The organism is Paraoerskovia marina (assembly GCF_900105445.1).
Taxonomy (GTDB): Bacteria; Actinomycetota; Actinomycetes; order Actinomycetales; family Cellulomonadaceae; genus Paraoerskovia; species Paraoerskovia marina.
On record NZ_LT629776.1, the window covers coordinates 1,881,536 to 1,937,675 of the forward strand.

At 72.1% G+C, this 56,140-nt stretch carries 57 protein-coding genes and 1 riboswitch (2 of these 58 cut by a window edge); of the genes, 32 read left to right on the forward strand and 25 right to left on the reverse strand.

Translation table 11 applies throughout. The features are described from left to right. The 11 genes from BLU20_RS08415 to BLU20_RS08465 all read left to right on the forward strand — a co-directional run. Positions 1-100 carry the final stretch of an HAD family hydrolase gene (locus BLU20_RS08415; RefSeq protein ID WP_231959161.1) on the forward strand. It extends 536 nt beyond the left edge of the window, so only the last 100 of its 636 coding nucleotides appear in the window; its start codon lies off the left edge, out of view; the stop codon is at positions 98-100. A 10-nt stretch (positions 101-110) separates the two neighbouring features. After that, positions 111-1,079, forward strand: a complete 969-nt coding sequence (fmt, locus tag BLU20_RS08420) for a methionyl-tRNA formyltransferase (RefSeq protein WP_083372240.1) — start codon at positions 111-113, stop codon at positions 1,077-1,079. Next, positions 1,076-2,545, forward strand: coding sequence for an RsmB/NOP family class I SAM-dependent RNA methyltransferase (locus BLU20_RS08425; RefSeq protein ID WP_083372241.1), 1,470 nt, complete (start codon positions 1,076-1,078; stop codon positions 2,543-2,545). Before fmt ends, BLU20_RS08425 begins: the two co-directional genes overlap by 4 nt. 23 nt (positions 2,546-2,568) lie before the next feature. Further along, a complete protein-coding gene (gene rpe, locus BLU20_RS08430) occupies positions 2,569-3,231 on the forward strand; it encodes a ribulose-phosphate 3-epimerase (RefSeq protein WP_083372242.1) in 663 nt (220 codons plus the stop codon). 193 nt (positions 3,232-3,424) lie between these two features. Beyond that, positions 3,425-3,547, forward strand: a riboswitch (FMN riboswitch). 103 nt (positions 3,548-3,650) lie between these two features. Beyond that, positions 3,651-4,718, forward strand: coding sequence for a bifunctional diaminohydroxyphosphoribosylaminopyrimidine deaminase/5-amino-6-(5-phosphoribosylamino)uracil reductase RibD (gene ribD / locus BLU20_RS08435; RefSeq protein ID WP_231959162.1), 1,068 nt, complete (start codon positions 3,651-3,653; stop codon positions 4,716-4,718). Then, a complete protein-coding gene (locus BLU20_RS08440) occupies positions 4,718-5,347 on the forward strand; it encodes a riboflavin synthase (RefSeq protein WP_083372991.1) in 630 nt (209 codons plus the stop codon). Before ribD ends, BLU20_RS08440 begins: the two co-directional genes overlap by 1 nt. Then, the gene (ribA, locus tag BLU20_RS08445) at positions 5,344-6,612 is read left to right on the forward strand and encodes a GTP cyclohydrolase II (RefSeq protein WP_083372243.1); all 1,269 of its coding nucleotides are present in this window, start codon (positions 5,344-5,346) and stop codon (positions 6,610-6,612) included. The genes BLU20_RS08440 and ribA overlap by 4 nt, the downstream gene beginning before the upstream one ends. After that, positions 6,609-7,076, forward strand: coding sequence for a 6,7-dimethyl-8-ribityllumazine synthase (ribH, locus tag BLU20_RS08450; protein ID WP_083372244.1), 468 nt, complete (start codon positions 6,609-6,611; stop codon positions 7,074-7,076). The genes ribA and ribH overlap by 4 nt, the downstream gene beginning before the upstream one ends. Before the next feature lie 71 nt (positions 7,077-7,147). Beyond that, entirely contained in the window at positions 7,148-7,411 is a 264-nt protein-coding gene (locus BLU20_RS08455) for a phosphoribosyl-ATP diphosphatase (RefSeq protein ID WP_083372245.1), read from the forward strand. Positions 7,412-7,453: 42 nt separating this feature from the next. After that, the gene (gene hisG, locus BLU20_RS08460) at positions 7,454-8,302 is read left to right on the forward strand and encodes an ATP phosphoribosyltransferase (protein ID WP_029253422.1); all 849 of its coding nucleotides are present in this window, start codon (positions 7,454-7,456) and stop codon (positions 8,300-8,302) included. Between the two features lie 5 nt (positions 8,303-8,307). Further along, complete coding sequence (locus BLU20_RS08465) at positions 8,308-8,769, forward strand: PH domain-containing protein (RefSeq protein WP_029253421.1); 462 nt, start codon at positions 8,308-8,310, stop codon at positions 8,767-8,769. Positions 8,770-8,895: 126 nt separating this feature from the next. Here BLU20_RS08465 and BLU20_RS08470 read toward each other — a convergent pair whose 3' ends face one another. Continuing rightward, positions 8,896-10,728: a DEAD/DEAH box helicase gene (locus BLU20_RS08470; RefSeq protein ID WP_083372246.1), complete on the reverse strand. Its 1,833-nt coding sequence runs from the start codon at positions 10,726-10,728 to the stop codon at positions 8,896-8,898. Between the two features lie 385 nt (positions 10,729-11,113). Between BLU20_RS08470 and BLU20_RS08475 the strand changes: the two genes are divergently transcribed. From BLU20_RS08475 to BLU20_RS13765, 8 genes are all read left to right on the forward strand, one after another. Beyond that, positions 11,114-12,019 (forward strand): DUF881 domain-containing protein, encoded by a 906-nt coding sequence (locus tag BLU20_RS08475; protein WP_172829053.1) that lies wholly within the window; start codon positions 11,114-11,116, stop codon positions 12,017-12,019. Then, the gene (locus tag BLU20_RS08480; RefSeq protein WP_029253418.1) at positions 12,016-12,348 is read left to right on the forward strand and encodes a small basic family protein; all 333 of its coding nucleotides are present in this window, start codon (positions 12,016-12,018) and stop codon (positions 12,346-12,348) included. Before BLU20_RS08475 ends, BLU20_RS08480 begins: the two co-directional genes overlap by 4 nt. A 5-nt stretch (positions 12,349-12,353) precedes the next feature. Continuing rightward, complete coding sequence (locus tag BLU20_RS08485) at positions 12,354-13,493, forward strand: DUF881 domain-containing protein (protein ID WP_083372248.1); 1,140 nt, start codon at positions 12,354-12,356, stop codon at positions 13,491-13,493. A gap of 105 nt (positions 13,494-13,598) precedes the next feature. Continuing rightward, positions 13,599-14,063, forward strand: a complete 465-nt coding sequence (locus BLU20_RS08490) for an FHA domain-containing protein (RefSeq protein WP_043109951.1) — start codon at positions 13,599-13,601, stop codon at positions 14,061-14,063. Between the two features lie 77 nt (positions 14,064-14,140). Beyond that, on the forward strand, positions 14,141-14,797 hold the full coding sequence (gene ftsR, locus BLU20_RS08495; RefSeq protein ID WP_083372249.1) for a transcriptional regulator FtsR: 657 nt from the start codon (positions 14,141-14,143) through the stop codon (positions 14,795-14,797). A 43-nt stretch (positions 14,798-14,840) separates the two neighbouring features. After that, positions 14,841-15,323, forward strand: coding sequence for a bifunctional nuclease family protein (locus tag BLU20_RS08500; RefSeq protein ID WP_231959163.1), 483 nt, complete (start codon positions 14,841-14,843; stop codon positions 15,321-15,323). A gap of 122 nt (positions 15,324-15,445) precedes the next feature. Continuing rightward, positions 15,446-16,021, forward strand: a complete 576-nt coding sequence (locus BLU20_RS08505) for a MerR family transcriptional regulator (protein WP_029253413.1) — start codon at positions 15,446-15,448, stop codon at positions 16,019-16,021. A gap of 65 nt (positions 16,022-16,086) precedes the next feature. Further along, positions 16,087-16,233, forward strand: coding sequence for a hypothetical protein (locus BLU20_RS13765; RefSeq protein ID WP_157270406.1), 147 nt, complete (start codon positions 16,087-16,089; stop codon positions 16,231-16,233). Here the strand turns inward: BLU20_RS13765 and BLU20_RS08510 are convergent. The 3 genes from BLU20_RS08510 to BLU20_RS08520 all read right to left on the reverse strand — a co-directional run bounded on the left by BLU20_RS08510 (position 16,230) and on the right by BLU20_RS08520 (position 18,927). Next, positions 16,230-17,498, reverse strand: a complete 1,269-nt coding sequence (locus BLU20_RS08510; protein WP_029253412.1) for a phospholipase D-like domain-containing protein — start codon at positions 17,496-17,498, stop codon at positions 16,230-16,232. The two genes, BLU20_RS13765 and BLU20_RS08510, sit on opposite strands and share 4 nt — an antisense overlap. 29 nt (positions 17,499-17,527) lie before the next feature. Further along, positions 17,528-17,797 (reverse strand): DUF7218 family protein, encoded by a 270-nt coding sequence (locus tag BLU20_RS08515; protein WP_083372250.1) that lies wholly within the window; start codon positions 17,795-17,797, stop codon positions 17,528-17,530. 80 nt (positions 17,798-17,877) lie between these two features. Further along, positions 17,878-18,927, reverse strand: a complete 1,050-nt coding sequence (locus BLU20_RS08520) for a tyrosine-type recombinase/integrase (protein ID WP_083372251.1) — start codon at positions 18,925-18,927, stop codon at positions 17,878-17,880. Between the two features lie 1,335 nt (positions 18,928-20,262). Here BLU20_RS08520 and BLU20_RS08525 point away from each other — a divergent pair. Further along, entirely contained in the window at positions 20,263-20,607 is a 345-nt protein-coding gene (locus BLU20_RS08525; protein WP_029253409.1) for an RNA polymerase-binding protein RbpA, read from the forward strand. A 75-nt stretch (positions 20,608-20,682) separates the two neighbouring features. Here the strand turns inward: BLU20_RS08525 and lnt are convergent, their stop codons facing one another. From lnt to BLU20_RS08570, 9 genes are all read right to left on the reverse strand, one after another. Continuing rightward, positions 20,683-22,242 carry an apolipoprotein N-acyltransferase gene (lnt, locus tag BLU20_RS08530; RefSeq protein ID WP_083372252.1) on the reverse strand — a complete coding sequence of 520 codons (1,560 nt, stop codon included), beginning with the start codon at positions 22,240-22,242 and terminating at the stop codon, positions 20,683-20,685. Positions 22,243-22,298: 56 nt separating this feature from the next. Continuing rightward, positions 22,299-23,966, reverse strand: a complete 1,668-nt coding sequence (locus BLU20_RS08535) for an amidohydrolase (protein ID WP_083372992.1) — start codon at positions 23,964-23,966, stop codon at positions 22,299-22,301. Between the two features lie 83 nt (positions 23,967-24,049). After that, entirely contained in the window at positions 24,050-26,923 is a 2,874-nt protein-coding gene (locus BLU20_RS08540) for a DEAD/DEAH box helicase (RefSeq protein ID WP_083372253.1), read from the reverse strand. A gap of 9 nt (positions 26,924-26,932) precedes the next feature. Further along, entirely contained in the window at positions 26,933-27,844 is a 912-nt protein-coding gene (locus tag BLU20_RS08545) for a diacylglycerol/lipid kinase family protein (RefSeq protein ID WP_083372254.1), read from the reverse strand. Further along, positions 27,841-28,629 (reverse strand): twin-arginine translocase subunit TatC, encoded by a 789-nt coding sequence (tatC, locus tag BLU20_RS08550; protein ID WP_331713050.1) that lies wholly within the window; start codon positions 28,627-28,629, stop codon positions 27,841-27,843. The genes BLU20_RS08545 and tatC overlap by 4 nt, the downstream gene beginning before the upstream one ends. Before the next feature lie 2 nt (positions 28,630-28,631). Further along, complete coding sequence (locus BLU20_RS08555; protein WP_052367088.1) at positions 28,632-28,979, reverse strand: twin-arginine translocase TatA/TatE family subunit; 348 nt, start codon at positions 28,977-28,979, stop codon at positions 28,632-28,634. Further along, positions 28,976-29,362, reverse strand: a complete 387-nt coding sequence (locus tag BLU20_RS08560; RefSeq protein ID WP_083372256.1) for a hypothetical protein — start codon at positions 29,360-29,362, stop codon at positions 28,976-28,978. The genes BLU20_RS08555 and BLU20_RS08560 overlap by 4 nt, the downstream gene beginning before the upstream one ends. Before the next feature lie 5 nt (positions 29,363-29,367). Then, a complete protein-coding gene (locus BLU20_RS08565) occupies positions 29,368-30,342 on the reverse strand; it encodes a helix-turn-helix transcriptional regulator (RefSeq protein ID WP_083372257.1) in 975 nt (324 codons plus the stop codon). Then, the gene (locus BLU20_RS08570; RefSeq protein ID WP_231959164.1) at positions 30,335-31,354 is read right to left on the reverse strand and encodes a helix-turn-helix transcriptional regulator; all 1,020 of its coding nucleotides are present in this window, start codon (positions 31,352-31,354) and stop codon (positions 30,335-30,337) included. The genes BLU20_RS08565 and BLU20_RS08570 overlap by 8 nt, the downstream gene beginning before the upstream one ends. Positions 31,355-31,388: 34 nt before the next feature. On the opposite strand from BLU20_RS08570, the gene BLU20_RS08575 reads away from it, so the two are divergent. From BLU20_RS08575 to BLU20_RS08600, 7 genes are all read left to right on the forward strand, one after another. Further along, complete coding sequence (locus tag BLU20_RS08575) at positions 31,389-32,543, forward strand: DUF3866 family protein (RefSeq protein ID WP_172829054.1); 1,155 nt, start codon at positions 31,389-31,391, stop codon at positions 32,541-32,543. Next, positions 32,540-33,286, forward strand: a complete 747-nt coding sequence (locus BLU20_RS08580) for a DUF4129 domain-containing protein (RefSeq protein ID WP_083372259.1) — start codon at positions 32,540-32,542, stop codon at positions 33,284-33,286. The genes BLU20_RS08575 and BLU20_RS08580 overlap by 4 nt, the downstream gene beginning before the upstream one ends. Then, positions 33,283-33,813: a hypothetical protein gene (locus tag BLU20_RS08585; RefSeq protein WP_083372260.1), complete on the forward strand. Its 531-nt coding sequence runs from the start codon at positions 33,283-33,285 to the stop codon at positions 33,811-33,813. Before BLU20_RS08580 ends, BLU20_RS08585 begins: the two co-directional genes overlap by 4 nt. Further along, positions 33,810-34,817 carry an AAA family ATPase gene (locus BLU20_RS08590; RefSeq protein WP_083372261.1) on the forward strand — a complete coding sequence of 336 codons (1,008 nt, stop codon included), beginning with the start codon at positions 33,810-33,812 and terminating at the stop codon, positions 34,815-34,817. The genes BLU20_RS08585 and BLU20_RS08590 overlap by 4 nt, the downstream gene beginning before the upstream one ends. After that, complete coding sequence (locus BLU20_RS08595) at positions 34,814-36,100, forward strand: DUF58 domain-containing protein (protein ID WP_083372262.1); 1,287 nt, start codon at positions 34,814-34,816, stop codon at positions 36,098-36,100. The genes BLU20_RS08590 and BLU20_RS08595 overlap by 4 nt, the downstream gene beginning before the upstream one ends. Further along, positions 36,097-36,615 (forward strand): hypothetical protein, encoded by a 519-nt coding sequence (locus BLU20_RS13770; RefSeq protein ID WP_157270408.1) that lies wholly within the window; start codon positions 36,097-36,099, stop codon positions 36,613-36,615. Before BLU20_RS08595 ends, BLU20_RS13770 begins: the two co-directional genes overlap by 4 nt. Before the next feature lie 91 nt (positions 36,616-36,706). Beyond that, on the forward strand, positions 36,707-37,282 hold the full coding sequence (locus BLU20_RS08600) for a Dps family protein (protein ID WP_083372263.1): 576 nt from the start codon (positions 36,707-36,709) through the stop codon (positions 37,280-37,282). A gap of 12 nt (positions 37,283-37,294) precedes the next feature. Here BLU20_RS08600 and BLU20_RS08605 read toward each other — a convergent pair whose 3' ends face one another. Beyond that, entirely contained in the window at positions 37,295-37,834 is a 540-nt protein-coding gene (locus BLU20_RS08605; RefSeq protein ID WP_231959165.1) for a site-specific integrase, read from the reverse strand. Between the two features lie 190 nt (positions 37,835-38,024). Between BLU20_RS08605 and BLU20_RS08610 the strand changes: the two genes are divergently transcribed. After that, positions 38,025-38,681: an IMPACT family protein gene (locus BLU20_RS08610; RefSeq protein WP_083372994.1), complete on the forward strand. Its 657-nt coding sequence runs from the start codon at positions 38,025-38,027 to the stop codon at positions 38,679-38,681. A gap of 3 nt (positions 38,682-38,684) precedes the next feature. Here the strand turns inward: BLU20_RS08610 and BLU20_RS08615 are convergent, their stop codons facing one another. The 3 genes from BLU20_RS08615 to BLU20_RS08625 form a co-directional block, all read right to left on the reverse strand. Next, a complete protein-coding gene (locus tag BLU20_RS08615) occupies positions 38,685-40,097 on the reverse strand; it encodes a UTP--glucose-1-phosphate uridylyltransferase (RefSeq protein ID WP_083372264.1) in 1,413 nt (470 codons plus the stop codon). Positions 40,098-40,188: 91 nt separating this feature from the next. Next, positions 40,189-40,809 carry an L-threonylcarbamoyladenylate synthase gene (locus tag BLU20_RS08620; RefSeq protein ID WP_029253389.1) on the reverse strand — a complete coding sequence of 207 codons (621 nt, stop codon included), beginning with the start codon at positions 40,807-40,809 and terminating at the stop codon, positions 40,189-40,191. 49 nt (positions 40,810-40,858) lie between these two features. Next, positions 40,859-41,848, reverse strand: a complete 990-nt coding sequence (locus BLU20_RS08625) for a threonine ammonia-lyase (RefSeq protein ID WP_083372265.1) — start codon at positions 41,846-41,848, stop codon at positions 40,859-40,861. An 82-nt stretch (positions 41,849-41,930) separates the two neighbouring features. On the opposite strand from BLU20_RS08625, the gene BLU20_RS08630 reads away from it, so the two are divergent. Continuing rightward, positions 41,931-42,824 carry a LysR family transcriptional regulator gene (locus tag BLU20_RS08630; RefSeq protein WP_083372266.1) on the forward strand — a complete coding sequence of 298 codons (894 nt, stop codon included), beginning with the start codon at positions 41,931-41,933 and terminating at the stop codon, positions 42,822-42,824. Here the strand turns inward: BLU20_RS08630 and BLU20_RS08635 are convergent. The 7 genes from BLU20_RS08635 to BLU20_RS08665 form a co-directional block, all read right to left on the reverse strand. Beyond that, on the reverse strand, positions 42,811-43,464 hold the full coding sequence (locus BLU20_RS08635) for a GNAT family N-acetyltransferase (RefSeq protein WP_083372267.1): 654 nt from the start codon (positions 43,462-43,464) through the stop codon (positions 42,811-42,813). The two genes, BLU20_RS08630 and BLU20_RS08635, sit on opposite strands and share 14 nt — an antisense overlap. Beyond that, entirely contained in the window at positions 43,461-45,596 is a 2,136-nt protein-coding gene (locus tag BLU20_RS08640; protein WP_083372268.1) for a penicillin acylase family protein, read from the reverse strand. The genes BLU20_RS08635 and BLU20_RS08640 overlap by 4 nt, the downstream gene beginning before the upstream one ends. Continuing rightward, positions 45,593-48,022, reverse strand: a complete 2,430-nt coding sequence (locus tag BLU20_RS08645) for a GNAT family N-acetyltransferase (protein ID WP_083372269.1) — start codon at positions 48,020-48,022, stop codon at positions 45,593-45,595. The genes BLU20_RS08640 and BLU20_RS08645 overlap by 4 nt, the downstream gene beginning before the upstream one ends. Next, on the reverse strand, positions 48,019-49,371 hold the full coding sequence (locus tag BLU20_RS08650) for a lysine N(6)-hydroxylase/L-ornithine N(5)-oxygenase family protein (RefSeq protein ID WP_083372270.1): 1,353 nt from the start codon (positions 49,369-49,371) through the stop codon (positions 48,019-48,021). Before BLU20_RS08650 ends, BLU20_RS08645 begins: the two co-directional genes overlap by 4 nt. Beyond that, positions 49,368-50,861, reverse strand: coding sequence for a pyridoxal phosphate-dependent decarboxylase family protein (locus BLU20_RS08655; RefSeq protein ID WP_083372271.1), 1,494 nt, complete (start codon positions 50,859-50,861; stop codon positions 49,368-49,370). Before BLU20_RS08655 ends, BLU20_RS08650 begins: the two co-directional genes overlap by 4 nt. Positions 50,862-51,030: 169 nt before the next feature. After that, positions 51,031-51,528 carry a GNAT family N-acetyltransferase gene (locus BLU20_RS08660; RefSeq protein ID WP_083372272.1) on the reverse strand — a complete coding sequence of 166 codons (498 nt, stop codon included), beginning with the start codon at positions 51,526-51,528 and terminating at the stop codon, positions 51,031-51,033. A 40-nt stretch (positions 51,529-51,568) separates the two neighbouring features. Then, on the reverse strand, positions 51,569-52,534 hold the full coding sequence (locus BLU20_RS08665) for an ArsR/SmtB family transcription factor (protein ID WP_083372273.1): 966 nt from the start codon (positions 52,532-52,534) through the stop codon (positions 51,569-51,571). 70 nt (positions 52,535-52,604) lie between these two features. On the opposite strand from BLU20_RS08665, the gene BLU20_RS08670 reads away from it, so the two are divergent. The 3 genes from BLU20_RS08670 to BLU20_RS08680 all read left to right on the forward strand — a co-directional run bounded on the left by BLU20_RS08670 (position 52,605) and on the right by BLU20_RS08680 (position 55,672). Then, the gene (locus tag BLU20_RS08670; RefSeq protein ID WP_197675386.1) at positions 52,605-53,870 is read left to right on the forward strand and encodes an MFS transporter; all 1,266 of its coding nucleotides are present in this window, start codon (positions 52,605-52,607) and stop codon (positions 53,868-53,870) included. A 34-nt stretch (positions 53,871-53,904) separates the two neighbouring features. After that, entirely contained in the window at positions 53,905-55,158 is a 1,254-nt protein-coding gene (locus BLU20_RS08675) for an arginine deiminase (RefSeq protein ID WP_083372274.1), read from the forward strand. A gap of 67 nt (positions 55,159-55,225) precedes the next feature. Then, positions 55,226-55,672, forward strand: a complete 447-nt coding sequence (locus tag BLU20_RS08680; protein WP_083372275.1) for a hypothetical protein — start codon at positions 55,226-55,228, stop codon at positions 55,670-55,672. 32 nt (positions 55,673-55,704) lie between these two features. Here the strand turns inward: BLU20_RS08680 and BLU20_RS08685 are convergent, their stop codons facing one another. Next, positions 55,705-56,140, reverse strand: the end of a protein-coding gene (locus BLU20_RS08685) for a DUF2804 domain-containing protein (protein ID WP_083372276.1). Its footprint extends 566 nt past the window's final position; only the last 436 of its 1,002 coding nucleotides appear in the window; its start codon lies off the right edge, out of view; its stop codon occupies positions 55,705-55,707.

Below are 56,140 nucleotides of genomic sequence, written 5' to 3' on the forward strand. Positions count from 1 at the left end.
CTGCACCGTGCACTTCCGCAGCACGTCCCAGCTCCGGGACGAGCTCCGCCGGCTCGGGGTCGACGTCCGGCTGCCGGGCCGCCGGGAGCCGGGCGCCTAGACTCTTGTTCATGCGTGTCCTCTTCGCCGGTACCCCCGCGGTAGCCGTCCCCGCCCTTGATGCACTGCTCGACTCGGAGCACGAGGTCGTCGCCGTCCTCACCCGTGCCGACGCGCCCGCCGGTCGTGGCCGTCGGCTGCGACCGAGCCCGGTCCGCGTGCGTGCCGAGGAGGCAGGCGTCCCCGTGATCACCGACCGACCGCGAGACCCGGGATTCGTCGACACGCTCGCGGGTCTCGACATCGACTGCGCCCCCGTCGTGGCGTACGGCGAGATCCTGCGCCGCGACGTGCTGGCCGTCCCGCGCCTCGGATGGGTCAACCTCCACTTCTCGATCCTTCCGGCCTGGCGGGGTGCAGCGCCCGTCCAGCGGGCGATCATCGCGGGCGACGAGATCAGCGGGGCCTCGACGTTCCTCATCGAGGAAGGGCTCGACACCGGGCCCGTCCTCGGCACGGCGACAGAGACGATCCGCCCCCGGGACACCGCGGGCGACCTCCTGAACCGCCTGGCTGCATCCGGCGCCGGACTCCTTGTCGCCACCCTGGACGCGATCGCCGACGGGTCGGTCGCCCCCGTGCCCCAGGGTGCGGACGGCGTCTCCGTCGCCTCCAAGCTCGCGCCTGCCGACGCCCTGGTCCGGTGGGCCGACCCGGCCTTCGCCGTCGACCGGCTCGTCCGTGGCTGCACGCCCGCTCCGGGCGCGTGGACGACGTTGCCCGACGGCGCCCGCCTCGGCCTCGGTCCGGTGCGTCCGCGCCCGGACGTGACCGACCTGCGCCCGGGCGAGCTGCGAGCGCTCAAGAAGGAGGTGCTCGTCGGGACCGGCACGCACGCGGTCGAGCTCGGCGACGTCGCACCCGTGGGCAAGAAGCCGATGCACGCGCCCGACTGGGCCCGCGGTGCCCGCCTCGGGGACGACGTCGTGCTCGGCGTTCGGGCGCGACCGGACGAGGGCGTCGCGGAGGAGAAGGCATGAGCGCCGACCGGCGCGACGCCAAGGGACGCCAACGTGGAGCGGCCCGGGCCCGCGGTGCGCGGAACCAGTCGCAGCAGGCGCCGGGTCAGCGCCGTCGGACGGGCGACCCAGCACGCAACGCCGCCTACGACGTCCTGCGGCAGGTCGCAGACTCGGACGCCTACGCGAACCTGGTCCTGCCGCCGCTCCTCCGTGAGCGCGGCATCGTCGGTCGGGACGCCGCGTTCGCGACGGAGCTCGCGTACGGGACGCTCCGGATGCTGGGTCGATACGACGCCGTGCTCGCGCAGTGCGTCGACCGACCGCTCGACCGGGTCGACCCCGCGGTTCTTGACGTCCTGCGGCTGGGCGCGCACCAGGTGCTGGGCATGCGGGTCGCGACGCACGCCGCCGTCTCGGAGACCGTCGCGGTGACCCGTGAGCGTGTGGGCGCAGGTCCTGCCCAGTTCGTCAACGCCGTCCTGCGCAAGGTCAGCGCCCGGCCGCTCGACCAGTGGCTGGAGGTGCTCGCCTCGCAGGCACCGGACGGCCTGGCGCGGCTTGCCGTCACGCAGAGCCACCCGGCGTGGATCGCCAGGGCGCTCCGTGAGGCGCTCGTCGCGTCGGGCCGGTCGGCCTCTGAGCTCGGCGACCTGCTGGCCGCCGACAACGAGGCCCCCCGCGTGACGCTCGTCGCCCGCCCGGGGCTGTCGGCCGTGGCCGACCTGAACGGTGCGGAGCCGGGCCGGTGGGCCACCACCGCGGCGGTGCTCCAGGGCAGCGACCCCGGTGCGCTCGAGGCGGTCCGTGACGGCACGGCCGGCGTGCAGGACGAGGGCAGCCAGCTCGTGACGCTGGCCCTCGCCGGCGCCGTCGTGGACGGCCCTGACGAGCGGTGGCTCGACATGTGCGCGGGTCCCGGAGGCAAGGCGGCGCTGCTGGGCGCGATCGCCGCCGAACGTGGTGCCCGCGTCGTGGCCAACGAGTCCCAGGAGCACCGCACCGAGCTGGTCCGTCGGTCGATGAAGGCGGTACCGCGTGCGGCGGTGGAGAGCATCCGGACGGGCGACGGGCGTGACATCGGCACCGACGAGCCTGCCGCGTACGACCGTGTGCTGCTCGACGCGCCGTGCACCGGTCTGGGCGCGCTCCGACGTCGGCCCGAGTCGCGGTGGCGGCGGACGCCGTCCGACCTTGGGACGTTGACGGCGCTGCAGCGCGAGCTGCTCGACTCGGCTCTCGACGCCGTCCGTCCCGGGGGAGTGGTGGGCTACGTCACGTGTTCGCCCCACATAGCCGAGACGCAGGTCGTCGTCGACGACGTCCTGCGGCGTCGTGCCGACGTCGAGCGTCTCGACGCCGCGGAGGCGGTCCGTGCCGTCGCCACGACCGAGATCCCGCTCACCGACCGCACGGACGTCCAGCTGTGGCCGCACGTCCACGGCACGGACGCCATGCACCTGACGTTGCTGCGCCGACGCGCGTGACACGGCGGGCCTAGGCTGGGGCCATGTCAGCTCTGATCGCCCCCAGCATCCTGTCCGCCGACTTCGCGAACCTCGAGCGCGACCTTCATCGGATCTCGAACGCCGACTACGCGCACGTCGACGTCATGGACAACCACTTCGTCCCCAACCTGACGCTGGGGCTCCCGGTCTTCGAGCGTCTCGCCCAGGTCTCGCCGATCCCGCTCGACGCGCACCTCATGATCGAGGACCCCGACCGGTGGGCGCCGGCCTACGCCGAGGCAGGGGCTGCCTCGGTCACGTTCCACGCCGAGGCGGCGACCGCGCCGGTCCGGCTCGCGCGCGAGATCCGACGGCTCGGGGCGAGGGCGTGCGTCGCCTTCCGGCCGGCGACGCCGGTCGAGCCGTTCGTCGACCTGCTCGGCGAGGTCGACATGCTCCTCCTGATGACCGTGGAGCCGGGGTTCGGCGGTCAGTCCTTCATCGAGGGGACGTTGCCGAAGATCCGGCGTGCACGACGGGCTGTCGCGGACGCGGGCCTGCAGGTCCGGATCCAGGTCGACGGGGGAGTGAGCAGGGAGACGATCGAGCGCGCGGCCGAGGCGGGTGCCGACGTGTTCGTCGCAGGCTCGGCCGTGTACGGGGCCGACGACGTCGCGGGGGAGATCACCGCACTGCGTCGTCTCGCTGACGGAGCGCACGCGTAGGGAAAGTCGGGCGACGTCGGACGGGAGGGGGCGGACGACTGTCTGCTCCTCCTCTTCCTCGACGATAAAATAGTGTGCCAAGCACACATTATGCGCCTTGAGGCGACCAAACCAGGACCTCACCCCAAAGGCAGCACGTACGCCGGGGTCGACCCTGCCCAGATGTGGGATCATGAACGTGCAAGTACGCAACAACGTGCTCCGGGGTCGGTGAAAGTCCGAGCCGGCGGTGACAGTCCGCGACCCGCGCTTCGGCGCGGTTGACCTGGTGGAACTCCGGGACCGACGGTGAAAGTCCGGATGGGAGGAACACGTGGCGGCGCGGGGAGACCTGTGTCGTGGTTTCGTGACGCGGCATTCTGCCGCGTGCGCGTGCCGTCTCTCACCCCGGAGCAGGATGCTTCGAGGACGGAGGAGACGTGAGCGCAGCTCGCATGACAGTGGTGGACGCGATGCGTCGTGCCCTGGTACTGGCCGCCGAGCGCCCTGTCCGTGGTCCGAATCCGCGCGTCGGCTGTGTCCTGCTCGCGTCCGGGAACGAGCATGACCCTCGCATGGTCCTGGCCGAGGGCCGCAACCATGGCGTCGGAACCCCGCACGCGGAGGCCGAGGCACTTGCCGATGCCCAGGCCCGAGGGGTCGACGTGCGCGGCTCGACCGCCGTCGTGACGCTCGAGCCCTGCCATCACAGGGGCCGGACACCGCCTTGCTCGTCGGCGCTCCTCGATGCGGGCGTCTCCGAGGTGGTCTATGCCGTCGCGGACCCGCACGCCGTCGCTGCCGGGGGCGGTGCGTGGCTCGCGGACCACGGCGTTCGCGTCACGGAAGGCCTCCTTGCCGACGAGGGGACCCAGGTGCTCGGTGTCTGGCTCGATGCGGTCCGCGCGGGCCGCCCGTTCGTGACGCTGAAGATCGCGACGAGTCTCGACGGCCGTGTCGCGGCTGCCGACGGGTCGAGCCGGTGGATCACCGGCGACCAGGCACGGATGCACGCGCACGAGGTCCGTGCCCAGGCCGACGCGATCCTTGTCGGTACCGGCACCGTGCGTGCCGACGACCCGTCCCTCACCGCGCGCGGTCCCGAGGGGAGGCTGGCCGACACCCAGCCGCTGCGCGTCGTCGTGGGGCACAGCCCCGTGCCCGCGAGCGCCCGTGTGCGGTCTGCGGACGGTGGGGAGCTCGTGGTGGTGCGGTCACGGGACGTCCGCGAGGTGCTGTCCGTCCTGCAGGAGCGTGAGGTGCGGCATGTGGTGGTCGAGGGTGGGCCGGTGGTGGCGTCGGCGTTCCTGGCGGCGGGTGCGGTCGACGAGGTTCATGCGTATGTGGCCCCGGTGCTTCTGGGTTCGGGCCGGAGCGCGGTCGTCGACATCGGGGTGAGGACGATCGGGGAGGCGGTGCGGCTGTCGACCGTGGGGGTTCGGCAGCTGGGTGAGGACATGTTGGTCGTTGCGAGGCCTGTCGGGCCGTCGCGGGAGGAGGAGTGCTGATGTTCACGGGAATCGTCGAGGAGATGGGTGTGGTGCGGGGGCTGGAGTTCCCGTCGGGTCCGGAGGGTGACGCGGTGCTCACGGTGGAGGGGCCCGTGGTGACGTCGGACGTGCGGCTGGGGGACTCGATCGCCGTGGACGGGGTCTGCCTGACGGTCGCGGGTGTCGACGGTGCGGTGTTCACGGCGGACGTGATGCCGGAGTCGTTGCGCCGCACTGCGCTCGGTGGCCTGACGGTGGGGGCGCGCGTCAATCTCGAGCGGGCGATGCCGGCCCACGGGCGGCTGGGCGGGCACATCGTCCAGGGGCACGTGGACGGCGTCGGTGCGTTGGTCTCCAGGTCGCCGGGGGAGAGGTGGGACGACCTGGTGTTTGCCGCACCGTCGGCTCTGCTCCGGTATGTCGCGGAGAAGGGCTCGATCGCCGTCAGCGGGGTGTCGTTGACGGTGACGTCGGTGGGTTCCGGCTCGTTCGGCGTCTCGCTGATCCCGACGACGTTGGAGGCGACGGTTCTCGGTGCGCTGGAACCGGGCGCCCGGGTGAACCTCGAGGTGGACGTGGTCGCGAAGTATGTCGAGCGGCTGATGGCGGGGGGCTCGTCCGCGAGCGCCGTCGGGGGTGTGGCATGAGCGGGGTGGTGCTGTCGTCGGTGGAGCGTGCGCTGGAGGAGATCGCTGCGGGACGCCCGGTGCTCGTGGCGGACTCTCCGGAGCGTGAGAACGAGGCGGACGTGGTGTTCGCGGCCTCGCGGGTGAGTGTCGAGTGGGTGGCGTGGACGATCCGGCACTCGTCGGGGTATCTGTGTGCGCCGATGCCGATCGGGCGGGCGGACGCGTTGGAGCTGCCCTTGATGGTGCCGGAGAGTCAGGATCCGCGCCGCACCGCGTACACGGTGACGGTGGACGCGGCGGTCGGCGTGACGACGGGGATCTCTGCGGCGGACCGTGCACGGACGCTTCACGTGCTGGCGGACCCGGGGTCGGGGGCGGTGGATCTGATCCGTCCTGGGCATGTGCTGCCGTTGCGTGCGGTGGCTGGAGGGGTGCTGCACCGTGCGGGGCACACGGAGGCTGCGGTCGACCTCGTTCGGCTGGCCGATGCGGGTGAGGTCGGTGGTATCGCGGAGCTCGTGCACGACGACGGGTCGATGGTGCGTCTGGACGACGCGTCGGCGTTGGCGCAGCGGGAGGGGCTGGTGCTCATCACCATCGAGGACCTGATCGCCTGGCGCCTGGAGCACGACCCGGTGGTGACGGAGCCGGAGGCTGCGCCGCAGCGTGCCCGGGTCCAACGTTCGGGTGTGGCTGCGCTGCCGACGGAGCACGGGGAGTTCCGGGTGCACGGGTACCGGGACGTGAAGACGGGGGCGGAGCACGTGGCCCTGGTGCCGGTCGAGCCGACCGGGGCGCCGGCGGACGTGCCCGTGGTCCGGGTGCACTCGGAGTGTCTGACCGGGGACGCGTTCGGGTCGTTGCGCTGCGACTGTGGCCCTCAGCTGCACGAGGCGATGCGCCGCGTCGCCGCGGTCGGGGGCGCGGTGGTGTACCTGCGGGGGCACGAGGGTCGGGGCATCGGCCTGCTCGGGAAGATCGGCGCGTACGAGCTGCAGGACGACGGCCGGGACACGGTCGAGGCGAACCTGGAGCTCGGCTGGCCCGCCGACAGGAGGGAGTACGGTGCCGCCGCGGCGGTCCTGGAGGATCTCGGGCTCGGTCGGGTCGAGCTGCTGACGAACAACCCTGCGAAGGTCACCGGCCTGACGGCGTCGGGGATCGACGTCGTGCGCGCGACACGGCTCGAGGTGGGGCACGGCAGGCACAACCATGCGTATCTGCTGACGAAGAAGGTGGCGATGGGCCACCTGCTGGACACGATCACGGAGGACGGACGATGAGCGGAGCAGGAGCACCGAAGATCCAGGTGGACGGGACGGGCCTGCGGGTCACGGTCGTCGCCGCGAGCTGGCACACCGCCGTCATGGACGGCCTGCTGGCTGGGACGCGCCGTGCGTTGGCGGAGGCTGGCGTCAGGAGCGTCACGGAGGTGCGGGTGCCCGGGTCGTTCGAGCTGCCCGTCGCGGCGGCGCGGGCGGCCGAGACCGGCGCCGACGCGGTCGTCGCGCTGGGCGTCGTGATCCGCGGCGGGACCCCGCACTTCGACTACGTCTGCTCGGCCGCCACGCACGGGCTCACGGACGTCTCGACCCGGACCGGCGTGCCGGTCGGCTTCGGGCTCCTGACCTGCGACACCGAGGAGCAGGCCCTTGACCGTGCGGGCCTCCCGGGGTCCGGCGAGGACAAGGGCGCCGAGGCCGCCGAGGCGGCGATCGCGACCGTCCTGGCCCTGCGTGCACTGTGACGTCCGCGAGCGCCGGGGCCGGTGCGTGGAATCCGTGCACCGTTCCGTGCGCGGGCGTCTAGGCTGGGTTCGTGAAGACGTTTGAGGAGCTGTTCGCCGAGCTGACCGAGAAGTCCGTGTCGCGTCCCGAGGGGTCGGGCACCGTCGCGGAGCTGGACGCCGGCGTGCATGCCATCGGCAAGAAGATCGTCGAGGAGGCTGCGGAAGTCTGGATGGCGTCGGAGTTCCAGACGGACGCCGAGGCTGCCGAGGAGATCTCCCAGCTGCTGTATCACCTGCAGGTCATGATGGTGGCGAAGGGTCTGACCCTTGAGGACGTCTACCGCTACCTGTGACGTGTCGTTGCCCGTGTCGTCAGAGTCGAACCGAGGAATTCCGTGCTGCGCATTGCCGTCCCGAACAAGGGGTCACTGTCCGAGCCTGCTGCTGCGATGTTGAGGGAGGCCGGGTACCGGCAGCGCCGTGACTCGCGCGAGCTCGTCCTGGCAGACCCGGACAACGACGTCGAGTTCTTCTTCCTGCGTCCGCGCGACGTCGCGGTGTACGTCGGGGCGGGGACGGTCGACGCCGGGATCACGGGCCGGGACCTGCTGCTCGACTCGGGGGCGCGGGCGGACGAGCACCTGCCGCTGGGCTTCGCCGGGTCGACGTTCCGGTTCGCAGCGCCGTCGGGGACGACGACGCAGATCTCCGAGCTCGCGGGCAAGCGGATCGCGACGTCGTACAACGTCCTGGTGGAGCAGTACCTGACCAGCCGGGGGATCGAGCCCGCGGGGATCGTGCACCTCGACGGAGCCGTCGAGTCGTCGGTGCGTCTCGGCGTCGCCGACGTGATCGCGGACGTCGTGGAGACGGGGACGACGCTGCGCGCGGCCGGCCTGGAGGTGTTCGGAGAGCCGATCCTGCGCTCCGAGGCCGTCCTCATCAAGCGGCGCGGTGAGGAGGACCCGGCGGGCCTGGAGATCCTCACCCGCCGCCTGCAGGGGGTACTCACCGCCCGGCAGTACGTCCTGCTCGACTACGACGTCCCCGTCCGGCTCGTCGAGCAGGCCGTGGCCCTCACCCCGGGGCTCGAGTCTCCGACCGTCTCCGCGCTGCACGACAACGACTGGGCTGCCGTCCGCGCAATGGTCCCGCGCCGCGAGACCAACCAGGTGATGGATGCCCTGTACGACGTGGGCGCACGGGCGATCCTCGTGACGTCCATCCACGCGTGCCGACTCTGAGCACCATGGCGTCCGTACCCCGCGACACCGACCCCTACGCCTCCTTCTACCCCCGGTGGGGGCGCGCCGTCGCGCTCGTCCTGGCTGCGATCCTCCTCGGCGGCTGCATCATCATCGCCGTCGTCGTCGAAGGTCCGATGGCCTCGGCCGGAAACCGTGCGTCACTCCTCGGCTTCGGTGCGTTCTCCGCCTTCCTCATGTGGCGGCTCGGCGGGGTCCGTGCCGACGTCAACCCCCAGGGCATCACCATCCGCAACGCGGGGAGCACCCGCAGGCTCGACTGGGCACAGATCGTGGCCGTCCGCTTCAGCCCCGACGACGCCTGGGTCCGCCTCGACCTGTCGGACGGAGACACCGTCTCCGTCCTCGCCGTCCAGCGCGCCGACGGCGCACGCTCCGAGGCCCAGGCACGTCGCCTCGCCGCGCTCGTCGCCGCCCACGGCGAGGCCCCCGAACCTCGACCCTGACAGCACGACCCTGCGTGCACGCCCTCGGACCGCACGACGTGGGACCCGGACGGCGCGGGTGGCCCGGGGCATGACGAGGAAGGGCCCCGCAGCCAGTGGCTGCGGGGCCCTCCTCGTCATGACGGACTAGCGGTCCGAGCCCGCGCGCGAACGCTCCGGACGGTTCACCGGGCGGCTCGTCGCACCGTGACGGTGCTCGTGCCGCGGTGCGCTCGACCCGCGAGCGCCCGACGGTGCCCCGCGGTCCTTCGCGATGCGCAGCGGGCGACCGCCCACACGGGCCCGTCCGATCCGGGCGAGCGTCTCGTCGTCGAGGTTCGGGACGATGTCGACCAGGGAGAAGCTCGGGAAGATGTCGATCTTGCCGAGGTCCTTGCCGTTGAGCCCGCCCTCGTTCGTCAGCGCACCGACGATGCCACGCGGCTCGACGCCGTCCTTGTGCCCGACCGAGACGCGGTAGCGCGTCCCGACGGCCTCGCGGCGGATCCCGCGCTCACCACGCTCACGCTCGTCACGGACCCGGGGGGACCGCTCGCGGTCGGGACGGGTGCCTTCGCGACGTGCTGCGCCACGCTCGCGGGCGGCCTTCGCCTCGGCACGCTCGGCGTCGAACGCCTCCTGCTCGGCACGGGCCTTCGGGCCGTCGTCGCCGACCGCGAGCGCCGCGAGCGCCGCGGCGAGGTCGACCGGGTCGGTGTCGGGGTGCTCTGTCAGGTAGGTGCGGACGAGGTCCGCGTACATCGTCAGTCGGCCGGCCTCGGTGCGGTCGGCGACCTTGGCGAGGAGGGTCTTGGCCCGGTGGGCGGACACGTCGGCGGGGGAGGGGATCTCGATCTCCTCGAGCCGCACGCGGATCATCCGCTCGATCGTCTTCAGGCGTCCGCGCTCGTGCGGGTTGACGAACGACAGCGCGGTACCCGACCGGCCCGCACGGCCGGTGCGGCCGATGCGGTGCACGTAGGCCTCGGGCTCCTTGGGCAGGTCGAAGTTTACGACGAGGCCGATGCGGTCGACGTCGAGTCCACGCGCGGCGACGTCGGTGGCGACGAGGACGTCGACCTGGCCGGAGCGCAGGCGCTCGACGATCTTCTCGCGGTCCTTCTGCGCGACGTCGCCCGAGATGGTCGCAGCGGCGATCCCACGTTCGACGAGGGCGGACCCGACCTCCTCGGCGGCGGCACGCGTGCGGACGAACACGATCGCCGCGTCGACGTCCGAGGTCGCGATCACACGGGCGAGGGAACCAGCCTTGTGGCGGAACGGCACGACGGCGTAGGTCTGGCGGACGCTGGTGACCGTCGTGGCCTGGCGGGCGACGGCGATCTCAAGCGGGTCGTTGAGGTGCTGGGCCGCCACGCGACGAATCTGCGGAGGCATGGTCGCGGAGAAGAGTGCGACCTGACGCTCGACAGGGGCACGGTTGAAGATGTTCTCGACGTCCTCGGCGAAGCCCATGCGCAGCATCTCGTCGGCCTCGTCCAGAGCGAGGAACCGGATCGAGTCAAGCTTGAGGGTCCCGCGCTCGAGGTGGTCGATGACGCGACCGGGGGTGCCGACGACGACCTGGGCACCGTCGCGCAACGAGCGTGCCTGCGGGCCGAACGGCGCGCCGCCGTAGACGGGGACGACCTCCAGACCGGGCATGTCGGCGGCGAACGACTCGATGGCCTCCGCGACCTGCATCGCGAGCTCGCGGGTCGGGGCGAGGACCAGCGACTGCGTACGGCGCAAGGTCGGGTCGATCGCGGCCAGCAGCGGCAGGCCGAAGGCCGCCGTCTTGCCGGTGCCGGTCTGGGCGATGCCGGTGATGTCGCGACCCGACAGCAGGGCCGGGATCGCCTCGGCCTGGATCGCGGAGGGGGTGGTGAAGCCCAGGTCGGCGACAGCCTTGCGCAGCGAGGCCGGCAGGTTCAGGTCGTCGAAGGTCAGGGCAGGGGTGGGTGCAGCGTGATCGGTCACGTACCGGTCCGTTCATGTGGGGCGGCGGAGCGTCGTGCGGTCACCGAGTCGGTTCTCCGCAGGTCGCTGTCCCGGACACAAACTGACGAGAGGCGCGCACAGTAGGGCGCGAATACACACCACGGGAATGGCGACATACTCCACTGGAGTCCCTCCAGCGTACGTTCTGCCCGCCAGCATGGGAACACCGCGGCCCGGTGAGGTCGGCCACAACGACTCGGGGACACTACGCTTGTCCCGAGCACCGCACCGCACGAGAAGGGGAGGGCGACGTGCAGACCGCGACGGCGACACTCACCCGTGCGACCTGTGTCCCGGCACCGTTCACGCTCTGCCTCGTCCCCGGTACCGTCGGCGTCGTGACCCTGATCGTGGAGGAAGTCCGATGACGCGCCGCCCGGACGAGTCGATGACGCTGCTGCGCGAGGTGATGGAACGTCCCCTCGACCCCGGCTACGCCGCGGCCGCCGAACGGCGTGCCCAGAGCCCCGACGGCGGGACCCGCCGGGCCGCCTGGGTGACCGCCACGGTCTTCCTGGTCGCCGCGGCGATCGGTCTCGTCGTCACCGTCGCCGCCGTCACCCTGCGCGCACCCCAGCCGGCCGCCGCCGAGGCCCGCACGCTCCTCGAGACCGAGCTCGCCGACCGCGAGCGCCAGGCCGACGCCCTGGGCGCTGAGGTCGACGACCTGTCCGACGAGGTGGAGGCCCTCCGGTCCCAGACCTTCGACGACCAGGACCCCGACGTCCAGGCCGCGCTGCTGCGTGACGGCGTCGTGTCCGGGTCGGTCGCCGTCGAGGGCGGGGGACTGCTGCTCACTCTCGCCGACGCGAGCGCCCTGGCCGGTGCGGAGATCGACACCGACTCCCAGGTGCACGACGACGACCTGCAGCGCGTGGTGAACTCGCTCTGGTACGCGGGCGCTGAGGCGATCTCGATCAACGGACGACGCCTGACCCCGCTCAGCGCCATCCGGTCCGCGGGTCAGGCGATCCTCGTCGACCTGCAACCGGTCTCCTCCCCGTACCGCATCACCGCCGTCGGCGACCCGACGACGATGCAGACGGAGTTCGCGAAGTCCCCGGGCGCCTCGTTCATCCTCACGTTGTCCTCGTTCGGGATCCAGAGCTCGACCACGCCACAGTCCAGCGGGCTCTCCGTGCCGGCCGACCCGAGCATCCAGACGTTCTACGCACAACCCCTAGACTCCAGCCAAGACGATGCAGACGACACCGACGCCGACAGCACCTCGACGGAGCCGCCGACGTCCGACCCGGAAAGCACCCCATGATCGCCGTGATCGGCCTCGTGGTCGGCATGATTGCCGGCCTGGCCCTGCAGCCTGAAGTTCCCGCGTTCCTCGCGCCGTATCTCCCGATCGCGGTGATCGCCGCGCTCGACGCCCTGATGGGTGGCCTGCGCGCCAAGCTCGACGGCATGTTCGACGACAAGGTCTTCCTCGTGTCGTTCCTGTCGAACACGGTCATCGCGGCCTTCATCGTCTTCCTCGGAGACCAGCTCGGTGTCGGCAGCCAGATGTCCACGGGCGTCGTCGTCGTCCTCGGGATCCGCATCTTCTCCAACTCCGCGGCGATCCGCCGTCACCTGTTCAAGGCGTGAGCGGCATGACCTCACCGGAGAACGACGAGCCCGCTCCCGGGCGCAAGGACCCGACGAGCGCCGCAGACCCCGCAGACGCCGCGGACGAGACAGGGCGCCCGGAGGACGGGACGTCGCAACCCGCCGGGCCCGCAGGCTCGGAGGCGCAGGCGGTGCCGGTCACCGATGCGCCGGAGGAGGCCCGTGAGCCTCGCGGAGCCGCAGACGACGGGCCCGATGAGGAAGGAGCGGCGGAGGAGGAGCTCGACACGGCCGACGCGTCCGACGTCGACCGCCCCGGACCGCCCGAGCCGCAGGAGCACCACGTGAGCGAACGGACGCGCGACGACCGGGAGACCACCGACACCGGACCCGATGCGGCCGGTTCCGACCTCGAGGTCGACCCGTCGGACACTGACGCGGCCGACGACGACCACGAGCACCGCGCCGGCCACCACGACCCGGTCGGCCCGAGCTGGTTCGCCTCGCGCAGGTCGCAGTTTCTCGCCGCGGTGCTGCTCGCGGGACTCGGCTTCGCCCTGGTCGTGCAGGTCGGTGCCAACCAGGAGGACGAGTACTCCACGCTGCGCCAGTCCGAGCTCGTCAGGCTGCTCGACGAGGCGACCCAGCGGACCAACGAGCTCGAGGAACGATCCCGTGAGCTCGAGGCGACCCGCGACGAGCTCGCCGCCGGCGTCGAGAGCGACCGGCGGTCCGAGGAGCTCGCGCAGGAACAGGCGACGACCGAGGGCATCCTGTCCGGCCGCCTGCCCGCCACGGGGCCCGGCATCGAGCTGACCATCATCGAGGGTTCCGAGGCGCTGTCGGCCTCGACGATGTTCAACATCCTCGAAGAGCTGCGCAACGCCGGGGCCGAGGCGATCGAGCTCAACGGTGTCCGCGTCGTCACGAGCACCTGGTTCACCCGGGGCGAGGACGGCCTCGTCATGGACGACAACCTCCTCGAGTCGCCGTACCACTGGTCGGCGATCGGCGAACCCACGACACTCGAACCCGCGCTCGAGATCGCCGGCGGTGCGATGGCCGCGGTCCGCAACGCCGGTGCGCAGGAGACGATCCGTCAGCTCGACGATCTGGAGATCACCTCGACCCGAGAGCCCGAGGACCCCGAGTTTGCGACGCCCGTCCCAGAATCTGGTTCGTAGCGTCGTACCCCGCAGGGTGCGGAGAGTGCCTCACTGGCCATAGGGTGTACACGGATCCGACATGATGGACGCAGCGGCCGGAAACGGCGTTGCCAAGGAGGCGACATGACTACTCCGGCAGGCCCTGAGCCGACGCACGGTGGCCCCGAGACGACGATCAGCTTCGGCCGCATCGACCCGGCTGCCGCCGAAGAGCCGGGGCCTCGCGGTGGGCTCGAGTCGGACGAGAAGGCCGCCGTCGCCGCGCTCCCGCGACACTCTGCGCTCCTGATCATGCAGCACGGACCCGGAGCCGGGTCGAGGTTCTTGCTGGACACCCCGCGGACCGTCGCGGGCCGCAGCGAGCGCGCCGACATCTTCCTCGACGACGTCACCGTCTCGCGCAAGCACGCCGAGTTCGTCCGCGAGGACGACGCGTTCTACGTCCGCGACATCGGCTCGCTGAACGGCACCTACGTCAACCGAGACCGGGTCGAGACCGTCGCGCTGAACCTGGGCGACGAGGTGCAGATCGGCAAGTTCCGTCTCACGTTCTACCCGAGCCCCCACGCGGGGACGACCGAGGCGTGAACGCTTCCGCACAACGTGCCGTCGGTCCCGAACCGGCCGGCACGACGTGGCCCCATGGTGTCTCGCATCGCGCCACCATGCGGATCTCGGACGTCCTGACGGCGCTACGTCCCGACTTTCCGGGCGTCAGTCACTCCAAGCTCCGTTTCCTCGAGGAGCAAGGCCTGATCGAACCGGTGCGGACCAACGCCGGGTATCGGCAGTACAGCCCCGCCGACGTCGAGCGGCTGCGGTTCGTTCTCGTGGAGCAGCGAGACAGCTACCTGCCGCTCAAGGTCATCAAGGAACGCCTCCACGAGCTCGACGATGGCGGGACCGAGCACGCGCCCGGCCCCCGGATCGCCGGCACCCCCGCCGAGGCCGCGCCCAGCCGGTACACGACCGAGTCCCTCGCGGCTGCCGCAGGCGTCCAGACCGAGTTCGTCGACTCTCTCGTCGAGGCGGGGGTCCTGCGACGCTCGCCCGGTGGGCAGCACGACGCCGCGTCCCTCGAGATCCTCCGGCTCGCCTCCGCGCTGGCCGAGTACGGCGTCGAGGCCCGACACCTCCGCTCGCTGCGCACCGCCTCGGACCGGCACGTCAGCCTCGTCCAGCAGATCGTCGCACCGTGGCGCAGCCAGCAGTCCCCGTCGGCTCGCGCCCACGCGGGCACCATGGCCGCCGAGGTGGGAGAGACCTGCGCCCGGCTGCACCGGGCCTGGGTCCACGAAGGCATCTCCGACCTCACCTCCTGACGCTCCGCGCGCCGTCCCGGTCGGACCGTCGTACGGTGACCAGGTGAGCCACAACCCCCCGATGGTTCACGTCGACGTCCTCGGCGTGAGGCAGCGGCAGGGCGAGCGAGAGATCGTCGTCCTGCTTCTCGATGGCGCCTCGGAGCTGGTCGTGCCGATCGTCGTCGGGCCCCGTGAGGCCAACGCGATCGCGACCGCCCAGTCGGGCATGACGGCTCCCCGCCCCATGACGCACGACCTGCTGTGCGACGTCCTCGAGGCCGTCCAGGTGCAGCTGACCTGCGCCGAGATCGTCGCCCTGGACGACGGGGTCTTCTACGCCGAGCTCGTGCTCAGCAACGGTCAACGCCTCGACGCCCGCGCGTCGGACGCCATCGCGGTCGCGATCCGCACCCACAGTCCCGTGCTGTGCTCGGCCGAGGTCGTCGCGACCTCCGGCGTCGAGGTCGTCTCCGGACGCCAGCGCGAGGACCTCGAACGCTTCCGCACATTCCTCGACCACGTCGTCCCCGAGGACTTCACATGAGCCACCGGCGCGCCGCACCCTCGACCTGAGGTCGAGGGTCATAAGGTTGACCCAGAGCACGATCACCGGACCTCGTGGGCGCACCACATGGCCGACGAGAACTCCGACCTTCAGGAGGCGCAGTGAACAGCAGCGGACAGTCGCAGGCCCCGGCCCCGCGCGACAACGGTGCGCAAGGCTTGCTGTTCGGCGAGTCGCTCGACGAGCAGTCCCTGACGGTCGGATACCGCGGTCCCACCGCCTGCGGTGCCGCGGGGATCACCTATCGCCAGCTCGACTACTGGGCGCGGACCGGGCTCGTCGAGCCGTCCGTGCGGAACCCGACCGGCTCCGGGACGCACCGGCTCTACGGGTTCCGCGACATCCTCGTGCTCAAGATCGTCAAGCGACTTCTCGACACCGGGGTGTCGCTCCAGCAGATCCGCACCGCGGTCCAGGCCCTGCGAGACAGGGGAGTGGCGGACCTGGCCCGGATCACCCTCATGAGCGACGGCGCCAGCGTCTACGAGTGCACCTCTGCCGACGAGGTCGTCGACCTCGTCCAGGGCGGACAAGGTGTCTTCGGCATCGCCGTCGGACGGGTCTGGCGCGAGGTGGAGGGCACCCTGAGTGCGCTGCCCACCGAGGACGCCGAGCCGACGCAGCACGCGGGAGACGAGCTTGCAGCACGTCGCCGCTCCCGCATCGAGGCCGGGTAGCCGACTCCCCACTGCGCGGTCGTCGGCAGAGGTCCTAAGGTGAGAGGACGACCCGAGGAGGAACGATGACCACCCCCGAACCGCACACGGACAGTCTCGGCGAGCAGATCGTCGCCCAGCACCCCGAGTACACCGAACCTGTCCTCCTCGAAGAGGACGAGACGGTTCCGCCGCGCCCCGAGGAAGACGCGGCGGACACGCTGCGCTCCTAGAGGAGCGGACGCAGAGGCCTGATCATCGATTCCGAGAGCTTGGCGACGATGTTGCGCTCGCTCCACTCGCCGGCCGTGAGCTCACGGCAGTTCGTCAGGTCGGTGGCGAAGATCTCGTCCATCAGGCGTGCAACGCCCTCGTCGACGATCTCGGCGTTGACCTCGTAGTTTCCGCTCAGGCTCAGTCGGTCGATGTTCGCGGTGCCGATCGTGGTCCACCGTCCGTCGATCGTCGCCGTCTTGGCGTGGACCATGGCGTCCTGGAACAGGAAGATCCGCACTCCGCCGTTCAGGAGCGTCGCGTAGATCCCGTTGCGCAACCAGTCGGCGATGACGTGGTTCGAGATCTCCGGGACGATCACCCGCACGTCGACGCCGCGGGCCGCCGCGAGCAGCAGGCCCGTCAGGATCTCGCGGTCGGGGATGAAGTAGGCCTGCGTGATCGAGACCGTGCGCACAGCCCGGTCGATCGCGTCGAGATACAGGTTCCGGATCGGGAAGACCAGGTGCGACGGCGCGTTGCGAGCCATCCGGATCCGCGGGTCCCACACCTGCGAACCCGGGTCCTCGAGTGCGGGGTGCGCCGTCCTGTTCGCGTTCCAGAAGTCGACGAACGCGTTGCGCAGGTCCCAGACAGCCGGGCCCGAGATACGCAGGTGCGTGTCCCGCCAGCGCGTCGCGTAGTCGTCCCCGATGTTGTACCCGCCCACGAACCCGACCTCGTCGTCGACGACGAGGATCTTGCGGTGGTCACGGCCCGACTTCCTGACGTTGAAGGCCAGGACGCCCGGACGGAACACGGGAAACCGCACCACGTGGATCGCGGGGGAGAAGCGGAAGAAGTCGCGCGGGACGACCAGGTTCGCGAAACCGTCGTAGACGAGGTAGACGTCGACACCGCGAGCCGCTGCCTCCTCGACGGCCTCCTTGAAGGCGTGCCCGGTGGCGTCGTCCTTCCAGATGTAGGTCTCGAGCATGACGCGGCGGCGTGCGCCGCGGATCGCAGCGAGCATGTCGGCGTAGAGGTCCTCACCGAACGTGTAGACGCGTGCCTCGGTCTCGTCGATCGACGTGTCTCCGGGCGGCGTGACGGGGAACGTCCCGGTCAGACCAGAGCTGCGACGGCGGATCGCGTCGTACGCCATGATCCCCGTCGCGGCGCCGAAGGGGATCATTGCGGCGACCAGCGCCGACCGGCGCACCAGCCGCCCGAACCGTTGGGACGTCGTCAGGGGCTGCGGTGCGGAGCGCGCGAAGAAGGACACGTCCCGCACTTTACTGCGAGCGGACCGGATCAGCGCGACCGCAGCGCCTTGACGAGCTCGCTCTTGCGCATCGAGGACCGGCCGGCGACGTCGAGCTCGCGGGCTCGCTCTCGCAGATCGTCGACCGTCCAGTCCTCGTAGGGCTCCGCATGACCGCCCCGGCGGCCGACGGCGCTGCGCCCTTCGTTCGCCGAGGCGTTGGCGATCCGCGCCGCCTTCTCCTTGCTCGCCCCGTCCTCTCGAAGACTCTCGTACACCGTGTCGTCCTTGACGCTCGGTCCCGGCTTCTTGCCCGGCATCTGCCACCTCCACGCGGTTCTGCTGATCGTGTACCGACCCAGGATGGAACGGACCGCGCGAACTCGCACCGGGATGCCCGTCAGCCTGTCGACTCGCGAGGGCCGCTGAGCGGGTGGGCCCGGATGGCGGCCGCCAGCTCGCCGTCGATCCGGTCGAGGTAGACGTTCGTGGTGGCGATCGAGGCGTGGCCCAGGAGCTCGGCGACGACCTTGACGTCCCAGCCGTGCGCGACGAGGACGGTGGCCGTCGTATGACGCAGCGCGTGCGGGGTGGCGTCGCGACGGTACTCCTCGGGCATTCGCGCGGTGGCACGCCGCACGACGTCGCGGACCCCCTGGGCGTCCATGCGCCGCCCGCGCCACGTGAGAAACAACGCCTGCGCCGTGTCGGGATCGTCCGGGCGTCGGGCTGCGAGCCGTGGCCGTAGATCCGCGGTATAGGTCGCCAGCGCCTCGGCCAGAGGAGGGGAGAGCACGACTGTTCGCGGGACCCCGCCCTTGCCGCGGATTCGCCACCGCGTCTCGTGCGGCTCACGGACCAGGTCGTCCAGGTCCGTGCGGACCACCTCTGAGACACGCGGACCGAGGACGAGAAGGAGAGCGACGAGCAGGCGGTTCCGTTGGGCGAGATCCTGGTCGACACGCGGCGCCTCGTCGTCCGGCCTCTCGGTCGAATCCAGCAGCGCTCGGGCGGCCGAGGCGGACAGGGCCGTGCGGGCGCTGCGGAGCGGCTCCCGGGACCTCGCCGGAGGAGACGCGAGCTGGAACGGGTCCACCTGGACCCAACCGTGCCGTACCGCGTGGGCGAAGAACCTCGAGACGGACTGTCGGAATCGGTTCACCGTCGCGGCGGAGCGGCCGGGGGGCCGCTGCCGGGCCGAGCCAGGGGAGTAGCGGCGGTCCGGAGTGGCCTGATACTCGACGAGGACGTCGTCGACGTCGGGACCCTCGATCTCGTCCAGCACCACGCGGTCGCCCACCAGGCTCTGGAACTCGCGCAGATCCCGGACGTAGCTGCGTTGGGTCGAGGGAGCGAGGACCCCCCGCGAGGTCTCTGACGCGACGGAGCGCAGGTAGGCATCCACGGCGTCGACGACGACGATGCGTTCGATCCGTGGGGGACTGGCCATGAGAAACCTCGGGGAGCTGGTGTCAGAAGGTACGGACCAGACAGTACGGACAGCCACCGACAGCCCGTCGCCCGCGAGCACGTACAGAACCATTGTGTTGCACTAAACACAATGGTTTATACCTAATGTCCGAATCAGCGTACCGCATGCACGGTCTGTCACGCGCGCTGCACGCCGTGAGCGTCGCCGCGCAGGGGTGTGCCGCGTGAGGCGACGTGGTTTGCGTGGGGCCGGGGTGCGCGCGTCGTCGGCCCGCCGTGCCCATGGGTGTGCGAACGCCCCGGCGCGGAGCACGCCGGCAGGCCCGGAGGGGAGTGCATAGTCGGCGATCGCGTCGCCGTGCTGGGTCGTGGGCTGCGCGACGGAGGCATTGCACCCGGGTGCATGTCGCGTCGCGCGACTGGCGACACCGTCGACCTCGTCGTGAGCTCGGCAGGAACGCGCCGTGGCACAGCGATGGTTCGCCGACGGTCGTCGCGGGTGTGCGCGATCAACGTCGTCGTCCCGGACCGGGACGACACATTGTCTGGGCCCGCCTGTGGCTCACGGGCTCTGGGGAGCGGGCTCCTGGCTGCGTCCGGGCCGTTCTGACGCTAGAATGACATAATGAACATTATCGGCGTTCCCTATGAGGGGCTTAGCACGCTTCTATGCACCAGCAGATCGACGGGACGTCGACCTTCGTGGCCGCTCGAGCTCCTGGTGCGACCAACCAGTGCACACCGTTCGCCTCCGGGTTGGTCGCACGTCGCTCGATACGCGGACCACTCGTCGGCCGCGCTCTCGGCCCGCGGGGCGGTTCGGAGCTCGTCCGTCCGGGTGTCTGGGTGCCGTCACGCACCGACCACCGGGGCCACCAGGCTCGGTCGGCCCGGATTCCGCGCAGATTGCCGGTGGTGACGCTCTCCCCTGCGCATGTCCTAAGTGTCCGAATTGTTGTTGTGTGCGTCCACGACACGCCAGGCCCGCGATCGTGTGTCGTCTCGCGAGGTCAGGCGTCGTCGTGCCCCGCTCCCCTGCTCTGGCCCCGCGCGATCCGTTAGTTGAATCTGATCGCAATTCTCGTGTCGTGCGTCACCCGCGATGCAGGGCTTGCTCTGTGCGACCCGCAGGATCTCACCGATCGTCAGGACCTACCACGAGTGCGTGCGCGGTGGCGAAGTTGCGGCGAGAGCGCCGGACCGACACTCTGGTCCGGTCCCGCACGCGGGACGCCCCCCATGACATTCACCGGACCTTCACGCGTTCACGGAACACCGGGCCCGAAGAAGCCGTTGAATGTCAGTGACGGCGACTGCTGTCATTCGACGCTTCCACTACCCCTTGGAGGATCACATGCCCGACCGCTCGCTGCGTGGGATGAGCATCGGTTCGAAGAGCATGGAGTCGGACGAGGGCGTCGACTTCGCCCCGCGCTTCCAGGCCAACTACGACTGCCCGAACGGGCACACCATCATCCTGCCGTTCTCCACCGAGGCTGAGGTCCCGCCCGTGTGGGAGTGCCGCTGTGGTGCCGAGGCTCTGCTGCGGGACGCCGAGCGTCCTGAGATGAAGGCGGGCAAGGCGCCGCGTACGCACTGGGACATGCTCCTGGAGCGTCGCACGGTCAAGGAGCTCGAGGAGCTCCTCGAGGAGCGACTCGAGCTGCTGCACGCGGGCAAGCTGCGCCGTTCGGCCTGATGCCTTGACGCGGACCGTCGAGGTCCGAACCGACGAAGGGCGTCGTGATCCACCACGGATCACGACGCCCTTCGTCTATGCCCGACGCCGGCGGCTGGCGACGACGCCGGTGCCGAGGAGGATCAGTGCGACGCCCCAGATGATGAGCTCGGGCCATGCCCCGAGGAAGACGGCCGGGGTGATCGTGGTCCGCAGCGGCAGGTCGGCGATCATCTGGTCCGCGGTGAAGAGGTCGGTCTGCTCGAGCATCGTCCCGTCGGCGGCAATGACGCCGGAGACCCCGACCGTCGAGATCTGGACCGTGGAGCGACCGGTCTCGATCGCGCGCAGTTGGGACATCGCGAGCTGCTGGGTCGACTCGGCGGTGAAGCCGAACGACGCGTTGTTGGTGGGGACCACCAGCAGCTCTCCCCCGTCTCGGATCGACTGCTGGACGGTGTCGTCGTAGGCCACCTCGAAGCAGATGATGGTCGCCAGGGGGACGGTGCGGCCCAGGTCTGGTACGTCGAGGTCGACGACGGCGGGCCCGTCCCCCGCGATCATGTCGTTGGTGACTCGGTCGACCTGGTCGGTGAACAGGCCGACGAACCCGCGCATGGGGATGTACTCGCCGAACGGTGCGGGACGTTGCTTGGCGTACCGGTCGGTGACGCCGACCCCGGGCTCCCACAGGAGTGCGACGTTGTACCGGCCGCCGGTGTCGGGGAACTCCTGGGCGCCGACGAGGATCGGTGCGTCCACGGCCTGTGCGGCCTCGTCGATGTCTGCCGCGACGTCGGGCGTCGTCTGCGGGTCGAGGTCGGAGCCGTTCTCCGGCCAGAGCACGATGTCGAGCTCCCCGGGTTCCACGTCGTCGAGGAGGTCGAAGGTGCCGTCGACGTGGTTCTGGAGGACCTCTCCCCTGTTGGCGAACGACCCGAGGCCGGGTTCGGCGACGTTGCCCTGGACGGCTCCGACCGCGAGCGTCCCGGACTGTGCGTCGGTGCTCAGAGGGACGAGCAGCCCGCCGAGGACGAGCACCACCGCGGTGCCGGCGCCCGCGAGCGCCGGGGTGCGGTGGGTTCGGCGTGCGGTGATGAGGGTGACGGCGAGGAGTGTTCCGGTGAGGGTGACGGCGAGGGAGACGGCGGGGATGCTGCCGAGCCAGGCGTAGTGGCCGAGGGGTGACTGGGCTTGGGAGAAGCCGAGTCGGGCCCAGGCGAAGCCGCCGAAGGGCCAGGAGGAGCGGAACTGTTCGACGGCGACCCAGAGCACGCTGAAGGCGAGGGCCTGCAGGAGGAGGTGGCGTTGGACGAGGGGTGTGCGCCGGGTCCAGGTCCAGGTGGCGCCGAAGAGTGCGAAGAAGGCGGCTTGCAGGGCGCTGAGTGCGATCCAGGGAAGGACGGTGGTGGCTTCGTAGGACCACCACAGGTGCGGCAGGAGGAAGGTCAGGCCGAGGACGAGTCCGGTGAGGGCGTTCCATCCGGCGTGGTCGCGGCGCAGGGCGAGGAACGCGAGGGTCGTGCCTACGGGGGCCAGGGGCCAGATCCCGGCGTCGGGGAAGGCGAGGAACAGTGCGGCGCCGCCTGCGACGGCGAGGTAGATCGACAGGGCCCGGCTTGGTGGGGCGATGTCGGGTCGGGGGCCTGGTTCCATGCGCGCCAGCCTACGGCTCGCCTGTGAGTGGTCGGTCCACGGGTGGGTGGTGCGGGTCAGTAGGTGTCGTAGAGCACGACGCCGTCGCGCATGGTGTGCAGGCAGGTGGGGTCTGGTTCGTCGGGTCCGACGGCGGGCAGCAGGGGTGTGCCGGAGCGGACGTCGGTGGACCAGCTGGAGGCGCGTTGCTTGCCGCCCTGGACGGCGTAGTGGTCGGCGCGCCAGACGGCGAGGTGTGCGGGTGCTCCGACGCGGATCTCCCCTGCCCCGGTGTGTTCGAGTCCGGCGAGCCGCCATCCTCCGCGGGTGTGGGCGCGGAAGGCGGCGCGGGCGGAGATGCGCTGGTCGGGGTCGACGTGTTCGAGGCAGGCGCGGACGGCTCCCCAGGGGTCGACGGGGGTGACGGGTGCGTCGGAGCCGAAGGCGATCGGGATCCCTGCGGACGCGAGGTCGGAGAACGCGTTGATGCCGTCGATCCGGGTGCCGCCGAGGCGTGCGGCGTACATGCCGTCGGCTCCGCCCCAGGCGGCGTCGAACCCTGGTTGGATGCTCAGGCTCACGCCGAGCAGCAGCAGGGCGGCGAGCGCCTGCGCGTCGACCATGGGTGCGTGCTCGATCCGGTGTCCGCGGGCGCGCAGGGCGCTGTTGCCCTCGATGTCGGAGGCTGTCTTGAGGCCGATGAGGAACTCGTCCATGGCGCGGTCGCCGATGACGTGGAATCCGCCCTGGGTCTTGGCGCGGGTGACGGCGGACAGGTGGTTGGCGACCTGTTCGGCGGTCAGGTAGAGCAGTCCGCGTCCGTCGGGGCCGCCGGCCTGGGCGTGGGCGTCGTGGGTGAGGTCGGAGTATCGGCTGCGCAGGGCTGCGGTGCGCGAGCCGAGGGAGCCGTCGACGTCGAGGTCTCCGCCGATGCCGGTGAGGCCGGGGATGTCGGCGAGGAGGGCGCGGGCGTCGTCGGCGGTCTCGCAGAGCTCTCCGCGGTAGCCGATGACGAGGGGGTGCCCGCTGGCGGGGTCGGCGGTGGTGGACAGCAGTTCGCGCAGTCCGGCCCGGGTGTCGATGTGGGGGGCGGAGTTCTCGTGGATGGAGGCGATGCCGTGGGAGGCGGCGTGGTCGAGGACGGTGCGGTAGAGGTTGGTGCGCTGGGCGGGCGAGAGCTCGCGTGCGGCGTCGCGTGCGGCGTCGTTGGCGTCGGCCGTGACCCATCCGTCCTCCGACCATCCGGTGTACCGGGCGAGTCCGGCGCTGGTGGCGAGCGCGGTCGACACGACGGCGGAGTGCACGTCGACCCGGGCGGCATAGACGCGTGCTCCGGCGGTGGCGTGGTCGATCTCGGCGGCGGTCGGTGCCCGGTGCTCGGGCCATTCGGTCTCGTCCCACCCGAAGGCGCGCAGCACCTCGTCGGCGTCGGTGGCCGGGCGCTCGCGGGCGGCGGTGGCCAGGACGCGCAGTGCGTCGTCGAGGCTGTGCACTCCCCCGCGGGGCGAGAGGTCGACGCCGGTCAGGGCGAGTCCGGTCTCCAGGGTGTGGACGTGGGCGTCGACGAAGGCGGGGGCGACGAGCGCGCCGTCGAGCTCGATGACGCGGTCGGCTCGGTGCGCGAGGCCGTCGGCGGTGTCGTTGGCACCGATCCAGGTGATGACGCCGTCGGCGACGAGGAGGGCCTCGGCGAACGGGTCGGCCGAGGAGTGGATGATGCCGCCGCGGTAGAGAGTCGTAGCCACGTCTCGCACCCTAGGGCACGTGGGGAGGTTTGCGGGACCGGGTGTGACGGAGTTGTGATGTTTGGGCCGGTGTGCCCGTTGTCCTAGAGGCTGGAGTAGGCCACGACGCCGCGGTGCAGCGACTTCAGGGCGGTGCGGGCCGTGGACCGGGTGCCGGTGGTGGGCGCGGCCTGGGCGAGCTGGTCGAGGACGTCGATGACCTGCTTGCACTGGCGGACGAAGTCTCCGGCGGTCAGGTCGGTGTCGCGCAGGACGAACTCGAGCGATCGGCCGGTGGCCCACCGGTGGACGGGGCGCACGATCCCGAAGTCCGGCTGGTTGGTCGTGGCGACCTTGTGCGCTGCCTCGAGGTCGTCGACGGACGACCAGACGCGCACGGTCTCGTGCAGGGCGTGGGCCAGGCGACCGTCGGGCCCGCCGGGGACCGGCGGGTCGGACGCGTCGTCGCGACGCGCCTGGTAGACGAGCGTCGAGACGGCGGCGGCGAGCGCCGGGGCGTCGAGGTCGTCCCAGGTGCCGCGGCGCAGGCACTCGGCGAGGACGAGGTCGTTCTCGGCGTACAGGCGGCGCAGCCAGCGTCCGGCGTCGGTGACGGTGACGTTCCCGTCGGTGACGTCGAGGTAGTCGAGCTCGGTCAGGACGTCGCAGATGTGGTCGAAGGTGCGGGCGATGGTCCCGGTGCGCCCTTCGACACGGCGCACGAGGGCCGCGTGCTCGGTGCGAAGCCGTGCCCACCTCTCTCCCCAGCGGGCGTGGTCCTCGCGCTCGGGGCAGTCGTGGCAGGGGTGGCTGCGCAGCTGGCGGCGCAGGCGGGCGAGCTCGGTGTCCTCCGGAGCGCTTGCCGGCGCCTTGGTACGGTGGGCTGTGCGGGGGCCGTCGTGCTGGGTCAGGGCGTGGCGGACCGTCTGGGCGAGGTCGCGGCGGTGGGCGCTGACGCGGGCGTTGAAGCCGCGCGGCACCCGGACCCGGGTGACGACGCGCACGCCGCCGGGGGCGTCGTCGGCGGTCAGGTGGGTGGTGCGGCGGTCGGCGTCCAGGACGAGGGGGCGGGGGCCGTCGAAGTTGCGTTCGCCGGTCGCGACGACGGTGACGTAGCCGGCGCGTCGTCCTCCGAGGATCTGGACGACGTCCCCGGGGCGCAGGGCGTCGAGCGCGTCGGCGGTCTGTGCCCGTGCGGCGGTGCGGTCGCGGCGGGAGAGCTCCTTCTCCCGGTCACCGATGCGCCGGCGCAGGCTCTGGTACTCGCGGAAGTCCCCGCGGTCGCAGCGCATGGCCTGGGCGTACCCGTCGAGGGCCTCGGCGTGGGCCTGGGCCTGCTTGGCGAGCCCGACCACGCCCCGGTCGGCCTGGAACTGGGCGAAGGACGTCTCGAGGACGTCGCGGGCGCGGGCGCGACCGACCTGTTCGACGAGGTTGACGGCCATGTTGTACGTGGGCCGGAAGGACGACGTGAGCGGGTACAGGCGCCGGGAGGCGAGTCCCGCGAGCGCCACGGGGTCCAGGCCCTGGTGCTCGACGACGATCGCGTGCCCCTCGACGTCGATCCCCCGGCGGCCGGCACGTCCGGTCAGCTGGGTGTAGGCCCCGGGTGTCAGGTCGACGTGCCCGGTCCCGTCGAACTTGACGAGCTTCTCGAGCACGACGGAGCGCGCGGGCATGTTGATGCCCAGGGCGAGGGTCTCGGTGGCGAAGACGACCTTGACCAGCCCGGCGGCGAACAGCTCCTCGACGGTCTCCTTGAAGATCGGGAGCATCCCGGCGTGGTGGGCCGCGACCCCGCGTGCCAGGGACTCGGACCACGTGCGGTAGCCCAGGACGTCGAGGTCCTCGGGAGGCAGGGTGGCCGCGCGCGTCTCGACGATCTCGCGGATCTGGGACTCCTCGGCGGGGGTCGTCAGCCGCAGGCCGGCGCCGAGGCACTGTGCGACGGCGCCCTCGCACCCGGCTCGGGAGAAGATGAAGTAGATCGCGGGCAGCAGGTTCGCCTCGGCCAGGGTGTCGACGACGGCGAACCGGGCCGGTCCGCGACGCCCGACAGGGCGTCCCCCGCCCGCGGGTCCGCGTCGTCCGGCGTTCCGCCGTCCCCCACGTCCGCGATACCCGCGGTCGCCCCCGCGAGGTCCGCCGTCGTCGCGGCCGGCGCGCATCGCGGTGACGAGCTCGGGGCTGATGGGCGGGTTGGTGCCCGGGTCGGTGGGATCGACGTCGTGGGCGTACAGGTCCAGCAGCTCGGGCGGGCCGTGGTGCTGGCTGCGTGAGGAGACCACGACGTGCTGCCACAGCGGCACGGGACGGCGCTCGCTGACGATCACGGCCGTGTCGCCGCGGACCATGGCGAGCCAGTCGCCGAACTCCTCCGCGTTCGAGACCGTCGCCGACAGCGAGACGAGCTGGACGTCGTCGGGCAGGTGGATGATCACCTCTTCCCACACGGGCCCGCGGAACCGGTCGGCGAGGTAGTGGACCTCGTCCATGACGACGTACGCCAGCCCGTCGAGCGCACCCGACCCGGCGTAGAGCATGTTGCGCAGCACCTCTGTGGTCATCACGACCACGGGCGCGTCGGCGTTGACGGAGGTGTCGCCGGTCAGCAGCCCGACGTCGTCGGGGCCGTACCGGCGCACCAGGTCGGCGTACTTCTGGTTCGACAGCGCCTTGATGGGGGTGGTGTAAAAAGCCTTGCGTCCGGCCGCGAGGGCCAGGTGCACGGCGAACTCCCCCACCACGGTCTTGCCCGCGCCCGTGGGTGCGGCCACGAGGACCCCGGAACCGGCCTCCAGGGCCTGGCAGGCCTGGACCTGGAACGGGTCGAGGTCGAAGTCGAGGGGGGCCCGGAACCGGCCGAGCTCGCCGCGTTCGGCGGCGGCCCGCTCCTGGGCGGCCGCATACCGTTCGGCCGGCGACGTGCCGGTCTCCTCGGGGCTGGTCGTGCCGCTGGTGCTGCTGCGCTTGGCCATGTGGCCACCCTACGGTCCGGCGAGGACCAGCAGCGCGCCGGGGCGGACCTCCACCCGCAGGGGCAGCGGACCGAGGACCTCGCCGTCCGCGCAGGCGACCGGTGGCGCCGCACCGGCGGCCGTGGCCTCCAGCACGACGGCGGTGCTGCGGAAGGTCTCGATCCCCTGCGTGCGCAGGTGCGCCCCGCGGTACATCCCGGGAAAGATGGTCGCCGCCCGCACCCGGGAGAAGGCACGCGCGACGACGACGTCGAGCTGCCCGTCGTCGAGGACCGCGTCCGGGGCGATCCGGACCCCGCCGCCGACCACCGGGCCGTTCGCGACCGCGACCAGGGTGCCCGGCTGCTCCCAGACCCGGTCCCCCGCCACGACGCGGTACCCGTAGGGGCGGAATCGGCGCAGCTCGCCAACCACCGCACGGACGTACCGCATCGAGCCCTTCGAGCGGGTGTCGGCGCTCGCACGGGCGCTGACGGCGGCGTCCAGACCCGCGGACAGCACCCCGACGTACCAGCGCCCCACCGGGGTCGCGTAGGCGGCGTCGATCCGGCGCGGTCGCTCACCGGAGCGTGCGATCACGGCCAGGGCGGCGTCGACGTCGTGCACGGGAAGGCCGAGCGTCGTGGCCGTGTCGTTGCCCGACCCGACCGCCACCACACCGAGTGGCACGGACGTGGCCGCGCACGCGTTGACCCCCAGGTGCACCATGCCGTCTCCCCCGACCACGACCAGGACGTCGACGTGGTCGCCGGCCACGGCCGCCCGGGCGCTCGCGGCCGCTTTCTCGAGGGTCGGTGCGGACAGGTCGAGGACGTCGTGGCCCGCGGCACGCAGCGTCCCCAGGACGCGGGGTCCGGCGGGGGCGCCGCGGCCGGCCCCGGCGGTGGGGTTGACGACCACGCCGACGCGCTGGGGTCTCACGGACTCGCAGGGGCGGGGTCGGTGCTCGCGCGGCGGGCGACCTGTCGTCCGCGCAGGGCGCAGATTCCGACGGCCACGAAGTACAGCGCGCACACGGGCAGGGCGACCCAGATCATCGTGATGACGTCGGGCGTGGGTGTCATGACGGCGGCGAACGTGAACGACAGCAGGATGGCCCACCGCCACCCGTTGAGCCAGGTGCGTGCCTGGACGATCCCGAGGAACGTCAGGGCGACCATGACCACGGGGACGAGGAACGCGAACCCGAAGGCGAGGAGGAACCGCATGACGAAGCTCAGGTACGTCTGGGCGTCGATGAGGGAGGCAGAGCCGTCGGGGACGAACTCGAACAGGATGGAGACCGCGCGCGGGAGCATGAACCAGGCGACGGCGGCCCCGCCGAGGAAGAGCGGGACGGCGGAACCGAGGAACGCGAACGCGTAGCGCTTCTCGACGCGCGTGAGCCCCGGGGTGATGAACGCCCAGAACTGGTACAGCCACCAGGGGCTGGCGATCAGGATCCCGAGGAAGAACGAGATCTTGACCTTCATGTCGATCGCGGTGGCGACGCCGGCGAAGTTCAGGGCGGCGAGCCCGTCGCGTTCGGCGGCGACCTCCTCCATCGGGCGCTGCAGGAGCGCGAAGACGGTGTCGTAGACGATCCAACCGACCACGGCCCCGACGAGGATGCCGAGGCAGGCGAGGACGAGCCGGCGCCGGGCCTCGCGCAGGTGCTCGCGCAGTGCCATGCGCCGTTCGGGGTTGGCGCGTCGGGCGCCGGGCACGGCTACGCCTTCGGCGTGGTGCCGGGCGGCGTGGTGCCACCGTCGTCGCTGCTGGTGGTGCTCGCCGGGGTGCCGGGCTCGGTGCCCGGGGTGCTCGACGCCGGGGCGTTCGGCGCCTGAGGCGTCTCGGGCGTGTGGGTCGTCTGCGTGCCCGGGGTCGCGGGCGTCGTGCCGTCGCCGGCGGCGGGTGCGGCGGGTTCGTCGTCGCGGAGGTCCTTGACCTCCTTCTTGAAGATCTTCAGCGACTCGCCGACGGAGCGCGCCAGGTCGGGCAGCCGGCGGGACCCGAAGAGCAGGACGATCAGCAGGATCAGGATCAGGATCGTCGCCGGGTGGCGCAGGATGTTCACGTCGGGTCCTCGGTCTCGGTACGTGCGGGGGTGCGGACCTGGCCATCGTACGACCCTGGCCACTCGTCCCGCACCCATCGGCCCCAGGTCCGGCGGTGGCGGGCGGCCCGTGCGGCGCGCTGCGGTGCGTGCGACGCCCGGACGGCCCGGTACTCGGCCCGCAGCGTGTCAGGGTCGTCGTCGAGCCGCGCGCGGGCGACCGTGGGGTTCTCGGCGGCGACGCGTTCGAGCTCGTCCGCCCGCAGGCTCAGCTCGGCGGACACGGACTGCGCGCGTTCGAGCTCTCGGCCGAACTCCTTGGCCCGGGACCACACGTCGCGCAGGATCAGGCCGAGCGCGACGACGGCACCGACGACCAGCACGACCCACACGATCCACCACATGCCGCTCAGCCTAGCGTCGGGGGTGCGGGATCGAACGCGGCGTAGGCGTCCAGGGCGGCCTGGGCGTCGCGGGCGACGTCGGTGAGCAGGTCGGGCGGGCGCGCGTCGATCACGTAGCGGGCCTGCTCGGTCAGCAGGTGCAGGAGCCAGACGCGGTTGGCGACGCGCAGGTCGACCTCGAACGTCGCGTCGGGCAGGTCACGGACCGCGTCGACGGGCACCTGTTCCGCGATCCACCGCGCGGACGAGGCGAGGCGCACGGTCACGACGGGCGCGTCGTCGTCGGGGCGGAACGTCACGTCTCGGGGGACGTCGTGCTCGACGGTCGGCGTGTCGGTCACGTGGGCCGAGACGATGCGGTCGGTGCGGAAGGTCCGGCGTGCCTGGGCCCGGTAGCACCAGGCCAGCAGGTAGGTCGAGGCGTCGCGGGTGTGCAGCTCGATCGGGTCGACGTCCCGCTCGCTGAGGTTGTCGGCCGCGTCCGCGTACGTCAGGTGCAGGCGGCGGCCGCTCGACAGCGCGGTGCGGATGGCGTGGACGACGTCGGGGCGCCCGGGCGGTGACAGGCGCACGTCCAGGGCGGCGGCGGCCTCCCCGGTGGCCGTGGACAGCTTGGCGAGCACCGAGTCGAGGACGGCCTCGCGGCCGTCCTCGTCGGCGACGGTCTCGCGCAGCGCGCGCAGGGCGGCCACGAGGGCGACGGCCTCCCGGGTGCCCAGACGCAACGGGCGGGTGATGCCGCGGCCGTCGATCAGGCGGACCACACCACGTTCCATGGACGCCGCGTCGAAGTCGATCAGGTCCTGCGGCCAGTACCCGGGGGTGCCCGCGACCCAGAGCTGGTCCACGTCCTTGAGGATCTGGGCCCCGGTGACGTCGAAGCGCCGTGCGAGATCCTCGACCCGCGCGGGCCCGGCGCTCTGCAGGTACGTGACCAGGCCCAGGAGTCGGACGAGCCGTTCGTCGGCGCGCTCAGCCACGGTCCGCCCCCAGTCGTGCCGCCGCCCGCAGTCGTTCGAGCACGGCTTCTCGCAGCTCGGTGGGTCCGAGCACCACCACGGCGGCCCCGTACCCGGCGATCTCGTCCGCCATCGCGGAGAGCTGGCCGTACGGCACCTCGACGACGTCCCGCACCTCCGCCTCCGCCTCCGCCTCCATCGGCGTCGTCGACCCCGGCGCGTGGCCCCGCACCGTCGCGCCGACGGTGCCGCGTGCCCGCACCGCCCCGGCCCGCTCGGGCAGGACGGCGAGGCGCGCGACCTGCTCGGGGCCGCCCGCCGTCGACAAGAACGCGTCGACGTCGACGTCGGCCGGCACCGTGTACTCCCCCGCCGCCCCGGCGAGCCGCACGGACCCGACCATGCGGGACAGACGGTAGGAACGTGGCGCCCGGCGCTCGCGGTCGTGGCCGATCAGGTACCACCCGCCCCCGCGGGCGGCGACCCGCCAGGGTTCGACGTGCCGCTGCGCCGTCTCGCCGGTGTTCGCGGCGTGGTAGCCGAAGCGCACGGGCGTGGCGGTGCCGATCGCGTCGAGCAGCGGGCCCAGAGCCCCGCCGGCGGCACTGACGCGCGGGGCGAGACCGGCGACGATGTCTGTCGCGGCCTCCGCGACGTCCGCGGCGCGGATCTTGGTCAGCGCCCGCGACGTGTCGGTCGCGATCGAGCGGTCCTGCCACAGCTGCGCCGCGAGCGACAGAACGCCCAGCTCGGCGGGGGTGAGGTCGAGCGCCCCGAGCGCGTAGGCGTCCTGGTCGACGCGATAGCCGATCTCGTCGGCATGCCCACCGGGGTCGACGGTCACGATCGGCACTCCCAGGTCGCGCAACGTGTCCTTGTCCCGCTCGAACATCCGTTCGAACGCCTCGACGGTCGGTGCCTGGTCGTACCCGGCGACCGACGTGCGGATCTGCTGCTTCGACATCGCGGTGGACGTGTTGACCAGGGCGATGACGAGATTGAGCAGCCGTTCGGCCGGTGGGGTGCGGGTCACTTCCCCCACGCTAGCGGGCGGTACGCTCGTGCGCGTGATCACCTGGCGTTCCGGCACGGTCGTGTCGCACGGAAAGTCCTGGACGGGGGCGCAGGAGCTGCGCGTCGACCTCCACGACGCCGCGCACGACCCCGCACTCCCCGACCACGTCCGCGCGCTGGCGTACACCGACGTCGTCGGCACCCCCGCGGTCGGCGACCGGGTGACGCTCAACGTCTCCGCGCTGGCCCGCGGGCTCGGCACGGGAGGCTACGCGCTCGTCGTCGCCTCCCCCGACGCCCTGCCGCCCGATCCCGCCCCCGGACCCGGTCACCTCGTCAAGGCGCGCTACACCCCGCTGCAGACCCTCGTGCTCGGGGCCGACGAGCAGGAGTCGGACCACCACGCCCTCCTGGCCGACGCCGACGACCTCGCCGCGCTGCCCGTGGTCGTCGCCGACCTGCACTCGGCCGTGCCCGCCGTCGTCGCCGGGGCGCGGCACGGTGCGGCGCTCGCGGGCCGACCTGCACCCCGCGTGGTCTATGTCATGCCCGACGGCGGTGCGCTGCCCGTCGCGTTCTCCCGCACCGTCTCGGCCCTGCGCGACGCCGACTGGCTCACCTCCTGCATCACGGTCGGACAGGCCTACGGCGGCGACCACGAGGCCGTCACCGTCCACACCGGCCTGCTGACCGCACACCTGGTCGAGCACGCCGACCTCGTCGTCCTCGCCCAGGGCCCCGGCAACCTCGGCACCGGGACCCGCTGGGGGTTCTCCGGCGTCCAGGCCGGCGAGGCCCTCAACGCCGCCGGCGTCCTCGGCGGACACCCCGTGGCCTCCCTGCGGGTCTCCGGCGCCGACGCCCGGGACCGCCACCGTGGGATCTCCCACCACTCGTTGACGACGTACGGGCGCGTTGCCACCAGCCCCGCCGACGTCCCCGTCCCCGCGCGCACGCCCCAGACCCCCGCCGGTGCGTGGGACGCCGACCTCGACGCCCGCGTCCGCGACCAGGCCCGGGCGCTCGCGGCCCCGCACGGGCGACACCGGCTCGTGGACGTGCCCGTGGAGCCCGCCCTGCTCGAGGCGCTCGCGGACTGTCCCGTGCGGCTGTCCACGATGGGCCGCGGCCTGCACGAGGACCCGGCGTCGTTCGTCGCGGCCGCGGCCGCCGGGGTCCATGCCGAGCAGGTAGCCTGCCGACGGTGAGCGAGGCACACCGCGGGGGGCACCGCGTCCGGATCGTTGCCGCCGCGGTGGTCGCCTGCCTGGTCGTGCTCGTCGCGGCGACCGCGACGCCTTGGGTGGTGGACGTGACCATCGGCGACCAGGATCCGGTCGACCCGGTCGCCCTCGACCCCACGATCCTCGAGTACAAACCCCCGGCACGCGGCGAGAGCACCGCGTGGAACCTCGGCGACCTGCCCCGGTGGACGGCACTGCTCCCGGTGCTCGCACTCGTCGGGGCGCTCGTCGCGCTCTTCGGTCGCGACGTGCTCCGATGGCTCCGCGACGTCGTCGACAGCCGGCGACGCCGCACGCCCACGTCGACGTCCGGCATGCCCTCCACCGGAGGCACCGTGGACGCGAGCAGCGTCACCGACTCCGTCCGGCACGCCGTCGGTGACGCCCACGCCGCGCTCGACGACCGGACCCGCGACCCGTCGGACGCCGTCGTCGCGGCCTGGGTCTCGCTCGAGGCCGCCACCGCCGACCTCGGCCTCGAACGCGACCCGACCCACACCCCCGGCGAGTACGTCCTCACGGTCCTCACCCGCACCGGGGCAGACCCGGACGCCGCCCGCGAGCTGCTCGCCCTGTACCACCGTGCACGGTTCGCCCACCACCACCTGTCCCCGGACGACCTCCGGGCGGCACACCGGAGCCTCGACCGCCTCACCGAGACCCTCACCGACCCCGCAGGACTCGACACGGAACCCGGAAGGCCATGACCGCCGCCCACGACCGGCGCGGCGTCACAGCACCCCTCGTCGTCGCCACCGCGCTCGGACTCGCCGCCTGGGCGTTCGGCGACCTCGCCGACGCCATCACCACCGCCGCACTCGTGCTGACCGTCGTCGCCGTCGCCCGCATCGCACCCCACGGAACCCGGGCCACCCCCACCGACCCGACCAGCCCGCGGCCCGGAGGAGCACGGCCCGACCTGGACCTGCTCGGCCGCGAGACCCTCCGCACCGACCGAACCGTCGGCGAACGAGCCGTCGCCCGCACCCTCGACCTCACCCGCGCCACGCTGATCCACCACGGCATCGACCCCACCTCACCCGCCGACCGCCCCGCCCGCGCCGCACTCCTCGGCAATACCGCCCCGGCCAACGAGAAGGCGCTCGCGGGCTCTTCGACCGCGCCCGTCACGGCGGCCGAGCTGCGGCGGTGGCTGGATGTTCTGGACACGCTGGGACCGGTGCCGACGGTGGCACCGGCCGACACCCCGACGACCGAAAGGCCCACACGATGACCTCGGAGCACCCGCGGACTGCACGAACGACGGACCAGCCGCCCCTGGGCGTCGAGGAGATCGCGGCGCTCGGCCAGGACGTGATGAGGGCGGTGCGGACCGTCGTGGTGGGCAGCCTCGACGCGCTCGAGATCGCGCTCGCGTCGATCCTCGCGGGTGGGCACGTGCTGTTCGAGGACGTCCCCGGGCTCGGCAAGACCGTCGCGGCGCGCAGCATCGCGCAGGCGCTCGGCCTGGACTTCGCGCGCATGCAGTGCACCCCTGACCTGCTGCCCGCGGACATCACGGGCTCGTACGTGCTGGACCCGGCGACGGCCGAGTTCGTGTTCCGGCCGGGGCCTGTGTTCACCGGGCTCTTCCTCGCGGACGAGATCAACCGCACGGCACCCAAGACGCAGTCGGCCCTGCTCGAGGCGATGGCGGAGGGTCAGGTCTCGGCCGAGGGGAGGACGTTCGCCCTGCCCACGCCGTTCCACGTCGTCGCGACGGCGAACCCGGTGGAGCACGAGGGCACCTATCCGCTGCCGGAGGCGCAGCTCGACAGGTTCATGGTCCGTCTGGCCGTCGGGTATCCCGACAGGCAGGACGAGGCGGAGATCGTGCACCGTCGACTCGTCCGGCGCACGGAGGCGACGCGTGTGGAGCAGGTGACCGACGCCGGGACGGTCCGAGAGATGCAGCGTGGTGTCGAGGGCGTCTCGGTCGACCCCGACGTCGTGCGGTACTGCGTCGACCTGGCCGCGGCGACGCGCAGCCACCACGCCGTCGAGGTCGGCGCCTCGCCCCGCGGGTCGCAGAACCTCGTCCTGCTCGCCCGCGCCGTCGCCGTCCTCGCGGGGCGTGACCACGTGCTCCCGGACGACGTGAAGAAGATCGCGGTCCCGGTGCTCGCGCACCGGCTGACCCTCACGCCCGCAGCGTGGGCCGCCGACACCGACCCGGCCACGGTCGTCGCCTCCGTGCTCGCCACGGTTCCCGGACCTGCCGCCGTCCCGAGCCGATGACCGAGCCCGGCGTCTGGTCAGCCACGCGCTACACGGTCCTGTCCGTCAGCGCGGGTGTGGTGCTGATGGGCCTCGGTCTGCTGCGGGGTGCTGCCGACGTCGCGCTCCTGGGCCTTCCCGTCCTCCTCGCCGGGCTGTGGGGCCTCGGATCCACGCCACGAACCCCCGGTACCGTGCGCCTCACCAAGGCACCGGCCGCGCCCGGTCGGGTCTCGGCCGTCCTCGAGCTGACGACACCCCCGGGCAGCGACGTCGTCGTCGCCCGCGTCGCCGTACCCCACCACGGCACGCTCGAGGCCGTCGTGCACGTCCCCCACGAGCGCCGCCTGACCCTGACCGCCCCCACGAGCAGGACGGGACCGCACCCGCCCTACCGTGCCACCACCCTCGCGCTCGGACCGCTCGGTGGACGCACCGACGACCCGCGCACCGCCACCGGCGAACCCAGCCTCGTCCTGCCCGCACCCACCGCACTGCGTGGCATCCCCGTCCCGCACGCGCTGCGCGGCCTCGTCGGACCGCACACCGCACGACGCGGCGGTGACGGCACCGAGCTGCGCGACATCGCACCCTTCACCCCCGGGGACCGCCTGCGCCGGATCGACTGGCGCGCCACCGCCAGACGAAGTCCCACGCTGCAGACCCTCTACGTGCGCCGGACCCTCGCCACCGCCGAGGCCACCGTCCTGCTCCTCGTCGACTCCCGCGACGACCTCAGCCCCGACCCCGCCGACTCGGGCATGCCGACTCCCACCCGGAGAGAACAAGGCTCCCTTGACCACGCGCGCGACGCCGCAGCCTCCGTGGCCGCCCATGCGCTCGACCGGGGGGACCGCGTCGGCCTCGAAGAGCTCAGCCGCTACCGACGCCCCGTCCCACCCGGCAGCGGACGCCGCCACCGACGCCGGATCCTGCACGCCCTCGCACACACCACCGCCCACGGCGAGGCCGAACCTCGACGACGAGCCCCGCACCTGCCCACCGGGGCCTACGTCTACCTCTTCTCCACCTTCATGGACGACACAGCCCTCACCCACGCCCTCACGTGGCGTGCCGCCGGCCACCAGGTCGTCGCCGTCGACACCCTCCCGAGACTCAGCACCGACCACCTCCCCCCGCACGTGGCCACCGCCTGGCGCATCATCCGCCTCGAACGCGCCAACCGGTTGCGCACGCTCGCCCGGCACGACATCACCGTGACCGCCTGGGCCCCCGACCGCGACGACGCACCGCCACCCGCGACTGCCCAGCTCCAGGCCGCCGGCCGCCGGAGAACGCGATGACGACCACCGAGAACACACCGCAGATCACCACCGCACCCACGCTCGGCGGCCGCACCCTCCGAATCGGCGCAGCCCTGCTCACCGCCGCCACCCTCCTCGTCGGACTCGCACCCACACACCTGCCCACCGCACTCGTCTCCGCCACCGTCGCCGTCGCAGCACTTCTGTGGCGGCCCAGCCTCCCCCTGCCCTGGATCACCCTCGCGCTCGTCGCACTCCCCCTGCTCGGCGACGACGGATTCACCCCCTACGCACTCGCCCTCGCACCCCTCGGCCACCTCACCGTTCGTGCCACCTGGTGGGCCCGCCACACGACCACCACGACCCGCGTCGAGACCCGCGCCCTGCGTACCGAGATCCGACCCGCCGCGACCATCCTCGCCACCACACTCACCATCGGCACCCTCGCCGCATGGGCCACGACGGCGCTCGCGGCCCAGATCGCCGTTCCGCTCGGGGCTGTCCTCCTTCTCGCCACGGTGCTGCTGGCCGCGCCGGCGCGATGGTGGCGGTAGAGCAGACGCCGGGCTGCGAGCACAGACCGGATCGGCCAACATGGTGGTGAAGGAGCCATAGCGGCTCCTCGCCAAGACGAAGGAGGCATCCATGTCGGCAGCACGCCTGCCCAAGTACACGGTCCCGTCGCTCACCGTCGAGACCGGCGCCAAGGTCGCGGAGATTCTCCAGCAGCGACTCGACGCGCTCAACGACCTCCAGCTCACGCTCAAGCACATCCACTGGAACGTCGTGGGCCCGCACTTCATCGCCGTGCACGAGATGATCGACCCCCAGGTCGACGCCGTGCGCGAGATGGTCGACACGATCGCCGAGCGCATCGCGACGCTGGGTGTGGCACCTCAGGGCACGCCCGGGGCGATCGTGGCGAACCGCACGTGGGACGACTACTCCCTCGGGCGGGCGTCGACGATCGCGCACCTGGGCGCGCTCGACACCGTCTACCAGGGCGTCATCTCCGACCACCGCGCAGCAGCGACCGCGACGGAGGATCTCGACGACGTCACGAACGACATCCTGATCGGGCACCTCCAGGAGCTGGAGCTCTTCCACTGGTTCGTCCGCGCCCACCTCGAGAGCGCCGGCGGATCGTTGAGCACGACCGACGCCGACGGCGAGTCGGAGTCGGCGAAGCTCGCCGAGAAGGACGCCCGCGGTACCGCCTGACACCGCGCACGCTCAACGCTCCTGAGACGACGGCCCCGGCGACCTGCCGGGGCCGTCGTCGTCCGTGTCCGTGGTGTGCAACCTGCGCTCGGCCGACTCGGTCCACGCACGCCGGACCTGCTCGAACCGCGTCGGCAGCGGAGGGCGCCGGCCCGCCCAACGGGCATTGGTGCGATGGACGTGCCGACGCCACGAGAGCACCAGACCCTGCTTGGTGATCGGCAGACCGCTGACCACCGTCGTCCCGTTGTCGTGCGTGTGGTGCACCGTCAGCAGCAGTGCCCGCGGTGCCGAGCCCTCGAGCTCTGCGCAAAGCTCTGCACGGACGTCGAACCAGCGCCGCAGGAGGATCACCTCGCTCGCGTCCAGCGGATGGACGACTCGTGTGCGGTGCTTGCCGTGGAAGACCTCGACCGTCCCCGCGGTCGCACGCGCGCCCTCCTCTCCCAGGTCGAACGAGTCGACACCACATCGCAGCAGGTCCGAGTAGCGGGCACCCGTCGCACGGGTCAGGGCGACGATGACGGCGAGCCTGACGATCTCCGGTTTCACCCCGGGGTCCATCGCGGCCGACGCGAGATCGCGCCAGACAGTCTCGGCCTCGTCCGTCGAGACGGTGGGTCGGGGGTACCTCCCCTCCTCCATGCTGTTTGGTGAGTTTTTCGGGTTTGGTGACATGGTTCGATAGTACCGCTTGGCACACTATTTTTCTCATGGCGAGAGAAGCCGTAGGCTCGTGACGATGCCGACCCCGCCGAACGCGACCCTTCTTGCCACCGTCGCCGCTCCCGTCTCGACCGAGACCGAGGTGAAGCGGTCGCGCTTCCTCGCCCACCTCTCCCCCGTGACGTCGGTCGACGAGGCGACGTCCGTGATCGCCGACCGACGCAGGTCGTTCTGGGATGCGCGTCACCACTGCACGGCGCTCGTCGTCGGCCCCTCGGGGGACGTTCAGCGCTCCTCCGACGACGGCGAGCCAGCCGGCACCGCGGGCGCTCCCCTGCTGGACGTCCTGCGCAAGCAGCACCTGACGGACGTCGTCGTGGTCGTGACCCGGTACTTCGGCGGGACGCTTCTCGGAGCAGGGGGCCTGATCCGCGCCTATTCCGGAGCGGCGGCGCTGGCGGTCGCCTCCGCGCACCGGGTGGAGCGTCGATACATGACGCGTGTCAGCGTCGCCGTCCCGCACGCGGAGGCGGGTCGGCTCGTCGCGTTGCTGCACACGTGGGCCGCGGAGCACGGTGCAGTCATGGGGACACCGTATTACGCCGAACAGGCCGTGCTCCTGCTCGACGTCGCCGACGCCGAGCTGGACCTGCTCGACGCCGACCTTGCGGCGGCGACGGGCGGCGCGACCCTCGCGTCCCGCGGCGAGCGGAGGGTCGTCGACGTCCCGTAGCGTCTAGGCGTCGCGGGACGCGAGCCCGTCGGGCCCGACCTCGGAGCGATCAGGGACGACGCCCCCTTCAGCACTGAGAACCGCCTCGCCCCGGACGCGGACATCGGCGCCGAACAACCAGTCCCCGTCCACCGTCAGCGCCCGGGCCTCGCGCAACGACGGTGCGCCGTTCGGGAATCGCGCGTCGAAGTCGTGCACGAGCTTGTACGCCGACGAGAGCGTGATCAACGGCGCGTCGACCTGTGCGACGAGCCGGTAGTCCTCGTCGAGCGCGTACACGTCGGACCGGAGCAGGAGCAGGTCGCTCGTGGTCTTGACCGGGAGGAACCGCGAGCGGTCGATCTCGATCGCCACGGCGCCGTCGAACACCTCGACGGCGGCTCCCATCGCCGACTCGATCTGCACGACCTTGGTGGACGACGGGTCGCTCGGGTCGACCGTCTTGTCGTTGCGGATCAGCGGGAGCTCGAGCACACCCCCGGTCCGGTCGAGCTCCGTCGAGAGCGCCTCGAGGTCGAGCCACAGGTTGTTCGTGTTGAAGTACCGGTGCTTCTCGATGTCTCCGGCGGCGTCAGCGTCCTCGGACGGCGTCTGCGCGGACTCGCGCAGGACGAGACGCCCGTCGTCCGTCCGGACGACGAGGTGGCCACCCTTGCGGTCCGCAGGGGTCCGCCGCGCGACCTCGGCGGCGAACGGCGCTCCCGAGGACGCGAACCAGCCGGCCATCGTCGCGTCCGGGGCGGCGCCGAGGTTGTCCGAGTTCGACACGCTCGCGTACCGGTACCCCGCGTCGAGGAGAGCACGTAGGACGCCCGAGGCGTACATGGCCGTGTAGAGGTCGCCGTGGCCGGGCGGGCACCACTCCAGCGCAGGGCTCGAGGGCCACTCGACCGGCTCGAGACCGTCCGCGGTGAGCTTCGGCTCACGGTTCTGGAGGAAGTCGAGAGGGAGCCCGTCCACCCGCAGGTCGGGGAACCGCCCGAGCGCCTCGAGGGTGTCGTCCTGGGTCGAGAACGAGTTCATCACCACGAGCGGCAGCGGCGCACCCGTCGCCCGACGGGCCGCACGGACCTGACCGACGATCACGTCGAGGAAGCTGAGGGACCGACCGTCCGGACCATCTTCGCGGACCGTGAGCAACGACTTGGCCCGGTCCATCCCCATCGACGTGCCCAGCCCGCCGTTCAGCTTGATGATCGCGGTCGAGGCCAACGCGTCGCGAGCGACCTCCGGGTCGACGTCGAGGTCCGCGTGCCTCGGCACGTCGGTGAGCGGACTCACCGTGCTCTCGGGGATCGTCCCCGTCTGACCGGCCTCGAGCAGGTCGTAGAAGCGGCTGAAGACGTCGATCGCCGTGGGGTGCACCCCGGCGTCGGACATCTTGGTGCGGGCGTGGTCCAGTCCGTCGCGGCTCATGCGCTCAGGCTATGCGGGTCGCCGACACCGGGCACGCCCGGTCCGCACCGTGTCGGTCACACCGGGTGACCCGCGGTCGCGCCGCCCGCGCTCAGAGGAAGCGCTCCACCGGCCCTGCCCCCTCCCGCACCACGACGGGCTCCCGCTCGGACCAGTCGACCACGGTCGTGGGCTCGGTGCCGCACTCCCCCGCGTCCACGACGGCGTCGACGAGATGGTCCAGCGTCTCCTTGATCTCCCAGCCGTCGGTCAGCGGCTCCTCGCGGTCCGGAAGGAGCAGGGTCGACGAGAGCAACGGCTCGCCGAGCTCACGAAGGATCGCCTGGACGACGCGGTTCTCCGGGATCCGGATGCCGACGGTCTTCTTCTTCGGGTGGGCGAGCCGGCGCGGCACCTCGGCCGTCGCGGGGAGGATGAACGTGTAGGGACCCGGGGTGGACGCCTTGATCGCACGGAAGGCATGGTTGTCGATCCGGACGAGCTGACCCATCTGCGAGAAGTCTGCGCACATCAGGGTGAAGTGGTGCTTGGCGTCAAGGTCGCGGACGGCACGGATCCGGTCGGTGCCGTGGGTGTTGCCCATGCGGGTGCCCAGCGCGTAGCACGAGTCCGTGGGGTAGGCGACGAGCGCGTCGTCCCGGAGCATCGCCACGACCTGCGCGATCGCCCGAGGCTGCGGGTCGTGGGGGTGTACGTCGAAGTAGCGGGCCATGCACCGAGGCTATGCCCGGGCGCGCAGTCGGGCACGCACGGCGCGCGGGCTAGTCCTGGAGCCCCGGCAGAAGCCGGCGCAGCTCCGCACCGGCGGCGTTCCCACCGGTGACGGGCACCCCGACGTGCCGTCCGGCGAAGCGCCCGGGGTCGGCGAGCACCGCCGCGAGTGCCGCGGCCCCCGCACCTTCGGCAAGGACGTGGGCGTCTGCGAGAAGAACCGTCTGCGCGTGGGCGATCTGCTGGTCGGTGACCGTGACGAAGTCGGTGAGGTGGTCGCGGAGGATCGACTGGGTGAACTCGAAGCCACGGCCGGTGGCGAGCCCTTCGGCCCTGGAGGTGTTCGCGCGCTTGACGCAGGCGCCGCCGTGCCAGGAGTCGTGGGCAGCGGGCGAGGCGGCGGACTGGACGGCGATCACCTCGATGTGAGGTGAGACCGCCGCCGCGACGAGACAGGCGGCGGCTGCACCGCTGCCACCGCCGACGGGGACGACGATGACGTCGAGGTCCGGCTCCTGCTCGACGAGCTCGAGGTAGGCGGTGCCGACCCCGGCGACGAGGCACGGTTCGGCAGCACTGACGAGTCGCGCGCCGGTGGTATCGGCGATCTCGCGTGCTCGTACCGCGGCCTCGTCGAACGTGGCTCCGTGCAGCTCGAGGGTCGCGCCGAGGTCACGGACGCTCTGCGCCTTGCCCGGGTTGTGGTTCTCCGGCATGACGATGGTGCACGGCGTCCCCGTGACCTGGGCGGCGTGGGCGAGAGCCTGGGCGTGGTTGCCGGTGGAGTAGGCGACGACGCCGGCCCGGCGCTCCTGCGACGTCGTGCGCAGGAGGAGGTTGAGCGCGCCGCGGACCTTGAACGCACCGGTGGGCAGGACGTCCTCCCGCTTGAGAGTGACACGGGTGCCCGCGGCCCTCGACAGAGCTGCGCAGGTGCGGGTGGGTGTTCGTTCGAGCTCGGAGGCCAGAAGCCGTCGCGCGTCGAGGACGTCCGCGAGGCAGGGCACGTCGGTGGGTGCTGGGCGCGTGGTCGTCGTCATGCTTCTACCGTCTCAGTGGATAACCCATCGGTCCAATAGTTCTTTTCTGGATTTCTATCAATGCTGTCGATATGTTGAGGGAATGGATCTCCACCGGCTCACGATGCTCGTCGCCGTCGCGCGCGAGGGTTCGGTCACCGCAGCCGCGGCCGCCCTGCGGTACAGCCAGCCGTCCGTGTCGCACCATCTGGCCCTGCTGGAGGCGGAGGTGGGCGTTCCGTTGCTCCAGCGGGTCGGTCGTGGCGTCCGCCTGACCGACGCCGGCACCCTGCTCGTCGGACGGGCGGAGGAGATCCTGGGCCGGGTCGAGGCCGCGGAGTCGGAGGTCCGCGCGCTGGCCGGGCTGCAGGCAGGGCGTGCTCGACTGGCCGCGTTCCCGTCGGCGCTCGCGACGATCGTGCCGGAGGTCGTCGCCCGGCTGGGAGCGGAGCATCCCGGCGTGGGCGTGGAGCTCGTGGAGCACGAACCACCCGAGGCACTGGCTGCGCTCAGACAGGGCACCGTGGACGTGGCACTGGTCTTCGAGCACGACTACGCACCGAGCGACCTGCACGGGCTCGCCGTCACGGCGGTGACGGAGGACCCGATGGTGCTGGTGACGGCGACGACCTCCGACTCCCCCGGTGGACCCGCGGTGCTCGGCGACCACGCCGGGTCGGCATGGATCGCCGGGTGCGAGCGCTGCCGCACGGACCTCGTCGCCCGGTGCGAGCGCGAGGGCTTCACGCCGCAGATCACGTTCGAGACGGACGACTACGTGGCGGTGCAGGCGCTCGTCGCCGCAGGGGTCGGAGTCAGCCTCCTCCCCGCCCTCGCGCTGCGCGCGCACCGCGCCGACGGGGTGGCCGTGACGGCCGTCCCGGGCGCGCACCGGCGGGTGCTCGCCGTGACGTACGGCGACCGCCCGGCCCCGGCGGCCGGTGCGCTGGTGAGGCTCGTCGTCTCGGCCGCGCGGCGGCAGGCTACGGAGCGCTGACGCGCAACGCGGCGCGGGCCTCCCGGGCGAGGGCCGCAGCGTCGTCCCGGGCCAGCACGCTCAGCCGGGCTCGCTTCTCCCCCACGTGCACGACGTCGAGCGGCCGGAACCCGAGCCGGTCGATTCGCCGGGTCGCCGCGGCGTTGCGTGTATCCGGCTCGACGACGACGCGGTCGACACCGTCGCGGTCGACGACGAACGCGTGCACGACGATCGCGAGCACCGGCCAGAGGGGAACGTCTCGCGGCCCGCGGTCACCGAGCAGGAAGTGGATCCCCACGTCTCCCGGGAGCACGTCGTACACCTCGCCGAGCGGGTCGTGCTCCGGCGCGTACGTCTGCAGCAGCACGACGGGTTGCCCGTCCCAGCGCACCAGGAAGGCGTGATGGGTCTCGAGATCGTCCACGTAGGCGTACAGGTCGCGCAGCTCCGTGCGAGACAGCTCCCCGAGTCCCCAGAACCGGGAACTCGGCCGGGTGACCCAGGCGTGCAGGACGTCAAGATCGGCATCGGGATTCAGGACGTCGACAGTGAGGCTGCCGTGCGTCGCGAGATCCACGGTGCACAGCGTCTGGCCCCGCCGTCCGCTCGCGAGCCGATCCAACCGGTACTCCCGGGCGGGGCGGTCGGGTGTCGTCATGGCTGCTCCTGAAGGTCGGGGAACTCGATTCGGGTGGTACGGCCGGCCGCCCAGGTGGAGAGCTGGTCGACGTGGTGTCGGCTGCGCGGGTCGCCCGCCGCCCCGAAGGGCACGGCCCACCGCGACCGGCTCCGGTCGTCGAGGTCCCACACCCAGCGCGCGACGGGTCCGCTGACCACGTGCGCGGCCCCGGGGACGCTCGCGGTCGCCAGGACGCACTCGGAGTCGCCCGCGAGCGCCGTGGGTGGCGTGGGTGGCGGGTCGAGGTGTGCGTCGTGGTGCAGGTGGACGGGGACGAGTGCGTGCTGCGTCCCCCAGGGGGCGGGTGGTGCTGCGGCGGCGTCGGTCAGGGCGTCGGCGAGCGTCTGGGGGACGTCGAGGTCGAGCCAGGGCGCGTCGAGCAGGGTGGGCAGGGCGGTGCGCAGGCGTGCCGGCAGGGCGAACCAGGGGTCGAGCACGCTCGTGTGCGGGTGCGGTTCGGTCAGCGGTGCGAGCGCGGGGTGGTCGGCGAGTCTCGTGACGACGGCGGTGCGCCAGGTCGCGTAGAGCGTCGCGTCGGTGGAGTCGGTGGTCATGCGGCGGTCCCAGGCGAGCAGCTGCTGTCGCGCCCGGGCTGCCGGGTGGTCGAGGAGGGTGTCGGGGACCGCGGCCAGGCGGTCGAGGAGGTCGTGCGCGTCCGGCTGTTCGGTGTCGGCGTGGATGCGGTGCTGGTCCTCGGCGGTGGTGGGGGCGTCGGGTTCGCGCAGGAGTGCGGTGATGCGGCGGGTCCGATGTGGCGGCGGGTAGGCGAAGCCGTGGTCGTCTGCGGCGTGGGGGCGCTGGTTGGCGTCGACGGCGTGGGTGGTCACGCGGACTGCCGGTGCGTTCGGCAACGACTCTGCGGCCCTGGCTGTCCTGGCGTCGCGGGGCAGGCGGCGCTCCGTGCGGTCGAGGTCGGGCACGTGGCCGACCGTCGCGCTGAGCACGGTGTTCCGGTCGGCGGCCAGGACCCTGTTGACGGGGTCGACCCAGGCCGCGAAGGCGTCGACGACGTCGCGGGCCGTGCGCGCCCGCAGGAGCGCGCGAAGCGCCCCGACGCCCAGGTCTGCTCGGGTGTGGGCGGGCAGGTGCACGCCCGTGGCGCGGTGGGCCGTGGGGGTCGGCGGCAGGTCGAGCAGCAGGCTCCGCCGGGTCCGGCCCCACGGGACGTCGACCGTCTCGTGGGCCTCCGTGGTCTCGTGGGGCGTCTGGCGCACGTGCACCTGCTCGACGCCTGACTCGACCGGTTCGTCCCCGTCCGGTCCCGCGGCGCGCCACGCGCCGCCGTCGTCGCGCAGGTGTTCGACGAGGACGTCGACGTGGTGGGCCACGGCGTTCGTGACCCCCCACGCGGCCGTCCCGGTGTGGCCGAAGTGCGCGATCCCGGGGACGCCCGGGAACGCCAGCCCGACGACGTCGTACTCGGGGCAGGCGAGCCGGACCTGCTGGTAGGTGCCAGGCAGCTCCAGGAGCCGGTGCGGGTCTCCGGCCAGGATCGGCGCGCCGGTGGCCGTGCGGCTGCCCGCGAGCGCCCAGGCGTTGGACCCGCCGCTGCGGGGGTCGACGCCGCTGAGGGTGTCTACCAGTTCCTCGACGGGTGTACGGGGGTGGTGCGGGCCGAGCGTGCGGGCGACGTGGGCGCGCCAGAGCACGTTGGGAAAGCCGGTGAACAGGACGTGGTTGACGTGCAGGATCGCCAGCGGCATCCACGCGGGCCAGGGCTCGTCGGGCGGGTGGACGCCGGGCAGTGCACGCAGGTCGTCGGTCTCGGGGGTCTGCCGGCCCTGCGGGAGCCCGGCGTTGACGCCGTCGGTGTAGGCCTCGACCCATCGCCGGTCGGCGTCGTCGAGCCGGGCGAAGGACCGTCGGGCGGTCTCGGTGATGCGCAGCTGGCGCGCGAGCGTGTCCCACGCGAGGCCCGGGGGGCCGATGCGTGCCGCGAGGGTTCCTTCGGCGCGCCACCGGTCGGTGTCGAGCTGCCACCCGCGGTCGCGAGCGGTGACGTAGCCCTGGGCCCGGGCGAGCGTGAGCTCGTCCGGGGCCCACAGGTGCGGGATGCCGAGACTGTCGCGCCGCAGTCGCCACTCCGCGGAGGCGGGTGCCGGACCGCTCATGCCCGGACGGCGGGGTTGTCGATCTGTCCGGCGTAGATCAGCGAGGAGGACTGGTCGGTCAGGTCGACCATCTGCAGGGTGTTGCGCAGCTGGAGCCGGTTCAGGCAGGAGTGGGCGAAGGTCCGTGCGTGCAGGTCGACGCCGGTGCTCAGGTCCGGGTGGTCGTCGCGGTGCCGGCGCAGGCACGCTCCGACCTCGGCCCAGAAGTCGTCCTGGTCGAGCACACCGTCGACGTGGAGGATCCCCGCGAGGTGGCGCAGGACGCCGTCGTAGACGTCGGTGAAGATCGCGAGCGCCTTCTCCGTGTCGTCGACCTCGGCGCGGACCCGCTCGACGTCGGCGGGCAGGGGCCTGTCGGAGAGGACCGCGACCTCTTCCCCGATGTCCTTCATGAACGCCCGGACCGGAGTGTGGTCGGCGAGCCCGAGAATGAGGTTCTCCCCGTGGGGCATGAACGCCAGGTCGTGGGCGAGCAGGCAGTGGGCCAGGGGGCGCAGGTAGACGTCGAGGTAGGCGCGGAGCCAGTCGCGCGGGGTGCGTCCGGAGGCGCGGATCAGGGCGGTCGCGTACGCCTCGCCCTCGCGATCACGGTGCAGGAGCGCCGCCATGGTGACCAGGCGCTCGCCGTCCAGCAGCCGCGGGACCGGGCTCTCTCGCCACAGGGCGGCGAGCATCTTGCGGTACGGGTTGGTCGTCGCGGTGCCGTGGTAGGCGTCTCCGGTGTACCCGACGGTCGCGTGCTCGCGCAGCACCTCGAACCGGGCCCGGCGCAGGGTCGGGTCGCGGTGCACGAGGTCCGCGACCCAGTCGTTGATCGCGGGGGTGTGCCGCATGTAGGCGGGCGAGAGTCCGCGCAGGAATCCCATGTTCTGGATCGCGAGCGCGACCTTGACGTAGTCCTGCGTGTCGTCGGTCCGGTCGGCGAGCGTGCGGATCGACTGCTGCGGCTGGTACTCGTGGGCGCTGACCCCGACCGGGACGAGATCGTGACGGGCGACGTCGGGGGCGAACGTGATCGCGACCCGGTGCTCCCACTGCCACGGGTGGACCGGCAGGTACGTGTAGTCGGCGGGGTCCAGGCCCCGGGCACGTAGTCGCGCGGCAAAGGCACGCCGCTCGTCCGGACGCAGCGCCTCGTCCCAGTGCTGCTGCGGGGTGCGGCCCGCTCCCAGTGCGAGGTGGGTGTGCTGCGTGCGGGCGGCGAGCCACTGCAGGCGCAGCGTCGACCCGCGCTCGGGCGCGAAGGCCTCGTAGTCGGCGAGGCTGAAGCCGATCCGCCCGTTGTTCGCGACGAACGCGGGGTGCCCCTCGGTCATCGCGGCCTCGGTCTGCTGGAAGCTGGCCCCGAGCAGGTCCTGTGAGCCCGGACCCGGGTTCACGTGCTTCGCGGCCGCGGCGGCGAGCGTCGAGCTGACCTCTTCGAGATAGGTCGGCAGCAGCGCGGCCGGGATCTGCAGCACCGGCTGCAACTCGTTGACGAGGGCGAGGGCGTCCAGCGGTGCCGGTGAACTCGCGACGGTGCGCACGATCGACGGCTCGTCGAGCACCCAGTGCTCCAGGTCGAGCACGTGGGCCGTGAAGGTGTAGTCGACCGCACCGTCGGCCGCGTGCGTGCGCAGCCGGAACTGACCGCGTCCGCCGCGCGGTGCCCGGCTGCCCACCGGCTCGGGGACGAGGAGTCGTTCGTGGGAGAGCTCCGCCACGGTCTTCGCCACCAGGTGCCGGTGCGCCGCCGCCATGGCGTCCGGTCGCAGGTGCGGGGCCGCGTCGTGACCGGGCCCGAGCGGACTGCGCGCGTGGTCGGCCCGGCTGCACACCGACAGCAGGGCCCGCTTGTCCGGCAGGTCGACCTCGCGCACCACCCGGAAGCCCGCGGCCGCGTTCTTCTCGTGCACGGCCGTGTTCCGCACGTCCGGCTCGACCACGACGCGCGCCGCGGCCAGGCCGTCGTCGGCGAGGCAGAAGCCGATCACGGCGCCCATCACCGCCGAGGTCAGCCCGGAGCGGGGGGCACCGTCGGGCGGCCCGACGAGCAGGTGCATGCCGAGATCACCCGGTTCGATCTCCGCGACCGCGTCAAGCACGAGCCGGTGCGGGTCGTACGTCTCCACGTAGGCGATCGGCGCGCCGTCGAGCCAGGCCCACCATCCGTCCTGCGCGTCGTCGGCGACGAGCTCGTCGACGTAGGCGCGCACCTGCTCGGCGCTCATCCGGCCCATCTGCCAGAACGCCGAGCGCGGGTGCGTCAGCCAGGCGTGCAGCAGGTCCGAGTCTGCGCGGTCCACTGCGACGAAGCCGATCGGCCCGAGCGTCGTGGCGGTCTGCCAGCGTGGGGGAACAGTCGTTCCGGGATCGTCCGCGCCGGGAACGACCGCGCCGGTCCCGGCCACCGCGCCGAGCACCGGCGCCCCGGCTCCCCCGCTCATGCGTCCTCCGTCCAGCCACGCCCGGCCCCGGACGGTGCGGTGCCGTCGGAGGCGTCCGCCCCGTCGGCGGGAAGCCCGAACTCCTGGAAGGCGATCCGCCGCTCGACCGGGTAGACCTCGCGACCGAGCACCGAGGCGAGCACAACAGAGTTGCGCCATGCCGCGAAGCCGAGGTCCGGCGCCGTGATCCCGTGCGTGTGATCCTCGGCGTTGAGCACGTGCAGGGTCCGCTCCGCGTCGATCGTGTAGTCGCGGGCGACGGCGAACCGGCCGCGCGCGTCCCAGCGGATCCTGTCCCGGACCGGGTCGAGGAACGCCGGCACCTGCGGGGCATAGCCGGTGGCGGCGACGACCGTCTGTGTGCGCCGCTCGACCTCCTGGCCGGTCTGGGCGTGCCGCAGACGCAGCACGCACTCCTCGGCGACCGCGTCCCATCCGGCCCCGACGACGGCCGTGTCGGTCAGCAGGGTCGTCGGCACCGGGGCCGTGACCGACTTGCGGTAGAGGGTGTCGTAGATGTCGTCGACGAGGTCGCCGCTGATCCCCTTGTAGAGGCTGCGCTGGTCTCGGCCCAGGCGGTCGCGGGTCTCCATCGGCAGTGCGTGGAAGTGGTCGGCGTACTCGGGCGAGGTCATCTCGAGCGTCAGCTTGGTGTACTCCATCGGGAAGAAGCGCGGCGACCGCGTCACCCAGTCCAACCGGTAGTCGTGCTCGTGCACCTCCTCGAGCAGGTCGCGGTAGATCTCCGCCGCCGACTGGCCCGACCCCACGACGGTCACCGACCCGGAGGCCAACAGATCCGCACGACGGGGCAGGAAGTCGGCCGAGTGCAGGACCGCGCCCGGCTGCGCCTCAGCGAGGGCGCGCAGCGGAGCCGGCATCGTCGGGGCCGTCCCGGTCCCGAGGACGAGGTGCCGTGCCCGACGGACCTCGATCTCGGAGGAGGCGACGCGCGAACGGACGACCCACGCCTCGCCGTCATGCTCGACGGACACGACCTCCCGGCCCCATCGCAGGGTGCCGAGCTGACCCGCCACCCACCGGCAGTAGGCGTCGTACTCGGCGCGCAGCGGGTAGAAGCTCTCCCGGATGTAGAACGGGTACAGCCGCCCGGTCGCCTTCAGGTGGTTGAGGAACGAGAACGGCGAGGTGGGGTCCGCCATCGTGACCAGGTCGGCGAGGAACGGCACCTGGATCGTGGCGCCCTCGAGCATCATCCCGGGGTGCCAGCGGAACTCGTCGCGGGCGTCGAGGAACACGGCATCCAGGTCGAGCGGGTCCGCGAGCGCCGCCAGGCCGAGGTTGAACGGGCCGATGCCGATGCCGATCAGGTCGTGGGTGGTGGTCATCGGGCCATCTCCAGGGAGTCGAGAGTGCGGGTCTGGTGCAGGGTGGCCGCGACCGAGCGCACCAGGTCGAGCACGACGTGCACGTCCGCGACGGTCGAGGCGGGGTTGAGGAGGGTGAGCTTGAAGCAGGGGCGCCCCTCGACGACGGTCTTGGTGACCATCGCGCGGCCGGAGTCGAACAGCAGTCGCCGCACGGGCGGAACGAGGCGGTCGGCGTCGGCGTCGGTCATCCCGGCGGGCTGGTATCGGAACAGCACGGTGCTCAGGTCCGTGGGTGCCACCAGGTCGAAGTCGGTGTCGTCGGCGAGGTCTCGGTGGACGTCGGCGGCGAGGTCGCAGACGCGGTCGAAGAGCTCGCCGAGACCGTCGGCCCCCACCGACCGGAGCGTGGTCCAGAGCTTGAGGGCGTCGAATCGGCGGGTGGTCTGCAGCGACTTGTCGACCTGGTTCGGCTCGGCGTTGGCGACGGGGTTGAGGTAGTCGGCATACCAGGCGACCGGGGCGAGGTCCGACGCCTCGCGGACGATCAGCGCCGAGGCGGAGACGGGCTGGAAGAAGCTCTTGTGGTAGTCGACCGTGACCGAGCGCGCGCGCTCGATGCCGTCGAGCAGGTGCCGACGGGTCGAGGAGACGAGCAGGCCGCAGCCGTAGGCGGCGTCGACGTGCAGCCAGATCGCCCCGTCCTCGCCGTGGCAGACGTCGGCGATCGCCTGCAGCGGGTCGACGCACCCACGGTCGGTGGTCCCCGCCGTGGCGACGACCGCCATGACGAGGTGACCGTCGGCGTGCACCTGGTCGATCGCCCGGCGCAGGGCCGCGGGTCGCACCCGCCCGAGAGCGTCGACGTCGACGGTGACCACGGCGTCGTCGTCGAGCCCGAGCAGGCGGGCCGCGGTGTTGACGCTGAAGTGGGAGCTGGCACCCGTGAGGACCTTGAGCCGGGGCAGCACCTCGGTCCGTCGACGGCCTGTCTCAGCTGCGCGCGCGACGATCGCCTCCCGGGCGCAGAAGAGCGCCTGGAGGTTGGACTGGGTCCCGCCCGACGTGAAGACGCCGTCACCGTCGTCGAACCCGATCCGCCCGGCGGTCCAACCCACGAGTCGCCGCTCCATCAGTGTGGCGACGGTGGACTGGTCGTAGGTGTCGACGGAGGTGTTGACCGCGGCCAGCGCCGCCTCGGCCGCGACGGCGGGCAGCACGACCGGGCAGTTCAGGTGGGCGGCGTACGACGGGTGGTGGAACCAGACCGCGTTGCGCACGTAGAGGTCGGTGACCTCGGCGAGCGCCGTCTCGTTGCCCTGTCCCGGTCCGTCGAGGTCGACGGCGTCCACGGCGGCCTGCAGGTCTGCCCGGCTTGCCCCGGTGAACGGTTGCTCGACCGTGCGGATCCGTGCGGCGAGGTCGTCGACGACCGAGCCGACGAGGCGCGCATAGCGGTCGGCCGAGGCGGCATTGAGGACCTCGTCGACGACGTCGTGGGATGCGGGCATGGGACCTTCTTCCGTGCGGGCAGACCCGCACGCGCGGGCTGATTAGGTATGGCACGCCTAACCTAACCTATGCGCGCGACAATTCCGACAGCCGGGTCGACCCGTGGACACGGGCCGGGCCGTTCCGGCCCAGCGATCGCACGCGCCGCCGCACGCGCAGGCCGCCCCGCTACGGGTCACGCATCAGGACGACCGGAATGACGGCACCCGTCAGGCTTCGCTGCGCGCCCCGGCCGACGACGGCCATGCCCAGGTGCTCGTAGATGGCGACGTTCCGGGGCTCGGCCGCCCGGACGCTGCACGAGAGTCCGCTCAGACCGGTGTCGCGGGCTGTCGTGCGCAACGCCTCGAGCAGTGCGGACGCCAGGCCCCGTCCACGGGCCCCGGGCACGATCGCGAGCCGACCGAAGGTCAGGGTCCCGTCGCCCGACGGCCGGTGCTTGACCGTTGCGACGACCTCGCCGTCGAGCCGGACCAGCGCGACTCGGACCCCGCCCTCCATCTCCTCGCGGAGCGACCCGGGCGTCTCGAGCAGCGCACCGGACGGCTCACCACGGTCGGAGTACTCCGCGAACGCGGCGTGCATCACCGCGACCACCGCGTCGACGTGCTCGATCCCCGCGTCCACGTCGACGACCGTCGTGGCACTCTCCGCGTGCTCGCTCATGGCCCGGGAGACTACCGGGCGCCGACAGGCCCCTCCGACCTCAGGGGCCGCAGGCGTCGACCACCCGCTCCCCCAGCTCGGACCGCAGGTACAGCACAGAGCGTCCGGATCGCGCAGAGGTGAGCAGGCCCGCTGCGCGCAGGACGCGCAGGTGCTGGTTGACCGCGCTCGTGCTCACCTCGGCCCGCAGCGCCAGCTCGGTCGAGGACGCCGGCTCGTCGAGCGCGGTCAGCAGTCCCGCCCGCACCTGGCCGAGGATGCCCGCGAGCGCCGGGGGCGCGTCCCGGGGCGAGGTCTGCCACAGCGTGCCGATCCCGCGCGCGCCGTACATGATCGTCGGGGGTTCCTCCGCGGAGATCGGGCAGGAGGCACCCCGGGTGAAGAGGGTCGGGACGAGCGTGAGGCCCACCCCGGTGGTGGCCGCCCGCTGCAGCATGGCGTGCGACGTCAGGCGAACGGTCACGACACCTCCGTCGTACGTGACGCGCTCGCTCAGCCCGGAGAACATCCGACCGACCCCGTGACGCGAGATGAGCGCGCCACGGTGGACGACGTCCGCCTGGAGCACCGCACGCATCCGGGGCCAGTGCGGGACGAAGCACGCCTCCCAGTACCCCGTGAGCGCGTCCAGGACGCGCTGCCTGACGACGGAGGCCGGGCCGCGCAGCGCGGGCGGTCGCCCCTCGGGGTGGAGTCGTGCGAGGTCCGCGAGCAGTACGTCGTCGGGCGTGGCCGCGATCGTGTCGAGCTCGTCGTCGATCCGCGTCAACGGTCCCCGGGGACGCGGGCTGAGGTAGTCCGGCGTCCAGAGCCGATCGTCGACCAGCGCCCGCAGGACGTCGCCGTCGAGGGACTCGCGAGCCGACTGGGTCGCTCGCAACCACGGAAGGTGGCCCGGGTACCGGCCCGGGTCGCGCCAGGTGCGCAGCGACAGCGTCAGCTCGTTGATCGGCGAGATCGCGAAGCGCACGTCGGCAAGGTCCATGCCGTCCAGCACGTACTCCATTCGCCCCACGTGATGAAGCATAGTGCTACATCTGTTGGGAACGACGAGGCACCGGGGCCTACTTGGTCCCGTGATCAAGACCCTGCTGCCCCGCGAGCCCGTCGCCCGTGCCCTGACGTTCTCCACGATGGCCCTGGCCGCCTCCAACGGCGTGTTCTACGCCGTCTCCGTTCTCTACTTCACACGGGTGGTCGGGCTCTCGGCCACCACGGTCGGTCTTGGACTCGGCATCGCCGGTGGCGCGGGGGTCCTGGGATCCTTCCTCGCCGGAAGATGGGCCGACCGCCTCGGGGCGCACCGCCTGCAGTGGTGGGGCGTCGCCGTCCAGGGTGCGGCACTGGGGGCCTACACCCTCGCCACCGGCCCGTGGACGTTCGTCGCCGCAGCCGTGGTCGCCGTCGGGGCACGCGGCGTCCACGGCACCGCCCGTCAGGCCCTGATCGCCCGCTGGTTCACCGGACCGGACCGCGTCGAGGTCCGCGCACGCCTGCGGGTCGTGATGAACGTCTTCATCGGGCTCGGCACACTGCTCGCCGCCACCGCCCTCGCCGTCGACACCGCTGCCGCCTACCGGACCGCGATGGCGGTCGTCGCCGTCCTGCTGCTGCTCGCCGTCGTCCCGGTGTGCCGCCTGCCGCGTCGGGTGCCCGACCTCGCGGAGCAGATGGTCGGCCGGCGACGGGCCGGGCACGACGAGGCCGGGACGTGCGGGACGTGGGACGACCCTGGCGTCCACCCGTTGCGCGACCGCCGGTACGTGGCGAGCGTGGCCGCAAACTCCGTCATCGCCGTCCAGTTCGGCGTCCTCACGGTCGGCATCCCGCTGTGGGTCGCCTCGACCGCCGCCCCGCCCGTGATCGTCTCCGGCCTGCTCGTGGTCAACACCGTCCTGGTGGCGATGCTTCAGGTCCGGGCCTCCCGCGGCACCCACGACGTGCGCCGCGCCGGCCGGTCCGTCCGCCGGGGCAGCGTCCTGCTTGCCGCCGCGTGCGTCCTGTACGCGGCCGCGGGGTACGGGAACGTCCTCGTCGCCTGCGCCCTGCTGGTCGTCGCCGCCGTCGCCCACTCGCTCGCCGAGACCCTCGCCGAGGCAGGGGCGTGGGGCATGGCCTTCGAGCTGGCAGACCCACGTCGAGCGGGCGAGTACCAAGGTCTGACTCAGACGGGGATCGCGCTCGCGACGATGGCTGCCCCGGTCGTCGTGACGCTGCTCCCCGTCCGGTACGGGACACCGGGCTGGCTCGCCCTGGCCGCGGTGTTCCTGCTCGCCGGGGCGGCAGCCGCCGCAGTGGCCCGCATGCCTGCTCCCGTCGCGGCGTCCACGGTGAGAGGGTAGTCACCCACCGACCGTGCGCGAAGGGACCACCACCATGGACCAGACCACCCGACCGAACCGCTTCGCCGTGAGCTCGGAGGTGGGAACCCTGCGCACCGTCCTGACCTGTGCGCCAGGACTCGCGCACAGCCGGCTCACGCCGTCCAACTGCGACGACATGCTGTTCGACGACGTGCTCTGGGTCGAGCGGGCCCGTCAGGACCACGCCGACTTCATGGACCAGATGCGCGGTCGGGGCATCGAGGTCCTGGAGCTGCACGAGGTGCTCGCCGAGACGCTCGCGGTGCCGGACGCCCGGTCCTGGCTCCTCGACCGCAAGATCACCGCCAACGAGGTCGGCCTCGGCCTCGTCGAGCCCACCCGTGCGTTCCTGGACGAGATCGACGACGCGCACCTCGCGCGGTTCCTCCTCGGCGGCCTCGCGACGACGGACCTGCCCGCCGACGCACGACCGCAGGAGATCACCCTCGCCCGCGAGTCCCTCGGCCCTGGCGAGTACCTGATGCCTCCCCTGCCCAACACCCTGTACACACGCGACACCACCTGCTGGATCTACGGCGGGGTCACGCTCAACCCGCTGTACTGGCCCGCCCGACACGACGAGACGCTGCTGATGAAGGCGATCTACGACCACCACCCCCGGTTCACCGGCTCGACCGTCTGGTGGGGCGACCCGGAGGAGGACGCCGGCATGGCCTCGCTCGAGGGCGGTGACGTGATGGTCCCGGGCAACGGGGTCGTGATCATCGGGATGGGAGAGCGGTCCTCCCGGCACGCCATCACCCAGGTCGCCGCGCGGCTCTTCGCCGCCGGGGCGGCCGCGCAGGTCGTGGTCGCGGCCATGCCCAAGCTGCGCGCCGCGATGCACCTGGACACCGTCTTCACCTTCGCCGACCGTGACTGCGTCACCATCTACCCCGAGATCGTGCACGGCATCCAGGCGTTCACGCTACGCCCGTCAGATGTCGCGCCGGGGTTCGAGATCACCGTCGAGGACCGCCCGTTCCTCGAGGTGGTCCGCACCGCGCTCGGGCTGTCCGAGCTCCGCACCGTCGACACCGGAGGCAACGTCTACGCCACGGAGCGGCAGCAATGGGACTCGGGCAACAACGTGGTCGCGCTCGAGCCGGGCGTCGTCGTCGCGTACGACCGCAACACCACCACCAACAAGCTGCTGCGCAACGCCGGCATCGAGGTGGTCGAGATCGTCGGCGCCGAGCTCGGTCGTGGGCGCGGCGGGGGCCACTGCATGACGTGCCCGCTCGAGCGCGACGCCGTCGAGGTCTGATGCGGGGATGGCGATCCTCACGCCCGCGACGGTCCGGCACGCTTCGGGCGAGGTCTAGGCTGGGTGGGTGGCAACGTTCTCCGCAGTGACCCGTACGCACATCCTCCAGGCGATCGCCGAGTTCGACGACCGTGGGAGGACGAACTTCCTCGGTCTCTACGGCTTTGAACCCACCCGCGGCTACCCGATCGTCCACGAGGACCAGGAGTACGACTCCAAGGCGATCCTCGGCGTCGCACACCGCTACGCCACGGGACGCGCCGCCACCCCGGAGGAGTTCTCCGGAGGCATCGCAGGCGCCGTGACGATCCTGCGCAAGCGCGGCTTCGAGGTGCTCGAGCCCATCGGCGCGGCCCCGGTCGTGCCGCCGAAGGCTCCCAAGGCCCCTCGCACGCGGACCGCGCCCCGGGCCGCCGCTCCGCGTCGGGCGGCCGTGCCCGAGCCCGTCTTGCGGATGTGCCCCACGTGCTCCGTCGCTCTGCCGGCCACGGGTCGGTGCGACGACTGCGACTGACGCAGGCCTACGCGGCCGGAGGACCGGCCTCGTCACCAGCGGTTGTGCACGTCCTCGGCCCACCCGACCAACCCCGCGAGGTCGATCCGCTCCCCCGAACCCGTCTCGAACGTCCCCGACCACGTGCCGAAGCACTGGTCGGTCCGCGAGGAGAGCAGCCCCAGGTTGGTCCGCGAGACCTTGTCGTGCTCCGGGACGAGCGTGGCGTCGAGCCCCGCGCCGTGGACGCGCCAGGGTGCCAGGTAGTCGGCCGGGTCGTAGTCCCAGGCGAGCTCCTCGCCGATCTTGTGCAGACGACCGTCGACGAACACCGCGTTCTCGGTCGAGCCCGTGCCGACGGTCCACCGTCCGCCGACCTGGAGCCCGATGCGTCGACCGTCGCAGACGCCCGACCCCGCACCCCAGTTCCAGCGCATGTCGTACGGCCATCGGCCACGGCCGTGGTCGAGCACGGCCCACGACACGCCT

Coding starts and splice junctions, on each gene's coding strand:
- BLU20_RS08595 (WP_083372262.1), top strand. CDS start 34,814: ATGACCGAGCCCGGCGTCTGGTCAGCCACGCGCTACACGGTCCTGTCC.
- BLU20_RS08620 (WP_029253389.1), bottom strand. CDS start 40,809: ATGGCCCGCTACTTCGACGTACACCCCCACGACCCGCAGCCTCGGGCG.
- BLU20_RS13765 (WP_157270406.1), top strand. CDS start 16,087: ATGACCACCCCCGAACCGCACACGGACAGTCTCGGCGAGCAGATCGTC.
- BLU20_RS08655 (WP_083372271.1), bottom strand. CDS start 50,861: ATGCCCGCATCCCACGACGTCGTCGACGAGGTCCTCAATGCCGCCTCG.
- BLU20_RS08615 (WP_083372264.1), bottom strand. CDS start 40,097: ATGAGCCGCGACGGACTGGACCACGCCCGCACCAAGATGTCCGACGCC.
- BLU20_RS08675 (WP_083372274.1), top strand. CDS start 53,905: ATGGACCAGACCACCCGACCGAACCGCTTCGCCGTGAGCTCGGAGGTG.
- BLU20_RS08660 (WP_083372272.1), bottom strand. CDS start 51,528: ATGAGCGAGCACGCGGAGAGTGCCACGACGGTCGTCGACGTGGACGCG.
- BLU20_RS08475 (WP_172829053.1), top strand. CDS start 11,114: ATGACGCGCCGCCCGGACGAGTCGATGACGCTGCTGCGCGAGGTGATG.
- BLU20_RS08560 (WP_083372256.1), bottom strand. CDS start 29,362: ATGTGGTGGATCGTGTGGGTCGTGCTGGTCGTCGGTGCCGTCGTCGCG.
- BLU20_RS08440 (WP_083372991.1), top strand. CDS start 4,718: ATGTTCACGGGAATCGTCGAGGAGATGGGTGTGGTGCGGGGGCTGGAG.
- fmt (WP_083372240.1), top strand. CDS start 111: ATGCGTGTCCTCTTCGCCGGTACCCCCGCGGTAGCCGTCCCCGCCCTT.
- BLU20_RS08485 (WP_083372248.1), top strand. CDS start 12,354: ATGACCTCACCGGAGAACGACGAGCCCGCTCCCGGGCGCAAGGACCCG.
- ftsR (WP_083372249.1), top strand. CDS start 14,141: ATGCGGATCTCGGACGTCCTGACGGCGCTACGTCCCGACTTTCCGGGC.
- ribA (WP_083372243.1), top strand. CDS start 5,344: ATGAGCGGGGTGGTGCTGTCGTCGGTGGAGCGTGCGCTGGAGGAGATC.
- BLU20_RS08645 (WP_083372269.1), bottom strand. CDS start 48,022: ATGAGCGGGGGAGCCGGGGCGCCGGTGCTCGGCGCGGTGGCCGGGACC.
- BLU20_RS08625 (WP_083372265.1), bottom strand. CDS start 41,848: ATGACGACGACCACGCGCCCAGCACCCACCGACGTGCCCTGCCTCGCG.
- BLU20_RS08610 (WP_083372994.1), top strand. CDS start 38,025: ATGCCGACCCCGCCGAACGCGACCCTTCTTGCCACCGTCGCCGCTCCC.
- BLU20_RS08425 (WP_083372241.1), top strand. CDS start 1,076: ATGAGCGCCGACCGGCGCGACGCCAAGGGACGCCAACGTGGAGCGGCC.
- BLU20_RS08635 (WP_083372267.1), bottom strand. CDS start 43,464: ATGACGACACCCGACCGCCCCGCCCGGGAGTACCGGTTGGATCGGCTC.
- BLU20_RS08465 (WP_029253421.1), top strand. CDS start 8,308: ATGGCGTCCGTACCCCGCGACACCGACCCCTACGCCTCCTTCTACCCC.
- BLU20_RS08525 (WP_029253409.1), top strand. CDS start 20,263: ATGCCCGACCGCTCGCTGCGTGGGATGAGCATCGGTTCGAAGAGCATG.
- BLU20_RS08600 (WP_083372263.1), top strand. CDS start 36,707: ATGTCGGCAGCACGCCTGCCCAAGTACACGGTCCCGTCGCTCACCGTC.
- BLU20_RS08650 (WP_083372270.1), bottom strand. CDS start 49,371: ATGACCACCACCCACGACCTGATCGGCATCGGCATCGGCCCGTTCAAC.
- ribH (WP_083372244.1), top strand. CDS start 6,609: ATGAGCGGAGCAGGAGCACCGAAGATCCAGGTGGACGGGACGGGCCTG.
- BLU20_RS08590 (WP_083372261.1), top strand. CDS start 33,810: ATGACCTCGGAGCACCCGCGGACTGCACGAACGACGGACCAGCCGCCC.
- BLU20_RS08630 (WP_083372266.1), top strand. CDS start 41,931: ATGGATCTCCACCGGCTCACGATGCTCGTCGCCGTCGCGCGCGAGGGT.
- BLU20_RS08520 (WP_083372251.1), bottom strand. CDS start 18,927: ATGGCCAGTCCCCCACGGATCGAACGCATCGTCGTCGTCGACGCCGTG.
- BLU20_RS08585 (WP_083372260.1), top strand. CDS start 33,283: ATGACCGCCGCCCACGACCGGCGCGGCGTCACAGCACCCCTCGTCGTC.
- rpe (WP_083372242.1), top strand. CDS start 2,569: ATGTCAGCTCTGATCGCCCCCAGCATCCTGTCCGCCGACTTCGCGAAC.
- BLU20_RS08540 (WP_083372253.1), bottom strand. CDS start 26,923: ATGGCCAAGCGCAGCAGCACCAGCGGCACGACCAGCCCCGAGGAGACC.
- BLU20_RS08480 (WP_029253418.1), top strand. CDS start 12,016: ATGATCGCCGTGATCGGCCTCGTGGTCGGCATGATTGCCGGCCTGGCC.
- BLU20_RS08515 (WP_083372250.1), bottom strand. CDS start 17,797: ATGCCGGGCAAGAAGCCGGGACCGAGCGTCAAGGACGACACGGTGTAC.
- lnt (WP_083372252.1), bottom strand. CDS start 22,242: ATGGAACCAGGCCCCCGACCCGACATCGCCCCACCAAGCCGGGCCCTG.
- BLU20_RS08665 (WP_083372273.1), bottom strand. CDS start 52,534: ATGGAGTACGTGCTGGACGGCATGGACCTTGCCGACGTGCGCTTCGCG.
- BLU20_RS08640 (WP_083372268.1), bottom strand. CDS start 45,596: ATGAGCGGTCCGGCACCCGCCTCCGCGGAGTGGCGACTGCGGCGCGAC.
- BLU20_RS08490 (WP_043109951.1), top strand. CDS start 13,599: ATGACTACTCCGGCAGGCCCTGAGCCGACGCACGGTGGCCCCGAGACG.
- BLU20_RS13770 (WP_157270408.1), top strand. CDS start 36,097: ATGACGACCACCGAGAACACACCGCAGATCACCACCGCACCCACGCTC.